The sequence below is a fragment of the Pseudomonas syringae genome (assembly GCF_001698815.1).
GTDB classification, from domain to species: domain Bacteria; phylum Pseudomonadota; class Gammaproteobacteria; order Pseudomonadales; family Pseudomonadaceae; genus Aquipseudomonas; species Aquipseudomonas syringae_A.
The window spans coordinates 1-57,671 of record NZ_LGSI01000051.1 but is presented as its reverse complement, the minus strand read 5'-3'; the positions used below and the strand labels follow the sequence as shown (position 1 = coordinate 57,671).

The 57,671-nt window shown below is 57.6% G+C and carries 39 protein-coding genes and 2 pseudogenes (1 of these 41 running past the window's edge); 24 read left to right on the top strand and 17 right to left on the bottom strand.

Annotated elements, in window-relative coordinates:
• Nucleotides 1-1,023, bottom strand: partial view of a DUF3396 domain-containing protein gene (locus AFK24_RS17545; protein ID WP_065834430.1) — the 5' portion only. Its footprint begins 102 nt before the window's first position; only the first 1,023 of its 1,125 coding nucleotides appear in the window; the start codon lies at nucleotides 1,021-1,023; the stop codon falls past the left edge of the window.
• 448 nt (nucleotides 1,024-1,471) lie between these two features.
• A complete protein-coding gene (locus tag AFK24_RS17540; RefSeq protein WP_065834429.1) occupies nucleotides 1,472-2,104 on the bottom strand; it encodes a TetR family transcriptional regulator in 633 nt (210 codons plus the stop codon).
• A 249-nt stretch (nucleotides 2,105-2,353) separates the two neighbouring features.
• Here AFK24_RS17540 and AFK24_RS17535 point away from each other — a divergent pair, with 249 nt between their 5' ends.
• From AFK24_RS17535 to adeC, 3 genes are read left to right on the top strand one after another with little or no spacing between them, the layout of a single operon-like run.
• A complete protein-coding gene (locus AFK24_RS17535) occupies nucleotides 2,354-3,514 on the top strand; it encodes an efflux RND transporter periplasmic adaptor subunit (protein ID WP_065834428.1) in 1,161 nt (386 codons plus the stop codon).
• 3 nt (nucleotides 3,515-3,517) lie between these two features.
• Complete coding sequence (locus AFK24_RS17530; protein WP_065834427.1) at nucleotides 3,518-6,652, top strand: efflux RND transporter permease subunit; 3,135 nt, start codon at nucleotides 3,518-3,520, stop codon at nucleotides 6,650-6,652.
• Nucleotides 6,649-8,109 (top strand): AdeC/AdeK/OprM family multidrug efflux complex outer membrane factor, encoded by a 1,461-nt coding sequence (gene adeC, locus AFK24_RS17525; protein WP_065834426.1) that lies wholly within the window; start codon nucleotides 6,649-6,651, stop codon nucleotides 8,107-8,109. The genes AFK24_RS17530 and adeC overlap by 4 nt, the downstream gene beginning before the upstream one ends.
• Nucleotides 8,110-8,192: 83 nt before the next feature.
• On the opposite strand, the gene AFK24_RS17520 is transcribed toward adeC, so the two are convergent.
• The 5 genes from AFK24_RS17520 to pcaR form a co-directional block, all read right to left on the bottom strand.
• The gene (locus tag AFK24_RS17520; protein WP_020293051.1) at nucleotides 8,193-9,482 is read right to left on the bottom strand and encodes an MFS family transporter; all 1,290 of its coding nucleotides are present in this window, start codon (nucleotides 9,480-9,482) and stop codon (nucleotides 8,193-8,195) included.
• Nucleotides 9,483-9,794: 312 nt separating this feature from the next.
• On the bottom strand, nucleotides 9,795-10,997 hold the full coding sequence (pcaF, locus tag AFK24_RS17515; protein ID WP_170826352.1) for a 3-oxoadipyl-CoA thiolase: 1,203 nt from the start codon (nucleotides 10,995-10,997) through the stop codon (nucleotides 9,795-9,797).
• A complete protein-coding gene (locus tag AFK24_RS17510; protein WP_170826358.1) occupies nucleotides 10,994-11,776 on the bottom strand; it encodes a CoA-transferase subunit beta in 783 nt (260 codons plus the stop codon). Before AFK24_RS17510 ends, pcaF begins: the two co-directional genes overlap by 4 nt.
• Nucleotides 11,773-12,627 (bottom strand): CoA transferase subunit A, encoded by an 855-nt coding sequence (locus tag AFK24_RS17505; protein WP_065834423.1) that lies wholly within the window; start codon nucleotides 12,625-12,627, stop codon nucleotides 11,773-11,775. The genes AFK24_RS17510 and AFK24_RS17505 overlap by 4 nt, the downstream gene beginning before the upstream one ends.
• 143 nt (nucleotides 12,628-12,770) lie before the next feature.
• Complete coding sequence (pcaR, locus tag AFK24_RS17500) at nucleotides 12,771-13,613, bottom strand: pca regulon transcriptional regulator PcaR (RefSeq protein ID WP_065834422.1); 843 nt, start codon at nucleotides 13,611-13,613, stop codon at nucleotides 12,771-12,773.
• Nucleotides 13,614-14,469: 856 nt separating this feature from the next.
• On the opposite strand from pcaR, the gene AFK24_RS17490 reads away from it, so the two are divergent.
• On the top strand, nucleotides 14,470-14,667 hold the full coding sequence (locus AFK24_RS17490; protein ID WP_065834420.1) for a hypothetical protein: 198 nt from the start codon (nucleotides 14,470-14,472) through the stop codon (nucleotides 14,665-14,667).
• A 236-nt stretch (nucleotides 14,668-14,903) separates the two neighbouring features.
• Nucleotides 14,904-16,376, top strand: a complete 1,473-nt coding sequence (locus tag AFK24_RS17485; RefSeq protein ID WP_065834419.1) for an inorganic phosphate transporter — start codon at nucleotides 14,904-14,906, stop codon at nucleotides 16,374-16,376.
• 60 nt (nucleotides 16,377-16,436) lie between these two features.
• Here AFK24_RS17485 and AFK24_RS17480 read toward each other — a convergent pair whose 3' ends face one another.
• Nucleotides 16,437-17,927, bottom strand: coding sequence for a helicase HerA-like domain-containing protein (locus AFK24_RS17480; protein ID WP_065834418.1), 1,491 nt, complete (start codon nucleotides 17,925-17,927; stop codon nucleotides 16,437-16,439).
• Nucleotides 17,928-18,117: 190 nt separating this feature from the next.
• Here AFK24_RS17480 and AFK24_RS32105 point away from each other — a divergent pair.
• The 5 genes and pseudogenes from AFK24_RS32105 to AFK24_RS17460 all read left to right on the top strand — a co-directional run.
• A pseudogene (locus AFK24_RS32105) lies at nucleotides 18,118-19,149 on the top strand (HAMP domain-containing protein); the annotation flags it as partial.
• A gap of 93 nt (nucleotides 19,150-19,242) precedes the next feature.
• Nucleotides 19,243-20,007, top strand: coding sequence for a methyl-accepting chemotaxis protein (locus AFK24_RS32100; RefSeq protein WP_430962167.1), 765 nt, complete (start codon nucleotides 19,243-19,245; stop codon nucleotides 20,005-20,007).
• 185 nt (nucleotides 20,008-20,192) lie between these two features.
• On the top strand, nucleotides 20,193-21,284 hold the full coding sequence (locus tag AFK24_RS17470; RefSeq protein ID WP_065834600.1) for a glycosyltransferase family 4 protein: 1,092 nt from the start codon (nucleotides 20,193-20,195) through the stop codon (nucleotides 21,282-21,284).
• Complete coding sequence (locus AFK24_RS17465; protein WP_065834416.1) at nucleotides 21,277-22,056, top strand: DUF2334 domain-containing protein; 780 nt, start codon at nucleotides 21,277-21,279, stop codon at nucleotides 22,054-22,056. The genes AFK24_RS17470 and AFK24_RS17465 overlap by 8 nt, the downstream gene beginning before the upstream one ends.
• A complete protein-coding gene (locus tag AFK24_RS17460) occupies nucleotides 22,053-23,048 on the top strand; it encodes a lysylphosphatidylglycerol synthase transmembrane domain-containing protein (RefSeq protein WP_065834415.1) in 996 nt (331 codons plus the stop codon). Before AFK24_RS17465 ends, AFK24_RS17460 begins: the two co-directional genes overlap by 4 nt.
• A gap of 1 nt (nucleotide 23,049) precedes the next feature.
• On the opposite strand, the gene AFK24_RS31215 is transcribed toward AFK24_RS17460, so the two are convergent.
• Nucleotides 23,050-23,226 carry a hypothetical protein gene (locus AFK24_RS31215; RefSeq protein WP_170826351.1) on the bottom strand — a complete coding sequence of 59 codons (177 nt, stop codon included), beginning with the start codon at nucleotides 23,224-23,226 and terminating at the stop codon, nucleotides 23,050-23,052.
• A 94-nt stretch (nucleotides 23,227-23,320) separates the two neighbouring features.
• The gene (gene purU / locus AFK24_RS17455; protein WP_065834414.1) at nucleotides 23,321-24,172 is read right to left on the bottom strand and encodes a formyltetrahydrofolate deformylase; all 852 of its coding nucleotides are present in this window, start codon (nucleotides 24,170-24,172) and stop codon (nucleotides 23,321-23,323) included.
• 355 nt (nucleotides 24,173-24,527) lie between these two features.
• Here purU and mvaT point away from each other — a divergent pair, with 355 nt between their 5' ends.
• The gene (gene mvaT, locus AFK24_RS17450; RefSeq protein WP_020293038.1) at nucleotides 24,528-24,908 is read left to right on the top strand and encodes a histone-like nucleoid-structuring protein MvaT; all 381 of its coding nucleotides are present in this window, start codon (nucleotides 24,528-24,530) and stop codon (nucleotides 24,906-24,908) included.
• An 89-nt stretch (nucleotides 24,909-24,997) separates the two neighbouring features.
• On the opposite strand, the gene sbcB is transcribed toward mvaT, so the two are convergent.
• Complete coding sequence (gene sbcB, locus AFK24_RS17445) at nucleotides 24,998-26,428, bottom strand: exodeoxyribonuclease I (protein ID WP_080482198.1); 1,431 nt, start codon at nucleotides 26,426-26,428, stop codon at nucleotides 24,998-25,000.
• 214 nt (nucleotides 26,429-26,642) lie between these two features.
• Here sbcB and AFK24_RS17440 point away from each other — a divergent pair, with 214 nt between their 5' ends.
• Genes AFK24_RS17440 through AFK24_RS17415 form a run of 6 tightly spaced genes read left to right on the top strand, consistent with a single transcriptional unit; the run spans nucleotide 26,643 to nucleotide 33,533 of the window.
• Nucleotides 26,643-27,368 (top strand): RDD family protein, encoded by a 726-nt coding sequence (locus tag AFK24_RS17440; protein ID WP_065834412.1) that lies wholly within the window; start codon nucleotides 26,643-26,645, stop codon nucleotides 27,366-27,368.
• A complete protein-coding gene (locus AFK24_RS17435; RefSeq protein ID WP_065834411.1) occupies nucleotides 27,365-28,345 on the top strand; it encodes a stage II sporulation protein M in 981 nt (326 codons plus the stop codon). The genes AFK24_RS17440 and AFK24_RS17435 overlap by 4 nt, the downstream gene beginning before the upstream one ends.
• Complete coding sequence (locus AFK24_RS17430; RefSeq protein ID WP_065834410.1) at nucleotides 28,332-29,921, top strand: DUF4129 domain-containing protein; 1,590 nt, start codon at nucleotides 28,332-28,334, stop codon at nucleotides 29,919-29,921. Before AFK24_RS17435 ends, AFK24_RS17430 begins: the two co-directional genes overlap by 14 nt.
• Nucleotides 29,918-31,135 (top strand): DUF4350 domain-containing protein, encoded by a 1,218-nt coding sequence (locus AFK24_RS17425; RefSeq protein WP_065834409.1) that lies wholly within the window; start codon nucleotides 29,918-29,920, stop codon nucleotides 31,133-31,135. Before AFK24_RS17430 ends, AFK24_RS17425 begins: the two co-directional genes overlap by 4 nt.
• On the top strand, nucleotides 31,132-32,193 hold the full coding sequence (locus AFK24_RS17420) for an AAA family ATPase (protein WP_065834408.1): 1,062 nt from the start codon (nucleotides 31,132-31,134) through the stop codon (nucleotides 32,191-32,193). The genes AFK24_RS17425 and AFK24_RS17420 overlap by 4 nt, the downstream gene beginning before the upstream one ends.
• 8 nt (nucleotides 32,194-32,201) lie before the next feature.
• Nucleotides 32,202-33,533, top strand: a complete 1,332-nt coding sequence (locus AFK24_RS17415) for a DUF58 domain-containing protein (protein ID WP_065834599.1) — start codon at nucleotides 32,202-32,204, stop codon at nucleotides 33,531-33,533.
• A gap of 55 nt (nucleotides 33,534-33,588) precedes the next feature.
• Here AFK24_RS17415 and AFK24_RS17410 read toward each other — a convergent pair whose 3' ends face one another.
• Entirely contained in the window at nucleotides 33,589-33,948 is a 360-nt protein-coding gene (locus tag AFK24_RS17410; RefSeq protein WP_065834407.1) for a PilZ domain-containing protein, read from the bottom strand.
• Between the two features lie 256 nt (nucleotides 33,949-34,204).
• Nucleotides 34,205-34,579, bottom strand: a complete 375-nt coding sequence (locus tag AFK24_RS17405; protein WP_065834406.1) for a hypothetical protein — start codon at nucleotides 34,577-34,579, stop codon at nucleotides 34,205-34,207.
• A gap of 176 nt (nucleotides 34,580-34,755) precedes the next feature.
• On the opposite strand from AFK24_RS17405, the gene pyk reads away from it, so the two are divergent.
• On the top strand, nucleotides 34,756-36,207 hold the full coding sequence (gene pyk / locus AFK24_RS17400) for a pyruvate kinase (protein ID WP_065834405.1): 1,452 nt from the start codon (nucleotides 34,756-34,758) through the stop codon (nucleotides 36,205-36,207).
• A gap of 257 nt (nucleotides 36,208-36,464) precedes the next feature.
• A complete protein-coding gene (locus AFK24_RS17395; protein ID WP_065834404.1) occupies nucleotides 36,465-37,736 on the top strand; it encodes a delta-60 repeat domain-containing protein in 1,272 nt (423 codons plus the stop codon).
• A 39-nt stretch (nucleotides 37,737-37,775) separates the two neighbouring features.
• Here AFK24_RS17395 and AFK24_RS17390 read toward each other — a convergent pair whose 3' ends face one another.
• Both AFK24_RS17390 and AFK24_RS17385 read right to left on the bottom strand, forming a co-directional pair.
• The gene (locus AFK24_RS17390) at nucleotides 37,776-38,714 is read right to left on the bottom strand and encodes an iron-sulfur-binding ferredoxin reductase (protein WP_065834403.1); all 939 of its coding nucleotides are present in this window, start codon (nucleotides 38,712-38,714) and stop codon (nucleotides 37,776-37,778) included.
• On the bottom strand, nucleotides 38,707-39,768 hold the full coding sequence (locus AFK24_RS17385; protein WP_065834402.1) for a GGDEF domain-containing protein: 1,062 nt from the start codon (nucleotides 39,766-39,768) through the stop codon (nucleotides 38,707-38,709). The genes AFK24_RS17390 and AFK24_RS17385 overlap by 8 nt, the downstream gene beginning before the upstream one ends.
• A gap of 433 nt (nucleotides 39,769-40,201) precedes the next feature.
• On the opposite strand from AFK24_RS17385, the gene AFK24_RS17375 reads away from it, so the two are divergent.
• The 5 genes from AFK24_RS17375 to AFK24_RS17355 all read left to right on the top strand — a co-directional run bounded on the left by AFK24_RS17375 (nucleotide 40,202) and on the right by AFK24_RS17355 (nucleotide 56,902).
• On the top strand, nucleotides 40,202-41,725 hold the full coding sequence (locus tag AFK24_RS17375; RefSeq protein ID WP_065834400.1) for a fumarate hydratase: 1,524 nt from the start codon (nucleotides 40,202-40,204) through the stop codon (nucleotides 41,723-41,725).
• A gap of 324 nt (nucleotides 41,726-42,049) precedes the next feature.
• Complete coding sequence (locus AFK24_RS17370; RefSeq protein WP_065834399.1) at nucleotides 42,050-45,082, top strand: Tc toxin subunit A; 3,033 nt, start codon at nucleotides 42,050-42,052, stop codon at nucleotides 45,080-45,082.
• Nucleotides 45,083-45,124: 42 nt separating this feature from the next.
• On the top strand, nucleotides 45,125-49,879 hold the full coding sequence (locus tag AFK24_RS17365) for a neuraminidase-like domain-containing protein (protein ID WP_065834398.1): 4,755 nt from the start codon (nucleotides 45,125-45,127) through the stop codon (nucleotides 49,877-49,879).
• 19 nt (nucleotides 49,880-49,898) lie between these two features.
• On the top strand, nucleotides 49,899-54,227 hold the full coding sequence (locus tag AFK24_RS17360; protein ID WP_065834397.1) for a SpvB/TcaC N-terminal domain-containing protein: 4,329 nt from the start codon (nucleotides 49,899-49,901) through the stop codon (nucleotides 54,225-54,227).
• Nucleotides 54,224-56,902, top strand: coding sequence for an RHS repeat domain-containing protein (locus tag AFK24_RS17355; RefSeq protein ID WP_065834396.1), 2,679 nt, complete (start codon nucleotides 54,224-54,226; stop codon nucleotides 56,900-56,902). The genes AFK24_RS17360 and AFK24_RS17355 overlap by 4 nt, the downstream gene beginning before the upstream one ends.
• Before the next feature lie 207 nt (nucleotides 56,903-57,109).
• Here the strand turns inward: AFK24_RS17355 and AFK24_RS17350 are convergent, their stop codons facing one another.
• Both AFK24_RS17350 and AFK24_RS31405 read right to left on the bottom strand, forming a co-directional pair.
• Nucleotides 57,110-57,415 carry a ribbon-helix-helix domain-containing protein gene (locus tag AFK24_RS17350; RefSeq protein ID WP_065834395.1) on the bottom strand — a complete coding sequence of 102 codons (306 nt, stop codon included), beginning with the start codon at nucleotides 57,413-57,415 and terminating at the stop codon, nucleotides 57,110-57,112.
• A 50-nt stretch (nucleotides 57,416-57,465) separates the two neighbouring features.
• Nucleotides 57,466-57,671 (bottom strand): annotated as a pseudogene (locus AFK24_RS31405) (IS110 family transposase); the annotation flags it as partial.

The following is a 57,671-nucleotide window of genomic DNA, read 5'->3' as shown; positions in this document are numbered from 1 at the left end:
GCTGAACCAGTTACCGGTTTCGGGGCAAGGCTGGCCCGCGTTGACGGCGGGCTTGGGTTTGTCGTCAAAGCGCGCATACCACTGCGCGGTCGTCTCCTTGGAGAAGCACGGACCGGGGATCGGATAGGGATGCAGGCAACCGGTGTCTTGTAGACGGATAGGCTTGAGCACTTTGTTTAGCGCCCTGTAGGCCAGTGGTGGCGTTTCGGTCGCGGGGAGCAGGTCCGGAAGGATCCCGGTACGGATCAATAATCCCCCATCGTAGGGATGAAAGGTGATATCGCTGTGCGAACTCAGCGTGCCTCGCAAACGGTCATTGCCGCCCACCTGCCGGACAAAACGCTGCCCAAGTACGGTGTACCAGCTAACACCCTTGATGCGATTGAGCAGACGCAAGCTTTCCATATGCGGTCCCGAGTCGACCATCAGCCCGTTATTACTGAGCGCCAGGCGGTATTCCAGCGACAGATGACAATGACCATCTGACGGCAGAATGCACGCCAGACCACCATAGCCGTGTTCGGCATGGAGCTGGCTGCACAGGAATTTGATCCAGCCCTCGTAGAGACCGACGCCACCGTTTTCGGTCAGGTACGCCCAGGGCAGGACCATTTTCAAGCAGCAAAGATCGGTATCCGCCTGCTCCTGGGGCGTGCAGGTCAGGAACAGCTGATAGCTGGCCACTTGCGAAGCGTCTGCGCTGAATAACGACCACAACAATGGCTCGTGAGGCGAGCTGTCGAGAATCTGCCGTCGACACCTGGCGAAACTGCTCGGCGCCAGCTTGCGCACGTGCTGGTAATGCTGCCATTTGAGTAAAGGCCGGAATGCCTTATAGAAACGCGCGAAGCAGGCGTCAATCCGGAACCTGGCATCCAGCGTATGCCCCTGCTTGAAATAAAGGGTCGTGATCAGACCCATACGGACGATGGGCACGGCTCGTGCAGAGTCGATCGTCACGCGCGCGGCACCGTCCCTGAGCCGGCCTAACAAACGCACAGCTTCAGAAAGAGTTTCCGACACGAACGATCCTCCTCATCATCCCGGCGCTGCGGTGTGAGAGGCCCTCATAAGACATTTCCCGCAATGCCGATGCAGGGCTCCGGGTGTCAGGGGCGACTTCGAGGCGTCGAGAGGTTGCGAGGAATTTTTCGCCAACGACAGGGCATATAAGCGCAAGGGTGCCCGAAAACATGCAATTTCTTCCCGTTCATGTTTGCTTGCAGCAAAGAATGAAGAGAGTTGTACGCAGGAGCAATACGTAGGAATTAGTTTGGGAAATCAGCCACACGTTTCAAGAAATGTCCTACTGACGTCCTACAAGACGGGACTACGTCACTCACAAATGTCATGAAGTTTCATACTGGCGTTGCGCCCAAATTTGGCGAACGGAGCGTAAACTCTCTGTCCATGCGCGTGGAGTTCGCGATAGATACGCTGCATATTCCGTGGTAAACCCTGCGACAGCCGATCAGTTTCGCAACGCAGGACTCAGGCGCAACATGTCCAAGCCTGCTTCTACCCACTGTTCAGCATGTTTGTTGAGCGAATAGCTGTCAGGAATCAGCAACCACTGGCCGAGCATGCCATCGATATAGGCATGTAATGTGATCGACGCGCGAACGCTGTCGAGGTTGGCGGGAAGCTGCCCTTTTCGAACCGCGTTATTCAAGGCAACGCCGATTCGATCGTTGCATTCCAGGGCATTGGCCTGGCGCTGACGACGAAAGTCACACATTTCATCGGTAAACTCGCATTTATGAAACAGAATCTCATTGATGCGACGCGTTTTCGGGTCCAGTGCAACTTTATGAAACAAATGAATCAGAAGTTTTTTCATGCAGCCCAGCGGGTCTTCTTCGTGCTCGCTTTCGCTCGCCCTGGCCATTTCTTCAAGTGGCTCTTGCAGGCTGTCGAGCATCGCTTGCACCAGATCAGCCTTGTTGCTGAAGTGCCAGTAGATAGCGCCGCGCGTCACGCCGGCAATCGAGGCGATGTCCGCCAGGGTCGTACGCGCCACGCCCCGCTCATAGAATGCCTGCTCGGCAGCCTCCAGAATCTGGCTGCGGGTGACCTGAGCTTCTTCTTTGGTACGACGGACCATGGCAGTAAAACCTCAATCAAATTACTTGAAGCTGCGAAAAACGCAGGTTCGAAGCAGAACCGGGCGGCATTTGTATTGCCTTGTCCCGAACCTACAATCCCCGATTCCTGCGGCGTATTGATGCAGGGAAGGGTATTTACAAACAACCGTGAATGTAAGTATATTCATTAGCTTCCTACTTATCCAGCCGGAATACATTTTTAACCTTTAACCTTCTTGAGCACTCAGGCTCCTGACCCGAGGATCTTCATGCAATTCAAGCCAGCTGTTACCGTTCTGGTCACTGCCGTCGCCCTGGCCACCCTGCTCGGCGGTTGCAGTAAAAAAGAAGAGGCGGCCCCTGCTCCGCCGCCACCTCAGGTTGGTGTGGTCACTCTGAAAACCCAGCCGTACGCGCTGACCTCGGAGCTGCCCGGCAGAACCACGGCGTTCCGCATCGCGGAGGTTCGTCCGCAGGTCAACGGCATCATTCTCAAACGTCTGTTCACTGAAGGCGCGGACGTCAAAGTCGGTCAGCAGCTCTACCAGATCGACCCGGCCCTTTACGAAGCCACTGCCAACAGCGCCAAGGCTGCCTTGCAATCGGCAAAATCACTGGCCGATCGTTATAAGCAGCTGGTCAGCGAGCAAGCCGTCAGCCGTCAGGAATACGACACGGCCCTGGCCGACAGCCTGACCGCGCAGGCCACGTATCAAACCGCGCAGATCAACCTGCGCTACACCAAGGTGCTTTCGCCGATTGCCGGCCGTATTGGTCGCTCGTCGGTAACTGAAGGCGCACTGGTCAGCAGTGCTCAGACCGATGCCATGGCGACGATTCAGCAACTCGACCCGATCTACGTCGATGTGGTGCAGTCTTCGGTCGACATGCTCAAGCTGCGCGCCGAACTCGACAGCGGCAAGTTGCAGAAAGCTGGCGAGAACGCGGCCAAGGTCAATCTGACCCTGGAAGACAACAGCAAGTACGCACTGGAAGGCAAACTGGAATTCTCTGAAGTCTCCGTGGATCAAACCACCGGCTCGGTGACCCTGCGCGCCGTGTTCCCGAACCCGGACCACCGTTTGCTGCCAGGCATGTTCGTTCACGCCCGTCTACAAACCGGCGTGAATGCCACAGCGATCCTGGCGCCACAACAAGGCGTTACGCGTGACCTGAAAGGCACGCCGACCGCATTGATCGTCAACAAGGACAACAAGGTCGAATTGCGCACCTTGGTGGCTAATCGCACCGTGGGTAGCGACTGGTTGATCGAAAGTGGCCTGCAAGCCGGAGACCGGATCATCACTGAAGGTCTGCAGTACGTTAAACCAGGCGCAGAAGTGAAGGTCGCAGAAGCCACCAACGTCCAGTCGGCAAACCCGGCACCTGCCCCGGCAACTGAAAAAGCCGCAGGCAGTAAAGGGGAGTAATTCATGTCGAAATTTTTTATCGACCGCCCGATTTTCGCGTGGGTAATTGCCCTCGTGATTATGCTGGTCGGGGCTTTATCGATCCTCAAGTTGCCGATCAACCAGTACCCGAGCATTGCGCCACCGGCCATTGCGATTCAGGTTACTTACCCGGGCGCTTCTGCACAGACCGTGCAGGACACCGTGGTTCAGGTGATCGAGCAGCAGCTCAACGGTATCGACAACCTGCGTTATGTTGGCTCGGAAAGTAACTCCGACGGCAGCATGACCATCACTGCAACGTTTAACCAGGGCACCAACCCGGATACGGCGCAGGTTCAGGTCCAGAACAAACTGAACCTGGCAACGCCGCTCTTGCCGCAGGAAGTTCAGCAGCAAGGCATCCGGGTAACCAAGGCAGTGAAAAACTTCCTGATGGTTATCGGTCTGGTGTCTGAAGACGGAAGCATGGGCAAGGAAGACTTGGCCAACTACATCGTCTCGAACATGCAGGACCCTATCTCCCGTACTTCCGGTGTGGGCGACTTCCAGGTGTTCGGTGCCCAGTACGCCATGCGTATCTGGCTCGATCCGGCCAAGCTGAACAACTTCCAGCTGACGCCAGTGGACGTGAAAACCGCCATTGCTGCGCAGAACGTGCAGGTTTCTTCCGGTCAGCTGGGCGGTTTGCCAGCGATGCCGGGCCAGCAGCTCAACGCAACCATCATCGGCAAGACGCGTCTGCAGACCGCCGAGCAGTTCGGCAACATCTTCCTGAAAGTGAATCAGGACGGCTCGCAGGTTCGTTTGCGTGACGTGGCCCGTGTTGGCCTGGGTGGCGAAAACTACAGCATCGACGCGCAGTTCAACGGCAAGGCAGCCTCCGGTCTGGCAATCAAGCTGGCAACCGGTGCCAACGCACTGGACACCGCCAAGGCGATTCGCACCACGGTTGCTCAACTCGAACCGTTTTTCCCGCCGGGCATGAAAGTCGTTTATCCGTATGACACGACGCCAGTGGTCAGTGAATCGATTTCCGGCGTGGTGCATACGCTCGGCGAAGCGATTGTGCTGGTGTTCCTGGTGATGTACCTGTTCCTGCAGAACTTCCGCGCCACGATCATCACCACGATGACCGTGCCCGTAGTATTGCTGGGTACGTTCGGCATCCTCGCGGCCTTCGGCTTTACCATCAACACCTTGACCATGTTCGGCATGATCCTGGCCATCGGCTTGCTGGTGGACGATGCGATTGTGGTGGTGGAGAACGTCGAGCGGGTGATGGCGGAGGAGAAACTTTCGCCGCGAGAAGCCACGATCAAGTCCATGGAGCAGATCCAGGGCGCGCTGATCGGTATCGCTCTGGTGCTGTCGGCGGTTCTGCTGCCAATGGCGTTCTTCGGTGGTTCCACCGGCGTGATCTACAAGCAGTTCTCGATCACGATTGTTTCGGCCATGGCCCTCTCGGTGGTCGTCGCGTTGATCTTCACCCCGGCCTTGTGCGCCACCATGCTCAAGCCGATCGACCATGAAAAGCACGGTCAGCCAAAACGCGGCTTCTTCGGCTGGTTCAACCGGACCTTCGACCGCAGCGTGCAGAGCTACGAGCGTGGCGTGGGCAATATGCTCAAGCACCGCATCCCGGCATTCCTGGTCTACATCCTGATTTTTGCCGGCATGATCTGGATGTTCACGCGCATTCCAGCGGCGTTCCTGCCTGAAGAAGACCAGGGCGTGATCTTTGCCCAGGTACAGACACCGGCGGGTTCTTCGGCCGAGCGTACTCAGGGCGTGATCGACAACATGCGCAAGTACTTGCTTGAAGAAGAAGGCGGCGCGGTTGCCTCGGTATTCACCGTAAACGGCTTCAACTTCGCGGGTCGCGGTCAAAGTTCGGGTCTGGCCTTCATCATGCTCAAGCCATGGGGCGATCGCTCCGCAGAAAACAGCGTGTTTGCGCTGGCCAAACGGGCACAGGCGCACTTCTTCGGCTTCCGTGATGCAATGGTGTTCGCCGTGGTTCCGCCAGCGGTTCTGGAACTGGGTAACGCCACGGGCTTCGACATCTTCCTGCAGGATCAGGGCGGTGTCGGCCATGCCAAGTTGATGGAAGCTCGCAACCAGTTCCTCGGCATGGCGGCGCAAAGCAAGATTCTGGCGGGCGTACGTCCCAACGGCTTGAACGACGAGCCGCAGTATCAGCTGACCATCGACGACGAACGCGCCAGTGCCTTGGGCGTGACGCTGTCGGACATCGACACCACGCTGTCCATCGCGCTGGGCGGTAGCTACGTCAACGACTTCATCGACCGTGGTCGAGTCAAGAAGGTGTATGTGCAGGGTGAAGCCAATGCCCGCATGAGCCCCGAAGACCTGAAGAAGTGGTACGTACGCAACGCCAAGGGCGAAATGGTGCCGTTCGCATCGTTCGCTTCCGGTACCTGGGTTTACGGCTCACCAAAACTGTCGCGCTATAACGGTGTGACCGCAGAGGAAGTGCTCGGTACTCCGGCGCCGGGTTATAGCTCGGGTGAAGCAATGGCTGAAGTCGAAGCCCTGGCCAAGAAACTGCCAGCGGGTATCGGATATTCATGGACCGGCCTGTCGTACGAAGAACGTCTGTCCGGCTCGCAAGCGCCCGCGTTGTATGCGTTGTCGCTGCTGGTGGTGTTCCTCTGTCTGGCGGCACTCTATGAAAGCTGGTCGATTCCAATCGCCGTGTTGCTGGTGGTTCCGCTCGGGGTTATCGGTGCGTTGATGGCAACCAGCCTGCGTGGTTTGTCCAACGACGTATTCTTCCAGGTGGGCTTGTTGGTGACGGTAGGTCTGGCGGCGAAGAACGCGATCCTCATCGTGGAATTCGCCAAGGAACTGCATGAACAGGGCAAGAGCCTTGTGGATGCAGCAATCGAAGCCTGCCGGATGCGTCTGCGACCGATTGTGATGACGTCCATGGCGTTCATCCTCGGCGTTGTACCGCTGGCGATTTCCACCGGTGCGGGTTCGGGCAGTCAACATTCGATCGGTACTGGCGTAATCGGCGGTATGATCACGGCCGTTGTCCTGGCGATCTTCTGGGTACCATTGTTCTTCGTCTCGGTATCCTCGTTGTTCAAGGGCAAACAGAAAGAAACTTCACATGATGAGGCTGGCCAATGAGCAAGTCCCTGATCTCTCTGGCGGTCACCGCGTTCATTCTCGGCGGCTGCTCGTTGATCCCTGAGTACAATCAGCCTGCAGCGCCGGTCGCGGCGCAGTATCCGCAAGGTCCGGCGTATTCGCCGGCCGAAGCGGCCAACGTTGCGGCGGCGGAACAAGGCTGGCGTCAGTTTTTCCATGACCCGGCCCTGCAACAGCTGATCCAGACGGCACTGGTCAATAACCGTGACCTGCGCGTCGCGGCGCTGAACATCGACGCCTACCGTGCGCAATACCGCATCCAGCGTGCCGATCTGTTCCCGGCGGTTTCCGCCACGGGCAGTGGTAGCCGTCAGCGGGTTCCGGCAAACCTGTCCACCAGCGGCGAGTCGGGCATTACCAGCCAGTACTCGGCCACATTGGGCGTCAGCGCCTACGAGCTGGACCTGTTCGGTCGCGTACGCAGCCTTAGCGAACAAGCGCTGGAGACTTACTTCTCCAGCGAAGAAGCGCGCCGCAGCACACAGATCAGCCTGGTGGCCAACGTCGCCAATGCTTACCTGACGTGGCAAGCCGACCAGGAACTGCTCAAGCTGACCCAGAACACCCTCAAGGCGTTCGAAGAAAGCTATCGCCTGACTTCGCGCAGCAATGAAGTCGGTGTGTCGTCGGCGCTGGACCTGAGTCAGTCGCGGACCTCGGTGGAAAGTGCGCGGGTTTCCCTGGCGCGCTACCAGCGTCAGGTTGCCCAGGACCTCAACAGCCTGACGCTGTTGCTCGGTTCCGGCCTGCCGAACAACCTGCCACAAGCCCAGCCTCTGAGCGCGGACCTGCTGAGTCTCGTACCCGCCGGCATGCCTTCGGAGCTGTTGCAGCGTCGTCCGGACATCCTGCAGGCCGAGCATGAACTCAAGGCTGCCAACGCCAATATCGGCGCGGCACGTGCTGCGTTCTTCCCGAGCATCAGCCTGACGGCCAATGCCGGTACGATCAGCCCGGACTTGTCCGGTCTGTTCAATGGCGGTTCGGGTACCTGGTTGTTCCAGCCGAGCATCAACATCCCGATCTTCAACGCCGGTAGCCTGCGCGCCAGCCTGGATTACTCGAAAATCCAGAAAGAAATCAGCGTCGCCAACTACGAGAAGGCGATTCAGACGGCGTTCCAGGAAGTTTCCGACGGTCTCACTGCACGTAAAACCTTCAACGAGCAGTTGCAGGCGCAAAGTGATTTCGTTGCCGCCAACCAGGACTACTACCGTCTGGCCGAGCGTCGCTATCGCATTGGCATCGACAGCAACCTGACCTTCCTCGACGCCCAGCGCTCGTTGTTCAGCGCGCAGCAGTCGTTGATCACCGACCGTTTGTCCCAGCTCACCAGCGAGGTCAATCTGTACAAGGCTTTGGGCGGTGGCTGGTACGAGCAGACCGGACAGGCCAAGCCAATCTCGCAAGAGAAGCCGAGCGTTCAGTTGTTCTGATCGCAGCGCCATAAAAAAACCCACCAATTCAGGTGGGTTTTTTTTGATCTTTAGAAGTACGCCTCAAGCAGCCGCGCTACGCATCAATGATCTTCGTGCAGATACGCCGGCTGTTTCGGCAGACGCAGGCTGAACAGGAACGCGATGGCCATCATGACCGTTACGTACCAGTAAAAGTTGCTCTCCATGCCCATGTTCTTCAGGTTCAACGCCACGTACTCGGCAGAGCCGCCGAATACAGCATTGGCCACTGCATAGGCCAGACCCACACCCAACGCACGCACCTGCGGCGGGAACATCTCAGCTTTGACCAGGCCGCTGATCGAGGTGTAGAAGCTGACAATCGCCAGCGCCAGGGTGATCAGGACAAACGCCATGAACGGGTTGGTGGTGGTTTTCAGGGTCATCAGAATCGGCACGGTGCACAGCGTGCCCAGCGCGCCGAACCACAGCATCGAGTTACGACGACCGATCTTGTCCGCGAGCATGCCGAACAACGGTTGCATGCACATATAAAGGAACAGCGCGCCGGTCATGATGTAACTGGCGGTCTTGGGGTGCATGCCGCCGGTGTTCACCAGGTATTTCTGCATGTAGGTGGTAAAGGTGTAGAAAATCAGCGAGCCGCCAGCGGTGTAACCCAACACCGTAATAAAGGCTGCCTTGTGATCGCGGAACAACGCGCTGATGCTGCCGGCGTCTTTATCCTTGCGGCTTTCAGCAGTAGTGGTTTCTTCCAGGCTGCGACGCAGAAACAGTGAAATCACCGCTGCAACGGCGCCAATGACAAACGGAATCCGCCAGCCGTAGTCGCGCAATTCTTCAGTGCTGAGGAACTGCTGCATGATTACTACCGTCAGCACCGCCAGCAACTGGCCGCCGATCAGTGTCACGTACTGGAACGATGCGAAAAAACCGCGCTGCCCGCGCAAAGCGACTTCGCTCATGTAGGTGGCGGTCGTGCCGTACTCGCCGCCGACCGACAAGCCCTGAATCAGACGCGCCAGCAACAGCAGCGCCGGTGCCCAGGCGCCTATCGACGCATAAGTCGGCAGGCAGGCGATGATCAGCGAGCCGCCGCACATCATCAACACCGCAATCATCATCGAGTTCTTGCGGCCATGTTTGTCGGCCACCCGACCGAACAGCCAGCCCCCGATAGGCCGCATCAAAAACCCGGCGGCAAACACGCCAGCGGTATTGAGCAATTGCACGGTTGGATCGTCTGACGGAAAAAAAGCGGGCGCAAAGTAGATTGCGCAGAAGGCATAGACATAAAAGTCGAACCACTCGACGAGGTTGCCGGAAGAAGCACCGACAATCGCGAATATCCTCTTGCTGCGTTCTTCACCTGTGTAATGCGTCGTTGTCATTATTTTTCCCCATAAGTGTTAAACAGCATTTCAAGACATAACCTGTAACATTGTTGCCGAAGAGCGCGCAACAATTTGAAAAGAATTAGCGGGTTGCCTGATTACCTGTAGGACCGGATTTATCCGGGAGGGGCCAGACTTGTCGCCAAGTGTCTATTTGGCACAATTCGATGTCAGGCCTGACACCCTCGCGAATGAATTCGCTCCTACGGTCGTAGTAAGCGCTGCACAAAAACAATCACCCAAGCCGTCGATTTGCCTTTTCGTGGAGGCAGTCGACGACTCGGGTGAGTGTAATTTGCGGGTGTAGCGTTACCGCTCAATCGCCAGTGCAAGGCCCTGCCCTACTCCGACACACATGGTCGCCAGGCCTCGGCGGCCGCCGCTTTTTTCCAGTTGATGCAAGGCCGTCAGCACCAGGCGCGCGCCGCTCATGCCCAGCGGATGCCCCAGGGCAATGGCGCCGCCGTTAGGATTGACCTGCGGCGCATCGTCGGCCAGACCCAATTCGCGCAACACCGCCAAACCCTGGCTGGCGAATGCTTCGTTGAGTTCGATCACATCGAAATCCGCCACCGCCAGACCCAGGCGTTCCACCAGTTTGCGCACGGCCGGCACCGGGCCAATGCCCATGACGCGTGGCGCCACACCGGCGCTGGCCATGCCAAGAATCCGTGCGCGCGGGGTCAGCCCGTGTTTTTTTACCGCGTCGGCCGAAGCCAGAATCAGCGCTGCGGCGCCATCGTTGACGCCCGAAGCATTGCCCGCGGTGACGGTCTTGTCAGGACCATTGACCGGTTTGAGCTTGCTCAGGGTTTCCAGGCTGGTGTCGGCACGAGGATGTTCGTCCTGCTCGACCACCGTTTCGCCCTTCTTGTGCGCCACGCGTACCGCAACGATTTCCTCTTTGAAAAAGCCCGCAGCCTGGGCGGCGGCAGTGCGCTGCTGGCTGCGCAGGGCGAAAGCGTCCTGATCGGCTCGAGAAATCTTGAAATCATCGGCGACGTTATCGCCGGTTTGTGGCATCGAATCGACACCGTACTGCGCTTTCATCAGCGGATTGACGAAGCGCCAACCGATTGTGGTGTCTTCCAGCTTCATGTTGCGCGAATACGCCGCATCGGCCTTGCCCATGACAAATGGCGCACGGGACATCGACTCGACGCCGCCAGCAATCGCCAGCTCCATCTCACCAGAAGCAATGGCGCGGAACGCCGTACCGATGGCGTCCATCCCCGAAGCGCAAAGCCGGTTGAGGGTCACGCCGGGAATGCTCTCGGGCAAGCCCGCCAATAACGCCGCCATACGCGCGACGTTGCGGTTGTCTTCGCCAGCCTGGTTGGCGCAGCCGAAGAACACTTCGTCGACTTCATTCCAGTTCACTGAGGGGTTGCGCTCCATCAGCGCCTTGATCGGCACGGCGGCCAGATCGTCGGCGCGCACGCTGGCCAATCCGCCGCCGAAGCGACCAATCGGGGTGCGAATCGCATCGCAGATAAAGACTTCACGCATCACGCTTCTCCCGGCGCCTGGCCGTGAGCGGCAGCGGTTCGCGCTTCCAGATCACGCAGGGCAGTCAATTCAACATCAGTTGGGTCGGCGGAAAACTCGACGTTCTCGGCAAAGCGCACGTCCCAACCCGTGGCGGCAATCACCTGTTCGCGGGTCACGCCCGGATGCAGCGTGGTGACGACAAATTCGTTGGTGTCCGCTTCAGGTTCCATGATGCACAGATCGGTGATGATCCCCACCGGTCCGGCGCCCGGCAGGCCCAGGCGTTTGCGCGAATCGCCGCCTTCGCCATGGCCAACCGAGGTCATGAAGTCGAGCTTGTTGACGAACGCCCGCGCCGATTGCTTGAGGATGATCAACACCTGTTTGGCCGAACCGGCGATTTCCGGCGCCCCACCGGCACCCGGCAAACGCACTTTAGGATTGTGATAATCGCCGACGACCGTGGTGTTGATATTGCCGAAACGGTCGACTTGCGCGGCGCCGAGGAAGCCGACGTCGACCCGGCCGCCTTGCAGCCAGTAGCGGAAGATTTCGCTGGTGGACACTACGGTGTCGGCGGTTTCAGCCAGTTCGCCGTCACCAATCGACAGCGGCAATACCGAAGGCTTGGCGCCAATCGGGCCAGATTCGTAAATCAGCACCACATCCGGCGAGGACGTCAGCCGCGCCAGGTTGGCCGCCTTGGAAGGCAGGCCGATGCCGACGAAGCAGACCGCTCCATTGCGCAAGCGACGTGCGGCGGCAATGGTCATCATTTCATTGGTGGAGTAGTTCATTATTTTGCCTCCGGTGCGGCCAGCTTTTGCTGAAACTTGCTGAAATCAGCGGTGCCCAGAATGTATTCGTCGATCCAGGCGGTGAAGCTTGCGCGGTCGCGGGCAATCGCGTCCCAGGCCTGGTAGAAACGGTTGTCGCGCTCGTAGTAACCATGGGCATAAGAAGGGTGCGCGCCGCCCGGCACCAGGCAAACCGCGCTCAAAGCCCAGGTCGGCAGGACGCAGGCGTTCATCGGCGCTTGCAGGTCATCGACGATTTCTTCGACGGTCACGATGCAACGCTTGGCAGCCAATGCGGCTTCTTTCTGCACACCGAGAATGCCCCACAGCAGCACGTTGCCTTTGCGGTCGGCTTTCTGTGCATGAATCACGGTGACATCGGGACGCACCGCAGGCACCGCAGCGAGCACTTCGCCGGTGAACGGGCAAGTGACGGTCTTGATCAGCGGGTTGACCTTGGGCAGATCGGAACCGGCATAGGCGCGCAGCACGGCAAACGGCAACCCGGAAGCACCTGCGACGTAAGCATTGGCCAGGTCGGCGTGGCTGTGCTCTTCAATCTCGATCGAATGCGGCCACTGCTTTTCGACGGCATCACGCAGACGGTGTAGCGAACCAACACCAGGATTGCCGCCCCAGGAAAAGATCAGGCGCTTGGCGCAACCGGCACCGATCAACTGGTCGTAGATCAGGTCCGGCGTCATACGCACCAGAGTCAGATCCTTTTTGCCCTGACGGATGATTTCGTGGCCAGCAGCGGTTGGGATCAGATGGGTGAAGCCTTCCAGCGCAACGGTGTCGCCATCGTTGACGAATTGCTTCACGGCGTCGCGTAGAGAAAGTATTTCAGCCATGAGGGTGCTCCCGAACTCAAATCTTGTCATTGGACAGCGCAAAACTTCTGCGCTGGAATGGAAGTGAGGTTATGCCGGGGCACCCAGGCAAACAATCCGATAATCGACTAAGTGTTCGTTAATCGCACAAAATTAGATTCGGCTCAAGTAAACAGCTGCGTGCTCAGATCCCGACTGGCATCCAGCATGATCGGCAGGAAACGCTGCTCCAGATCGCTGCGTGCGACCCGCCCGGCGCTGGTGCTGACATTGAGCGCGGCCAATACCTGACCCGACGCATCGTAAACCGGCACGGCAATGGAACGCAGGCCTTGTTCCAGCTCCTGGTCGACAATGCACCAACCTTGCTGGCGAACCTGCTGCAAGCATTCGAGCAATTCCTGTTGCGTGCGAATGGTGCGGCTGGTCTTGGGCTGCAAATCCACGTGATCCAGGTATTCGTGCAGGGAAACATCATCCAGCGCTGCCAGCAGGATCCGGCCCATGGAAGTGCAATACGCCGGTAGCCGACCGCCCACCGCCAGGTCCACGGAAATCAACCGCTGGGTCGTCGCCGAGCGCGCGATGTAAAGAATGTCGTCGCCTTCGAGGGTCGCCATGTTGCACGCCTCGTGCAGCAGATCACTCATGCGATCCAGATACGGCTGGGAGGAAACCGCCAGCGGCGTCGACGACAAGTAAGCATGACCCAAGGTCAGCACCTTGGGCAGCAATGAATAGGTACGCCCGTCCGTTGTCGCGTAGCCGAGTTTGATCAGGGTTAATAAACAGCGGCGCACGGCAGCGCGGGGAATTTCCGTGCGGTGGCTGATCTGGGCGATGGTCAGATGGCGTTTACGTTCCTGAAACGCATGGATCACCGCCAGCCCACGCGCCAGTGAAGTCATGAAATCCGGGTCACCGGTAAAAGCCTGAATGCGCTTGGCGGGCGACGCCACGATCGGCGGCGCCAGCGAGGCGAAAGAATTACGCAGTTCGTCGTTCATCGTTTTTACCTTCACCCATACCCTTTCAGGCCTTATATACCGCCACTTTCAAGGGTTTTGGAACCCGCAGCCCTTAACACTTTGGGCGATTATCGAACAACTGGCCGATAATCGCAATTGACCCACTGCGAAGATACTTATACCTTTCACCTGCCAATAAGTGGCTTCTTGGAAATACTGGTCAGGTACCCACTGAGAAGTCCTAGGCGCGGCCTTGCCCACTAAGCAAGGCCGTTTTTATTTCTGCGCATTGATAGCCTAAAGCCATTTCTCTCCCTCACGCCCTTTTTGCACAAAGCAAAACAGCCAATGCAGTTCATGCGGTTGCAAAAAAACGTCAGAATTTTGGCCGACTGCGTCAATATCACGTGTATGAAAGTTTCGTAATATTCATCACCCACCTGAACTTCGGAACAGTCGTACAGAAAATTCGCCCTTAGTGAAGTCGTCGGCTACTCAACCTTCACATATAGTTGACGAGACTGAAGTTCTTGGAGATAGTGTCAGTCAATTGGCTGGCAATAACGATTCGCAGTGAATGCAAGGCGCACCGCCATACCCGGTTCTCATACCTGAATCACTGCACTGCAGCGGTGCATCGCTTCTTAATCCTGCGAAATGAATACTGCCGCCAATATAGCTATCGCGTTTGCAACTTGACCTTGTCGCTACGACAGCGCTGTTTCTGGTGTCCGTAGCCGCGAGCAGCAAGAAGACGTTCAGCTTCATGTTCCAGGTCCCAGGGTATCTGTCTGGCCGGTCGGCCATTACAGCGTCGTACGTTGGGATGATCATGTTCGAACACTTCTGCGCTTGCGATATCACCAGAGTTAACTCAACTTAATCAGGTAATACAGTGACGAAAGATGAACTGCGCGCGGAACTTGAGCGCAAGGAACAACGTTTCAAGGATGTTTACGGCGGGGAAATCACCACCTACGCCGCGCAACCAGAGCCAGAACGCAAGCCTTGGCGCAAAAAAGCCAGTCTGCTGGATCAAGCGTTCAAGCAAGAATTGCAGAAGATGGAAAACGACCTGAAAGAAGAGCTCTAACACCTCCCAATCCCCGGCGCACGGCGTTTGGCGGACTCGGTCGACCTCTTCAAGGCAATTGCGTCTCTGGGTTGCAGTCATGAAACAAGTGCATTACGGCTTCCCCGACCAACTCAGGGGCGGGGTATTTATGCACTGATTTTCATTGTCTGGCGATACCAGTGAGCGGCTGACACATCGATCAGTATTTTTTCTGTCATAATCCCGCCCCCTTCAGACCGGGTCAGAAAACCTTCATGATCGATTTATTCAGCGGGCTAGATGCTTGGGTACTTGTGAGCTTGCTGCTCGCCCTGGCTTTCGTCCTCACCTTCGAGTTCATCAACGGCTTTCATGACACCGCCAACGCGGTGGCGACAGTCATTTACACCAAAGCCATGCCGCCTCATCTGGCAGTGTTCTTCTCGGGTGTGTTCAACTTTCTCGGCGTGCTGCTGGGCGGGGTCGGCGTGGCATATGCCATCGTTCACCTGCTGCCGGTCGAGTTGTTGATCAACGTAAACACCGGCCACGGCCTTGCCATGGTGTTCTCACTCCTGGCAGCGGCCATCACGTGGAACCTCGGCACCTGGTACTTCGGCATTCCGGCGTCCAGTTCGCACACGCTGATCGGTTCGATCCTCGGTGTGGGCCTGGCGAACGCGTTGATCAACGACATCCCGTTGGCCGATGGCGTGAACTGGCAGAAAGCAATCGATATCGGCGCTTCGCTGGTGTTCTCGCCGCTGGCCGGTTTCCTCGTCGCCGCACTGGTGCTGATCGGGCTGAAATGGTGGCGTCCGCAATCGAAGATGCACAAGACGCCGGATCAGCGCCGCAAACTCGATGACAAAAAGCATCCGCCCTTCTGGAATCGCCTGGTACTGGTGATTTCCGCCATGGCGGTGAGCTTCGTGCATGGTTCCAACGATGGCCAGAAAGGCATCGGCCTGATCATGCTGGTGCTGATTGGCATCGTGCCTAGCCAGTTCGTTCTGGACTTGAGCAGCACCACGTACCAGATCGAACGTACTCGCGATGCGACCCTGCACCTGAGTCAGTTCTATAACCGCAACAGCGCGACACTGGGCGAGTTCCTGGCCCTGGGTAAAGCGGAGAAAGGTGATCTGCCGGCCAGTTCAAGCTGCAATCCGGATCAGACCGAACCCACCATCGACGCCCTGCTCGATACATTGAAAGGTGTTTCCGATTATCACGCGCTGCCGGCCGAACGCCGCATTGAAGTGCGTCGTTATTTGCTTTGCCTAGACGACACTGCGCGCAAGGTGGCCAAACTGCCAACCCTGGACGCACGTGAAAAGTCCGATCTGGACAAGCTGCGTAAAGACCTCACGGTCACCACCGAATACGCGCCGTTCTGGGTGATTCTGGCGGTCGCGCTGGCATTGGGTGTCGGCACCATGGTCGGCTGGAAGCGTGTGGTTCTGACCATTGGCGAGAAGATCGGCAAACAAGGCATGACTTACGCTCAAGGCATGTCGGCACAGATCACCACCGCCAGCGCCATCGCCTTGGCTAACGTGTTCAGCCTGCCGGTTTCCACGACGCATATTCTGTCGTCTGGCGTGGCCGGCACCATGGTCGCGAATAAAAGTGGCCTGCAAGGCGGCACGGTCCGCAACATCCTGCTGGCCTGGGTGCTGACCCTGCCAGCGACTGTCGGGCTGTCGGCCGGTTTATTCTGGGTCGCTTCGAAAGTTCTGGCTTGACCGCCATCAGGTAAGTAAGCAGCGCCATCGCGGGCAAACCGCGATGGCGCTACTCCTGACTCACCGCCGTTTTTTTGCCCCGCCCAGCAACGACCCCATCAAACCGCGCACCAACTGACGGCCCAGCTGATTGGCGGCTTGTCGCACCGCGCTTTTCATGGCCTGCCCTGCCACGCCGCCCAGCCATTCGCCCGCCATGTCGCTGAAGCTATCCTGTTCCTTCGCGCTTTTTTCAGGCACTTGGCCGTCGTCAGGCGTCGCAATCTTGCGGGCGATCAACATTTCATAAGCGGACTCGCGATCCACAGGCTTGTCATAACGACCGACGAAGGGTGACTGAGCGATCAGGCTCGCCCGCTCGCCTGCGCTCAGCGGCCCGATGCGCGATTGGGGCGGTGCGACCAGCACCCGCTGGACCATGGCTGGCGTACCTTTGGCCTGCAAGGTGCCGACCAGCGCCTCACCAATGCCCAGTTCGGTCAGCACCGCCAAGGTATCGATATCGGGATTGGGCCTGAAGCCGTCGGCCACCGCGCGCAAGGACTTTTGCTCTTTGGCAGTAAACGCTCGCAAGCCGTGCTGGATACGCAGGCCCAGTTGCGCCAGCACATCATCCGGCAGGTCGCCCGGCGATTGCGTGACGAAGTACACGCCGACACCCTTGGAACGAATCAGCCGCACCACTTGCTCAAGTCGTTCCTGTAACGCCTTGGGCGTATCGGCAAACAGCAGATGCGCCTCATCGAAGAACAACGCCAACAACGGTTTATCGGCATCGCCGCGCTCCGGCAATTGCTCGAACAGTTCCGCCAGCAACCACAGCAGGAAGGTCGCGTAAACCTTCGGCGCTTCGTGCACCAGACGGCTGGCGTCGAGCAAATGAATACGCCCGCGCCCGTCGCGGGCCGGTTGCAGAATATCTTCGAGTTGCAGCGCAGGTTCGCCGAACAAGGCTTCGGCGCCTTGTTGCTCCAGAATGGCCAGACGCCGCTGCAAGGCCTGGCTCGACCCGGTGGTCAGCAGCGAGCTGTCTTCGCCGAGCAACTGCGGATTGTCGCGCAGATGATTGAGCAGCGCCTTGAGGTCTTTGATATCGAGCAGCAGCAGTCCTTCCTGGTCGGCCACTTTGAAAGCCGCGTACAACGCCGACTGCTGGCTGTCGGTCAGTTCCAGAAGACTGCCCAACAGTAGCGGCCCCATTTCCGTCAAGGTTGTGCGCAATGGATGACCGCTCTGACCGTGGATATCCCACAACGTGACGGGATAAGCCTGCGGCGTGTGATTCAACCAGGGCATGCCGGCGATTCGTTCGGCAATCTTGCCCTGCGGCTCTCCGGTTGCGCCCAAGCCGCAAAGATCGCCCTTTATGTCCGCGGCAAACACGGCAATGCCCGCATCACTAAAGGCTTCCGCCAGACGCTGCAACGTCACCGTTTTGCCAGTGCCGGTCGCGCCAGCTACCAGGCCATGTCGGTTCGCCAGTCGTATATCCTGGGTTACCGGTTGCCCATCGAGATTGGCGCCAATAACAAACTGCTGAGATTCGAGCATTTCGTCACCTGTCTTTAAACTTTATATCTGAGGGGTCGATAGGTTTGATAACACCCAAAGACCTGGAAATTTGTCGGATTTTTCTTAAAGGAGTGAGAGAAAGTATTGACCATTTTTCGTGGTACTCCCGACCAGGCAGTCGCCCGACACGCGTCTGGTACGGAATAAACCTTAGCGGACCTATCACGATATGAATAAAACTCTGAAATTCAGCCATAAAATTCTGCTTGCCGCTTCACTGATCGTGATTGCCGCCTTTGCCTCTTTCACTCTGTATAACGATTACCTGCAACGTAATGCCATTCGAGATGACCTGAATAATTATCTTCAGGAAATGGGCAACAGTACTGCCACCAATATTCAGAACTGGCTGTCCGGGCGCATCCTGCTGGTGGAAAACGTTGCCCAGACCATTGCCAACAATCCCGACCCCGCCACCGTCACCAGTCTGCTTGGTCAAAAGGCCCTGGCGTCGACATTCGACTTTGCGTATCTGGGCGATAGCGCTGGCAAGTTCATCAGCCTCCCGGCCAGTGAACTGCCAGCCGATTACGATCCCCGCACGCGCCCCTGGTATAAAGGCGCGTTGACCAATGGCAGCACCATGCTGACCGAACCCTACACCGATGCCTCGAACGGCGAATTGATCATCACGATCGCCACGCCGGTCACCAAGGCGGGGCAGACCATCGGCGTGGCCGGCGGCGACCTGAACCTGAATATCATCGTCAAGATCATCAACGCGCTGAACTTCGATGGCATGGGTTACGCGTTCCTGGTCAGTGCCGACGGCAAAGTCCTGGTCAACCCGGACAAAGCCAAGGTAATGAAGTCCCTGAAAGAGATTTATCCACAGGAAACGCCGCGCATCAGCAGCGACTGGAGCGAAGTGGAAGTTGACGGCAAGACCCGCATCTTCACCTTTGCGCCAATCAAGGGCCTGCCTTCGGTGAACTGGTACCTGGGCTTGAGCATCGATAAAGATAAAGCGTTCGCCATGCTCAGCCAGTTCCGCACTTCGGCCGTCATCGCCACAGTAATCGCGGTGGTGATTATTATTGCCTTGTTGGGCATGCTCATTCGCCTGCTGCTGCAACCCTTGCACGTCATGACCCGCGCCATGCAGGACATCGCCGACGGTGAAGGCGATTTAACCAAACGCCTGACCGTTCAGGCGCAGGACGAATTCGGCATCTTGGGCACCGCGTTCAATCGTTTCGTGGAGCGTATTCACAGCTCGATCCGCGAAGTGTCCTCGGCGACCCAACTGGTCAACGAAGTGGCGTTGAGAGTTGTCAGCGCTTCCAATTCATCGATGGTCAATTCCGACGAACAATCCAATCGCACCAACAGTGTCGCCGCAGCGATCAATCAATTGGGCGCGGCCGCTCAGGAAATTGCCCACAACGCAGCGCAGGCTTCGCAACAGGCAAGTGACGCGCGCACGCTGGCCGAAGAAGGTCAACGGGTAGTTGAGCAAAGCATCGAGTCGATGAACAAGTTGTCGTCGACGATCAGCACGTCGAGCGTGAATATCGAGGCGCTGAACAGCAAAACCGTAAATATCGGGCAAATCCTGGAAGTCATTACCAGTATTTCCCAGCAGACCAACTTGCTGGCGCTCAACGCGGCTATCGAAGCGGCACGGGCCGGGGAAGCCGGGCGTGGTTTTGCCGTGGTCGCTGACGAGGTGCGCAACCTGGCCTACCGGACGCAGGAATCGTCGCAACAAGTGCAGAAGATGATCGAGGAATTGCAGGTCGGCGCGCGAGATTCGGTGGCGACCATGGGCGAAAGCCAACGCCATAGCCAGGAGAGCGTGACCATTGCCAATCAGGCCGGCGAGCGACTGGGCAGCGTGACCCGACGCATCGGTGAGATCGATGGCATGAACCAGTCGGTGGCCGCCGCGACCGAAGAACAGACGTCGGTGGTCGAATCGATCAACGTCGATATCACCGAAATCAACACCCTTAATCAGGAAGGCGTCGAGAACCTGCAATCGACCCTGCGCGCCTGCTCGGACCTGGAACAACAGGCCGCTCGTCTGAAGCATCTGGTCGGCAGCTTCCGCATCTAATCCGACCAGCCCCCGCAGTTACTGCCGCGTCTACCCGAGGCGCGGCGCCCTTTCCTCAGGTTTGGCGCGTCTGTTGCTACGATGCCAGCCGCCACGTTGCGCCGAACAACTATTCTTGTCAGTGGTCAACGTTTAGGACGACGACACACTGGAGGAATGTTCACGTGCATATCGCTGACATGACCATGTTCTACGCCCCAGCCAGCGGTGGCGTTCGTACCTACCTTGACGCCAAGCATCGTCGTCTGGGCCTGCGGCCTGGCGTTCGGCACAGCCTGCTGGTGCCCGGCCCCGGTTTCAGTCACCGAGACGGCATCTATAAAGTACCCGCGCCAGCCCTGCCCTTCGGCAACGGCTACCGTTTTCCGTTGCGGGTGGCGCCTTGGCGAAATGTCCTACAAGCCTTGAAGCCGGATCTGATCGAAGTCGGCGACCCCTATCTCACTGCCTGGGCAGCACTGGACGCACGCCGTCAATTGGATGTGCCAGTGATCGGTTTCTATCATTCCGACCTGCCGCTGTTGGTGAGCAATCGCGTGGGCAGCTGGCTGGGTACCAACGTCGAAGCCTACGTCAGCAAGCTGTATGGCAATTTTGATCGGGTGCTGGCGCCCAGCAAAGTAATGGCCGACAAGCTCATTAGCCTGGGCGTCGAGAATGTCTACGTGCAGCCGCTCGGGGTGGATCTGGTCACGTTCAATCCAGGGTTGCGCGATCCCGCGCTCAAGGCCGAACTTGGCCTCAGCGAAGATACACGTCTGCTGATTTTTGCCGGACGTGGCTCCAAAGAGAAAAATCTGCCCGTGCTGCTCGACTGCATGAAGCGGCTGGGTGCGGGTTATCACCTGTTGCTGGTCGGATCGCACATGCCCACCCAGGTTCCGGATAACGTTTCGGTGATCGGCCATTTCTGCGCCGCCTCCGAAGTCGCGCGGTTGTTGGCCAGCGCTGACGCCCTCATTCATGCAGGTGATCAGGAAACCTTCGGCCTGGTCGTCCTCGAAGCCATGGCCAGCGGAATTCCCGTGGTGGCCGTGGCAGCCGGGGCATTCACCGAAATTCTGCCCCGGGAATGCGGCCTGCTCTGCCCACCCAACAATTCGCAGGCCATGGCCAGCGCGGTGCGTGAGTTGTTCGCCAGCAATCCTGAAGGCAAAGGTCAGGCGGCCCGGCACTACGTGAATGCGCGCTACAGCTGGGATATCGTCGTCAGCGGTTTGCTCGAACACTATCAAGCGGTGCTGGACTGCCGCACTCCGGCGCTCGCTCATGGTTGACTTCAATTCAAACGAACGCAGCGTGCTGGTGGTTCTACATGACGTAGCGCCAGAAACCTGGCCGGACTATCAGTCCTTTGTCGCAGCGGTGGACGCCATGGGCGCAATTCCCATGACCTGGCTGGTGGTGCCGGATTTCCACAAGCGTAACCCGATTGTTGATGACCTGAAGTTTCAGGACCTGCTGCAGCAACGACTGAGCCGGGGCGACGAATTGGCCTTGCACGGTTACTATCATTGCGACGACGGCCAGCTGGCGCGTACGCCACGGGACTATTTCATGCGGCGCATCTACACCTGGGAAGGCGAGTTTTATGCACTGGATCAAGCCCAGGCCTTGGGCCGAATCGAATCGGGCATCGAACTTTTCCAACGCCACGGCTGGCCGTTGCATGGGTTCGTCGCGCCGGCCTGGCTGATGAGTGACGGCACTCGCCGAGCGTTGTCTCAATTGCCGCTGGATTACACGAGCGACCCGCAACATCTGTATCGTCTACCAGACTTTTCCCGAATCGACGCACCGGGTATCGTCTGGAGCGCTCGCAGCCCCTGGCGACGCGGTCTCTCGAAACTCATCAGCGATCATCGCGAAGCGCACTTGCAGGATGCTTCGACGATTCGCCTGGGCCTGCACCCTGTGGACATGCGTCACAGCTATTCACGCGACTATTGGTTGCAACTATTGAAACGACTCATCGAAAGCGGCAGACAACCCATGACCAAAGCAAGCTGGTTGAGAAAACAGGCGCTAGTCCTGAGGTCGGCAGCGTGAAGCGAATCCTCTGGCTTGGCGCGGGTTTGCTGGTAGCAATCGTGATCCCCTTCGTGCTCGGCGGCGCAGACATGTTTCACCGCCTGGGCAGTTTTCCCTTCGCCCTGCTGCTGGGCATGTTCGGCATGATCATCGTGTGCTGGTGCCTGAACACGATGCGCCTGCGTTTGCTGTTGGGCGAAAGCAGCAGTGCTGTCAGCGTGCCGCGAAGCCTGGGCGTGGTGATGGCCGCCGAATTTGCCTATTGCGCCACACCCGGCGGCAGCGGCGGACCGTTGACCTTGATGGCGGTACTTTCGCGCAATGGCGTCGGCGCGGCGAAAAGCAGCGCGGTGTTTGCCACCGATCAGCTCAGCGACCTGCTGTTCTTCCTGCTGGCACTGGTGGGCATCATGTTTTACGCCGTATTTCATCACCTGGGCGAGCGCATGGAGTGGATGCTGACGGTCAGCGGCGTGCTGGTTGTCGGTGGTTTATGCCTGTGCGCGGGCTTCGGCCACTTTCATCGGCAGGTCATCAGATTCAACGGCCGATTGCTCAAGCGGCTCAATACCAAAGCCACCACCCGCCGACGATGGGCGCGCAAACTCCTGCATTTCCGGGATGCGCTGGCCGACACCCTGAAAATGCCGCGTAAACGGCTGGCGGGGGTTTTCCTGCTGACCTGCATGCATTGGGGGCTGCGCTACAGCGTGCTGTATCTGGCGTTGCGCGGACTTGGCGTGGATGTGGAATGGGCGTGGAGTTTTCTGATCCAGATGCTTTCCCTGAGCGCCGGACAATTCAGCCTGCTGCCAGGTGGCGCGGGCGCAGCCGAGTTGACCTCGGCGGCGTTGCTGGCGCCGATCGTGGGCAAGTCCACAGCAGCCGCCGCGATCCTGATCTGGCGCGCCGTGACCTATTACTTCTATCTGGTGGTGGGCGGCCCGATCTTCTTATTGATGGTTGGCCGACCGTTGCTGAACAAGCTGATGCGCCTTCGGGAAGCGTAACTCAGCTCTTCTTGTCCGCTTCATCCGAGGTTTTTTGCAGATCCTGCCAAAGTTCGGCCGCACCTTCGAACTCGGTGCCGTCTTCTGGCGACAACGCGTCCGGGTCGTAGCGGCTCAGGCATCCCTCGCCCAAAGTCGGGGGCGCTGTTGAAGTGGCTTTATCAAGAGGATCAGTCACGCGCTTCCACCTCGCTGTCACGTCATCGTCCGACTGCTGCCTGCCTGCCTGCCTGCCTGCATACAGCCAGCCAGCCGGACCGTTGGCGTACAGATTAGTCGAAGACGACTGTCTTGTTGTTGTGCACCAGCACGCGGTCTTCCAGGTGATAGCGCAGGCCACGGGCCAGAACCATTTTTTCCACATCGCGGCCGTAACGCACCATGTTTTCAATGCTGTCGCTGTGGCTGACGCGAACCACGTCCTGCTCAATGATTGGCCCGGCGTCCAGTTCTTCGGTTACATAGTGGCAAGTTGCACCGATCAACTTCACACCCCGCAGCGAGGCCTGATGGTAAGGCTTGGCGCCTACGAACGACGGCAGGAAGCTGTGGTGAATATTGATGACCTGATGTGCGTATTCGCGGCACAGCTGAGGCGGAAGGATCTGCATGTAACGCGCCAGGACTACGACATCGGCCTGATGATGAGCCACCAGACGCGAAACCTCGGCGAACGCCGGTTCCTTGTCGGCTGGATCAACCGGCACGTGGTAATAAGGAATGTGGTGCCACTCGACCATGCTGCGCAAATCCTGGTGATTGGAGATCACTGCGGATATTTCGCAATCGAGCTCATCGCTGTGCCAGCGGTGCAGCAAATCAGCCAGACAGTGCGACTCGCGGCTCGCCATCAGCACCACACGCTTCTTCTGCGCTGAATCGGTGATACGCCAATCCATCGAAAACTCTTCTGCGATTGGCGTGAACGCCTCGCGAAAAGCTTCCAGTTCAAACGGCAAGGTATCGGCACGAATCTCGTGACGCATGAAGAACCAGCCACTGAGATTGTCCGAGTGATGACTCGCTTCGGTGATCCAGCCGTTATAGGACGCCAGAAAGTTACTGACTTTGGCAACGATGCCGACACGGTCCGGGCAAGCTATCACCAGACGAAAAGTGCGCATTTGAAAAAACTCCAGAACTTCGCAAAGGTCGCCATTCTAGCGACTGTGCGGCAAAACTGCAGTATTCCTGTTGACCTGATTCGTGGCTTCGCTGCGCGTTCGCGTCCCATCAGCACCCGCCTTACTGAATCCAGCCGCCGGACATGATGCTCAGCTGATCATTCGCTGCTTTAACAGCGTTATAGCGAGCATCTTTACTGCGTCGGCAGCTTCCATCTAGTTTTATGACGCGGTAGGAACGTGTATATTTCTAAATAATTCAAATAAAACTTTTCTTTAATGTTTACTTGATCAAAGCGCGTGACTATTATTGCGTCACTGTCTCCCTGCCACCTGACAACATAAGGTATCCCTCATGTCCTTGATCAACGAATACCGCGCCACCGAAGAAGCCATCAAAGAACTGCAAGCCCGTTTGAAGAATTTGTCCCAAGACGACAAACTGCAAACCGAGCTGGAATTCGAAGGCAAACTGCGCACGCTGATGGGCGAATATCAAAAATCGCTGCGTGACATCATTGCTCTGCTGGATCCGGACGCCAAAGTTGGCAAGTCCCCACGCGGCGCAGCGGTAAAAACTACCGGCACCAAGCGTGCTCGCAAGGTCAAGCAATATAAAAACCCGCACAATGGCGAAGTCATTGAAACCAAAGGTGGCAACCACAAGACTCTGAAAGAGTGGAAAGCCAAGTGGGGCGGTGACGAGGTTGAGAGCTGGGCAACCCTGCTGGGCTAAGCCCGAAGCAGGTCGCCTTGTTTCGCGACCGTCCAAAAACGCCAGTCATCTGGCGTTTTTTATTGTCTGTAATAAAGTGTTTCGTTTTATCAAAGGTCCAGCCGTTGGCGTAAGTGCGCTACATAATCCTGCCATTGGCTCAATACCTCGAGCTGCTCGGGTGTGGCACTAAGGGTCAATTCGGCGAGTGACGTTGTAAAACCTTGTAAGGTATTAGGAGCCCCGTATTCCGTTGCCTTCAAGCGATCCTGACAAAATTTACGCCAGCGTTGTTGCTCCGCGATGCTCAGGGTGTGCGGGAAGTTACGGGCGCGGTAGCGGAATAACAACTCAGGCAACCGCAGGTCATCGAAAGGCCACGACTCGGCCGCCAACTGTTCAGGCTCGGCAGTGCGTACTTGTTCACAAAGCCTGCGATCACGATCACCAATAAAACCGTCATACAGTTGCTGCTCGGGATCCTGGCTGGTAGCAAAATCGTCACGCCCGTAAACCGCCTTGAGTTTTTCCTGCCAGACATCCTGCGTGTCTTGAAGCTCGCGGGCACGAGCGTGCAAAGCTGGCATATCCAGTTGTAAGCGCTGCTGATCTTCGGCACGCAGCACCTTTAAAGGTGCGACTACCGGGCAACGATTTATATGCAGCAATTTGAGCGGGACCGGCAGCTCGCCATCGGCCAGATCTTCGCGCCGGGTATATAACCGCTGACGCAATATTTCCGGGTCTTGCTCCAGTAGCGGCGAATGGTCCAGATGTAAATCGCAGACAATCAGGGCGTTACGATTCTGCGGATGCCACGCCAGCGGAATCACGATACCCAAGTAATGCCGGGCAGCGGAAAATCTTCCGGAAATGTGAACCAGTGGTTCCAGCAGGCGAATGTGTTCCTGGACTTTCTGCTTACTGCGCAACTGGAAAAGATAGTCATAAAGCCGAGGTTGTTTTTCCCGAATCAAGCGTGCCAGACCAATAGTGGCGCGCACATCGGATAACGCGTCATGGGCATGCCCGTGGTCAATGCCGTTGGCGGCAGTCAGACGCTCGAGTTTGAGCGTCACGCGGCCATCTTCCTCGGGCCAGACAATGCCGTCCGGACGCAATGCGTAAGCGGCACGCACCACATCAATAAGATCCCAGCGGCTGTTGCCGCCCTGCCATTCACGGGCGTAAGGATCGAAGAAGTTGCGATACAGGCTGTAGCGGGTTATTTCATCATCGAACCGCAAGGTGTTGTAACCCGCGCCGCAGGTACCGGGGGCCGACAGTTCGGCATGCACCCGAGTCATGAACTCGGCCTCTCCCAGGCCACTTTCAGCCAGTCGAGCCGGCGTGATTCCGGTAATCATGCAGGCCGCAGGGTGAGGCAGGATATCGTCGCTGGGCTGACAATAAAGATTGACCGGTGCCGCAATTTCATTGAGATCGGCATCCGTTCGGATACCCGCCACCTGAAGTGCGCGGTCATTGCGCGGATTGATACCGGTGGTTTCGTAGTCGTACCAGAATATGCTGGAGGTCACGGGCTGATCCTGAACTAAAGATCGGCAAAGTGTAGGACTTCCCATAGGCAAAATGCGAATTAGAGATAATTCGTTGCACATCGAAACCATTTCTTACAACCGCTGCTCTCAGAGTTCAGTTGCTTAGCATCCCTGCCGTGGCTAGTCTTGCTGGCTAGCTCGCGCCGAACTGGCAATAACTCCAGCATCACACTCAGGTGTCTCGTCCCCGACAATGCCAACCCCGCACGTTTTGCCAAGGAACGCACCGCCACCCGCGCCACTGGATACCCGCACCCGAATCGAAACCCCGGAAGGCATCGATTTGATCATGCGTCCTGCCGGCTTGGTACCGCGCGCTATCGCCTTTACCATCGACTTCGGCATCCGCGCCCTGGCCATGGCAATACTGTTCGTGCTGTTCAGCTTCTTCGACAAGTTCGGCATGGGCCTGAGCGCCATGGCGCTGTTTCTCGTCACCTGGTGGTACATGGTGCTGTTCGAAGTGCTGAATCAGGGACGCACGCCCGGCAAGCACTTCATGGGCCTGCGGGTCATTCATGATGACGGCACGCCCATCGGCTGGACCTCCTCGCTGATTCGCAACCTGCTGCGCTTCGTCGACATGCTGCCTTTCGGCTACAGCATCGGCGCCATAAGTTGCCTGCAACACCCGCAATTCAAGCGACTTGGCGATCTTGCCGCAGGAACGCTGGTGGTCTATCGCGACCTGCCGTTGCAACGCCCTGACCTGCCCTTCGCCGAACCGGTGATCGCGCCATTCGTGTTGAGCCTGGAAGAGCAGCGCGCGCTTCTCGGTTTCGCGGAACGACAGGCGGATCTGTCACCAGAGCGCGCCCGCGAACTGGCTTCGATCCTTGCCCAACCGCTGCATGTTCACCCCGAGCAGGCGGTGGTTCATCTCAACGGGATCGCACGCGGCCTGCTGGGTCCGACATGAAACAGAGCCTATTCGAAAGCCGTCACCAGCCTGACTGGCAGCTGTTTACCGAACAGCTGGACGCCCTTGAAAGGGGCAAAGCCGATGCGGCTACGAGCCGGAATTTCCCCAGCGATTATCGGCGCATCTGCCATCAACTCGCCCTCGCCCAGGAACGCGGCTACAGCAGCCACCTGATCGATCCGCTGCAGCAACTGGCCATGCGCGGCCATCAGCAACTTTATCGCCATCGCAGCGCTGTCGGCATGCAGGTTTTGAGTTTCATATTGGCCGGTTTTCCGCGTCTGGTGCGTGCCGAATGGCGATTCGTGTGGATTGCCGGGCTGCTGTTTTTCGGCAGCCTGATCGGCATGGGCCTGCTGGTGCATGGCTTTCCCGATCTGGTGTACAGCGTGATCGATGCCCAGCAGGTCACCGAAATGGAAAGCATGTACGACCCGACGGCACGGCGCATCGGTCAGGCACTGGAACGTGAATCCAGCGATGACTGGATGATGTTCGGCTACTACATCATGCATAACATCGGCATCGCCTTTCAGACCTATGCGACCGGGTTGCTGTTCGGGCTGGGCAGCCTGTTCTTCCTGTTTTTCAACGGCCTGATGATCGGCGCCGTTGCGGGGCATCTGACCGGCATCGGCTACGGCCAGACGTTCTGGTCGTTCGTTGTCGGCCATGGCGCCTTCGAGCTGACGGCCATTGCCCTGGCGGGCGCTGCGGGCTTGAAACTGGGCTGGTCACTACTGGCTCCCGGCCGCCTGACCCGCGGTGAAGCGCTGCGACTTGCGGCGCAAAAAAGCCTGCAGTTGGTCTACGGCGTGATTCTGTTTCTGCTGATCGCGGCATTCATAGAAGCTTATTGGTCGTCGATGGTCTGGCCCGGTCCGGCCGTTAAATACGCGGTCGGCGCGGCCCTTTGGGCGTTGGTGATCAGCTATCTGGTTTTCGCCGGACGAATTGCCCATGCGCCTGACTGACGCCAGCGTGGCGATTCGGCCACGCAATCCCTGGGAAGCCATCGATCTGGGCGTGCTGCTGGCTCAGGAACACCGCAGCCTGCTGATGGCCAGCTGGACCATTGTGACCCTGCCGGTTTTCACCCTGCTGAGTCTGGTGTTCTGGGACTATCCAACCCTGGCAATCGTGCTGTTCTGGTGGTTGAAGCCGGTCTTCGAACCCCTGCCTCTGTTGATCCTTTCCCAGGCATTGTTCGGCCCGGCACCGACCCTGAAAAGCGCTTTGAAGGCGTGGCTTCGCCTGCTGAAACCGCAACTGCTGACCAGCATTACATGGCGCAGATTCAGTCTCGCCCGCAGTTTCACCCTGCCCGTGCAACAACTGGAAAACCTGTCGGGTCCGCAGCGCAGTTTGCGTATTGGGCTGCTCAGCCAGAAAGACCTGCGCGCCGCACGCTGCCTGACCCTGGTGGGCAGTGCGCTGGAGCTGTGCCTGTGGATCGCAATGGGCATCCTGTTTTACGCGCTGATCCCGCAACAAATCGAAATCGATTGGAGCTGGCGGACCCTTGTGGATATCGAAGGCAGCTGGAATTGGCTGGAGCACCTGACCAACGCTTTTTATGCGCTGGTGCTGATTGTCTGGGGGCCGATCTACGTTGCCTGCGGCTTCACGCTTTATCTGAACCGCCGCACCGCCCTGGAAGCATGGGACATCGAGTTGGTCCTGCGTCGCCTGCGCCAGCGACTGATCGGCAGCGCCTATGTGCTGATCATCGGTGCCGGGGTAATCCTGACCACCCTGGCGCCCCCGGCATGGTCGGCGCAAGCGGATTTGAGCTGCCCGGTTCCACTCCAGGAAGAACACGCCTTTCGAAAAAATGAAGCCGGACCCAATACGGCGCGCCTGACCCACCAGCCATTGTCCAGCGACGCCGCGCGCCAGCAAATCAAGACGCTGCTGGAGCAGCCGCCGTTCAAGAACCCCAAAGCTGTCTCGGGTTGGCGATTTGCCGAAGAAAAGCCGGCACCCAACGCAACCAAAGCCGAGCACAAAACCAACCCGCCGCTCAAATGGCTGAGCTGGTTGTTCAATGCCGCCAGCGTTGCGTCCGAAATTATCAAAGTGCTGTTATGGGACGCTGTCATTGCCTTGATCGGTCTGGTGATCTGGCGCTATAGAAGCTGGTTCAGCACGCTGGTCAGCCGCCAGGCACCGAAGACGCGCGTGGTTCGCAGCGCTCCGCAGCAGATGTTCGGGCTCAAGGTCGGCGCTGAAAGCCTGCCCGACGATGTAGCGGGCAGCGCCGAAAAACTGTGGCCGAACCAGCCCCGCGAAGCGCTCGGCCTGCTGTATCGGGCGCTGCTCAGCCGCTTGCTCACTGATTATCGGCTGCCGTTGAAAAGCGCCGATACCGAAGGTGAAGTGCTGGAACATGTGGCACATCTGAATCAACAGCCGTTGCATGATTTCAGCCTCGACCTCACCCGGCACTGGCAGAACCTCGCTTACGGCCATCAGCTCCCACCCGCCCATGTCGGGCAGGAACTCTGCGACAGCTGGCGTCAGCTGTTCAAGACCGGGGTGCAACGATGAGCCGAAGCAGAACGCTACTGATCGCGCTGCTGGCGTTGCTGACCCTGGCGCTTGTTGGTCTGTACCTCGTCAAACACCTTGAGCGCTACGAAGAAACGGTCGACCAGGGTCCTTCCCCGGAAGTGCGCGCCAATCCTTACCTGGCTGCCGAAAATTTCCTGCGACAGCGCGCGATTCCGGTGCAGCTCAGCGACACACCCGGCAATCTGCCCGCTCAGGCTCAGCTGCCACAGACCCTGATGCTGCTCGACAGCCGGGAAAACATGACACCCGGTCAGGTCGACAAGCTGCTGCGCTGGGTCCGCAATGGAGGGCGGCTGCTGTTTGTTGCCGAACAACTGTGGAACGAGAAAAAAGGCCGCAGTGGCGACGCGTTGCTGGACCGCCTGCAAATCCATCAATTGCTGACCACGGAGCTGCACGAACAGGAACGGCAACAGGATGATGAGCGATTCAAACCGGTCATCCCGTTGCTCGCCCCGACCCACAAGGCGCCCGCCATACCCTGGCCCGAACTCACGCGTCTGTATGTCGAAAACGATGAAGCTCCGGCGTACATGAGTTTCGATACCAGCTTCCACCTTGAGGACCCACTGGATCAGGCGCAGTCCTGGGCCAACAGCGCCGCCGCCACACACATGCTGCAAATGGTCTATGGCGAAGGGCTGATTACTGTGGTCACCGATGCCGACCTGTGGAAAAACCGCGCCATCGCCAAATACGACAATGCCTGGCTGCTCTGGTATCTGACCCAGGGCAGCGAGGTCACCATGGTGTTGCGCACGCAGCACGACAATCTGTTCAGCCTGTTGCTGCGGCATTTCCCTCTGGCGCTGACCACACTGGCGCTGCTGATCGGCTTCGCGTTGTGGTATGCCGGCACACGTTATGGCCCACTGCAGGTTCCAGCGGGACGAGCGCGTCGACAGTTGACCGAACACTTGCGGGCCAGCGCCGATTTCCTTCGCCGTCGCAGCGGCCAGCAAGCGTTATTGCGAAGTTTGCAGCTGGATATCCTGCGCCGTGCAAGGCAACGTCATCCAGGCTTCGAAACGCTGGGAGTGGCCGATCAGTGGCAAGTGCTGTCGCGTCTCACCCGCCAACCGACCAGCGCCATCAGCCAGGCCTTGCGCCCACGGCCCGTGCAGCGAATGTCGAATGCTGATTTCACCCGTCAGGTGGCCCACCTGCAAATCCTCAGGAATGCCTTATGAGCGATCAACCGACCAACCCGTCGAACCACAGCGAACCTGTTGTCGATTTCACTCTTGATCCTGTGATCGAACCTGCGGCCGCCATCAGCAACCAGGCTCAGCAGCGACAGCGCGCCAGCCATCTCGCCCAATCCCTGCGCAATGAGCTACAAAAAGCCGTGATCGGCCAGAGTGCAGTCGTCGATGATGTATTGACCGCTTTGATTGGCGCAGGCCATGTGCTAATCGAAGGTGTGCCGGGACTAGGCAAGACCTTGCTGGTGCGCGCCCTGGCCCGCTGCATTGGCGCCGACTTCGCGCGCATCCAGTTCACCCCCGACCTGATGCCCAGCGATGTCACCGGCCATGCCGTGTACGACATGCAGACCGAGCAGTTCAAATTGCGCAAGGGACCGCTGTTCACAAACCTCTTGCTGGCCGACGAAATCAACCGGGCTCCGGCCAAGACCCAAGCCGCGCTGCTCGAAGCCATGCAGGAACGTCAGGTCACGCTCGAAGGTCGGGCGTTGCCCATCGCCCAGCCATTCATGGTGCTGGCGACCCAGAACCCGATCGAACAGGAAGGCACTTATCCACTGCCCGAAGCCGAGCTGGATCGCTTCATGCTCAAGCTGCGCATGGACTACCCCGATATCGCCGAAGAGCTGAACATGGTGCGCCAGGTTACCCGTTCGACCCGCGCCGACATGCTCGACGTGCAGCCACTGCGGGTGATCCTGCAGGCCAAGGAGGTTCAGGTCCTGCAACGTATCGCCAGCGAACTGCCACTGGATGAACAGGTGCTCGATTATGCCGTGCGTCTGGCGCGCGCCACTCGCACATGGCCCGGCCTGACGCTGGGCGCAGGTCCACGCGCTTCCATCGCACTGGTGCGCGGCGGTCGCGCCCGGGCTTTGCTGCGCGGCGGTGAGTTCGTGATTCCCGACGATATAAAAGGCTGCGCCCTGGCGGTATTACGTCACCGAGTGCGGCTGTCCCCAGACCTGGATATCGAAGGCCTTTCCGTGGATCAGGTGCTGCGGCAAATGCTCGATCAGGTCCCGGCGCCGCGCCTGTGAAACAGATGCTGAAACCGTCTGTCACCTTACTGTACTGGCTGGCAGGTCTGTCAGCCGTAGCAGTGGTGCTGGGGATTCTTTCGGCATTGAATCTCGACATGCCCCAGGAAATCGGCACGCTGTGCTGGGCTTTGCTCGCGGCCTTGCTGCTGCTGACGCTGCTGGATGCCTGGCGCCTGAAACGCCTGCCTTCGCCGGACGTACAACGCCATCTGCCTGGCAGTCTGGCCTTGGGCCGTTGGGGCGAGGTACGCCTGGACCTGAGTCACAGCTACCCTTCAACCTTGGCCATAGCTATTTTCGATCATCCTCCCGCTGGCCTGGACTTCGAACATCAGCCGCAGTCCGTGATGCTGCAACCCGGCGCGAACAGCCAGATCGGTTATCGCCTGCGTCCCTTGCAACGCGGGCTGTTCAACTTTCAACGCTGCGAGATCAGTCTGCCCAGCCCGATGGGGTTCTGGACCGCGCGTCGCTACCTGACGCTGCCAGGCACGACTCGGGTCTATCCAGATTTCGCCCGCCTGTATGGCGGACAATTGCTGGCTGTGGATAACTGGCTCAGCCAGCTCGGTGTGCGCCAGCGGCAACGCCGAGGGTTGGGCCTGGAATTCAATCAGCTGCGCGAGTTTCGTGAAGGCGACAGCTTGCGCCAGATCGACTGGAAAGCCACCGCTCGGCAGCGCACGCCGATTGCCCGGGAATATCAGGACGAGCGCGACCAGCAGATCATGTTCATGCTCGATTGCGGACGCCGCATGCGCAGCCAGGATGGTGACCTCTCCCATTTCGATCACGCCCTCAATGCCGCCTTGCTGCTCAGTTATGTCGCGCTGCGCCAGGGCGATGCCGTGGGCTTCTCGACTTTCGCAAGCGAGCAGAACCGCCATCTGGCACCCGTCAAAGGCCCTGACCAGCTGAACGTGCTGCTCAATACCGTCTACGACCTTGCCAGCACCCAGCGGCCGGCCGACTACAGCGCTGCCGCGCGCCAGTTACTGGCCAGGCAAAAACGTCGGGCACTGGTGGTACTGATGACCAATCTGCGTGATGAAGACGACGACGAATTACTGACAGCGGTCAAACAGCTGGGTCAGCGTCATCGGGTTCTGGTGGTGAGTTTGCGGGAGGAGGTTCTGGATAACTTGCGACAAGCGCCGGTCCAGACGCTGGAAGAAGCGCTGACCTACTGTGGAACCGTCGACTTTCTGAATGCTCGGGCGGGCTTGCTTGACCGCTTGAGCGCCCACGGCGTGCAGGTCCTGGATTCACGCCCGGGGCAACTGGGGGCCGAACTGGTCAGCTGCTATTTAAGCTGGAAAAAAGCCGGGACGCTGTGATTGCACAGCAAAATAGTGCGAGCTGGCGAAGAACGCCAGCTCGTTTGGTGGGGTCTCAGGCTGAAGCTTCCAGCGGATAAAAACTGAAGTACTGGCGCAGCGCACCAATCAATTCAATGTATTCATCCGGTGCATCCTGCACCTTGAAGCCCGAGTCGTAACTCCCAGGGGTTTCATCTTCATGACACCAAAGACAAGTCGCTACAACGTCCAGGGTCTTTTGAAGGCCTCGCTCACCGGGTACCGCCAGACACAGATGGAAATCAGCGCCCACCAGCACCGGCAGATCGCTGATCAGCATCAGCCCTTGTTCGGAAACATTACCCAGGCAACCGATCGGCTTTTTCGTGTACCGATTGACCACTTGCAGGTAATAAGGCAGTTGATGCCGTTCGATTCGTCGTTCTTTTAACATGGTCAGTCGCCGTCATAGACCATTTAGCATGGCCACGCTAATGCCTTTATGGTGTTGCCTCCCTGACCTGCGCCTGACTGCGGGCAAATGCTTCAAGGTGTTATCCGTAGGGAACGTGCCTATGACTGACCGGCAGTCACAGAAGTCACGTCACTCAAGCATTAACCACTCTACTTGAACGCCTACTACGAAGAGCCTAGCGCAAACATGCCGATCGGCCACCCGAAAGCGATACCGCCCATCCAATCGGGTGTATCTATCGTGAAGCAGGGTAGGTTTTGACCTGCACCCCAGCCGGGTAATGCCCTAGCTGCTGCAGTGTATCCAGACGCGCCTGGGCGCGAAAAGCGTATTCGTTATTGGGGTACTGGCTGATGATGAAGCGGTAGGTCTGGGCCGCATCGACAAACAGCTTCTGCCGTTCAAGGCACTGTCCGCGCAGCATGGAAACCTCCGGCTGTACGTATCGCCGGGCCCGACTCTGCCGATCAACTTTGGACAGGTCGAGCATTACGCTTTCACAATCGCCGCGATCATAAGCACGATAGGCGCTGTTCAGATTGGAATTCATTGACCAACGGGTGCAGCCGCTGATTGCAGCCATCAATACTAAAATCATCACGATTCGCATGGGACTCTCCTGTGCTCTGCAATGTATCGACCTGATCACGGATTTCTTCAAGCCTTGAGACAACCGATTGTCTACTGATTGCCCTGTCGACCGGCATCGAGGTAGTGCAAAGGAACAATGACTACAGAGCAAGACAGTAGTAGCCTCTCGCTGCGCTTCATTTAAGGAGTTTGTGCATGACCGTACGCCGTACCAAAATCGTCGCCACCCTTGGCCCTGCCAGTAACTCGCCGGAAATCATCGAACAACTGATCCTTTCGGGTCTGGACGTTGCTCGCCTGAACTTTTCCCACGGTACCCCGGATGAGCACAAGGCTCGCGCCAAGCTAATTCGCGAAATCGCTGCCAAGCACGGGCGCTTCGTCGCACTGCTGGGGGATCTGCAAGGTCCGAAAATTCGTATCGCCAAGTTCACCAACAAGCGAATCGAGCTGAAGGTCGGTGACAAGTTCACCTTCTCCACCGCTCACCCGCTGACGGACGGCACCCAGGAAATCGTCGGTATCGATTACCCCGACCTGGTCAAGGATTGCGGCGTTGGCGACGAGCTGTTGCTCGACGACGGACGCGTGGTCATGCGCGTCGATACCCAGACTGCCAACGAGCTGCATTGCACCGTGCTGATCGGTGGTCCGCTCTCGGATCACAAAGGCATCAACCGTCGCGGCGGTGGCCTGACGGCACCGGCCCTGACTGAAAAAGACAAGCTGGACATCAAGCTCGCGGCAGAAATGGAGCTGGATTACCTGGCCGTTTCCTTCCCGCGCGATGCCGCTGACATGGAATACGCCCGCAAGCTGCGTGACGAATCCGGCGGTACTGCCTGGTTGGTCGCGAAGATCGAACGCGCTGAAGCCGTAGCCAACGACGAAGTGCTTGATGCCCTGATCCGCGCCAGTGATGCCGTCATGGTTGCCCGTGGCGACCTGGGTGTGGAAATCGGCGACGCGGAACTGGTCGGCATCCAGAAGAAAATCATCTTGCACGCACGTCGCCATAACAAGGCGGTCATCGTTGCCACGCAAATGATGGAATCGATGATCTCCAGCCCGATGCCGACGCGCGCCGAAGTGTCCGACGTGGCCAACGCCGTGCTCGACTACACCGACGCCGTGATGCTGTCCGCTGAAAGCGCCGCTGGCTCGTACCCGATCGAAGCTGTACAGGCCATGGCGCGCATCTGCGTCGGCGCTGAAAAGCACCCGACCGGCAAGACGTCCAGCCACCGCATCGGGCATAAATTCACCCGTTGTGACGAAAGCATCGCGCTGGCGGCCATGTACACAGCCAACCACTTCCCGGACGTGAAAGCGATCATCGCGCTGACCGAAAGTGGCTACACGCCGCTGATCATGTCGCGCATCCGTTCCTCGGTGCCGATCTACGCGTTCTCCCCGCACCGCGAAACCCAGGCCCGCGCCGCCATGTTCCGTGGCGTCTACACCGTGCCTTTCGACCCGGCAGCCCTGCCACCGGGCCAGGTCAGCCAGGCCGCCGTCGACGAACTGCTCAAACGCGGTCTGGTCGAGCAAGGCGATTGGGTGATCCTGACCAAAGGTGACAGCTATCACACCATTGGCGGCACCAACGGCATGAAACTGCTGCACGTTGGCGACCCGTTGGTCTGAAGACTGCACACGCAACACCCAAAGCCCCGGCTCGCGAGAGTCGGGGCTTTTTTGTAGCTGACGGTTAGAGATAGCCATTAGCCTCCTGTCACTTTTGACAGCTTATTGATCGCAGGTTTTGGGTGCAGAGTACCTACAGCACTGCCACGAAGCCTTTTTCATTTCGTAAGGCCTATGAACTTTGGCGTGCATGCCTTGAAAGCTCCTCCGGGATCTGATTAAGGATAAGGAAGCTTTCAACTATCAGGAGATATGAAATGGTTATCAACACAGAGCACAGAGTTGCGCCGGGTGATGTCGATATCAGCTTCGGGGACGGAGGAAAAAAGATCCTGTCTTTTCCTGGCGGCAACTTTGTTTCGGTCTGGGGCATGGCGTTGACCCCGGACGGAAAAATACTGGCCGTCGGTTCGACGAATACCAACAGCTTTATCATTGGTCGCCTGACCGAAGATGGGGCAATTGACACTGCCTTTGGCAACGGCGGTGCGCTGACAGGGCAGTTTCTGGGTTATCCGTCAGTAGGAAGATCCATCCATAGCCTGAACGACGGCAAACTATTGGTTACCGGTACGCATATCGCCAGCGACCAGATTTTACCGGCGGCGAGCCGCCTGCTGTCCGATGGGAACTTTGATCCAACGTTCGGCGAAGGTGGCAGCTTTGTTTTTCCACCGCCTGGCAAGTCCACTGACGTCGCTGTCAACCATCGCGTCAAAACCAGCGGCAGTGCGAGTACCCAAAGTGTCATTCTCCCCGACGGTAAAATCCTCATCGGTCACTCCCTGGACGACTACGGCCTGTTGATTCGTCTGACGGCAGACGGCGTTCTGGATACCAATTTTAATGGCACAGGCTATGCGACCGTCCGTTACCCTCATGGCAAGACGTTGATTACGCACGTGAGCTCTTTCAGGGTCACTGCCACGGGTGAAGTCATTGTGTGCGGGCAGGCACAACTGGCAAACAATCGGTTCTTGGGGATGTTGGCCCGTTATGGCGCAGATGGCCGGCCAGATCGAAGCTTTGGTTCGCAAGACTCAGGTTTTATTGGGGTAGAGCCTGCGGGGCGTGTGTTAAGAGTGGATGACCTGGTTGTCGACGCAAGTGGCAACATTGTCTGCGTCGGCACTCTCGGCCTATTGGGCGGACAACAAGCAGCCATTACCTTTGGCAGAATGGCCGATGGCAGCCCGGACCCGGTTTTCAACAATGGTGAAATAACCGAGCTTGACTTACCTGTGTGGAGTGAATGGTATTCGGCAGCGATGTCGCCACTTGCCAATACGGTTCTCACGACCGGTATTACTTTTGATGAAACTTACGTCAACCAAGGGGTAATCGTCGGCCGTTACCTGAAAACGGGCCAACTGGACAAGAACTTCGGCAGAGGCAAAGGGTGTGTATTTCTCGATCCAGGCCAGGAACCGCGCCTGATAGTGCAAGACGAGAGCAACGTGCTTATCTGTTGCATATTGCGTTTACCCGGCCCCATTAAAGAAGCAGTCGTGATGCGCCTTTTGAACTGAAAACAGCCATCAACCAAGTCCCGAACTGCTCAACGGGGCTTATTCGCGCCCCAGAAACACATCTGCCAACACCTGATTGCGCGGCAAGCCTGCCAGATACAAGCGTTTGGAAAACCCTTCGACGCTGGCCGGGCTGCCGCATACCAAGGCCATGGTCCGCCGGGACAGCAGGCGTAAATCAGCCAGCGCTTCAGGCAAGTCGTCAGGCGTTGTCAGTTGTACGCGCAGACTGGAATGCTGTGCCGCCAGCTCGGCAAGCGACTTGGCCAGATAATGTTCGCTGTCGTCACGGGCCAGATGCATCAGGCGGATTGGCCCTTGATGCTCTTGCCGCAAAGCCTCGCGCAATACACCCCACAACGGCCCGAGCCCGGTGCCTGCCGCCAGCAGCAAAAGCGGTCGTTCCTGCCAGTCCGGATCGTATTGCAACGCCCCGCCGCGCAGTTCGCCGAGGCCGACGGTATCGCCTGGCTTCAATTGCCGGGCGACATCAATGAACGCGCCTGACTGGTGGCAATCGAGGTGGAACTCCAGAAAAGGGTCTTCGCCCGGCACACTCGCCAATGAGTATGGCCGGGCCACACCGCAAGCCGTCCAGAGCACCAGATGCTGACCCGCGCGATAGCGCAAAGGCCGCTCGGGTTCCAGACGCAAACGCAATACTGACGGACTGAGCCAGTCACAGCCCGCCACGCGAGCAGGAACCCCATCACGCAGTGGATCGAAAGCCTGGACCGTCAGGTTTTCCACGACCCGACACTGACACGCCAGACGCCACCCTTGCTGACGCTTGCCCGCATCCAGCGCTTCGGGAAGCGCATCCAGTGGTTCACCTTCGCAGCATCGCACCAGACAGGCATGGCAACTGCCCGCCCGACAGCTATAGGGAACGCGCATTCCGGCCTGATTGAGGGCATCGAGCAGATTGCTGCCCGCTGCGACCGCCCACTGCTGGTCGCCGACGCGCAACTCAGGCATCAACGGATTCCCAGGCCGCCACGCAGCGGTTACGGCCACTGCGCTTGGCCAGATACAACGCCTGATCCGCGCGATGCAGGCCGTCGTCAAGGTTATCGCCCCAGCGCAGCAGGGTCATGCCGATAGACAAACTCAGGCCCGCATCGGGCAAATCATTGAGCTGAACCCGCGCAAATGCCTCGCGCACGCGCTCGCAGCAGTCGATCAGTTGTTGCTCGGTGCAGTGAGGGATCAGCAGCACGAATTCTTCTCCGCCATAGCGCGCCAGCACATCAGTGTCTCGCAGGCAATCTTCGGCATGGGCGGCGAAGGCCTGCAGCACCTGGTCACCTGCGGCATGACCGTAGCTGTCATTAATGCGTTTGAAATGGTCAAGATCGATCAGGGCCAGCCCGTGTAATGCATAGCCATCAAGCAGAGCAAGCTCCCGAGAGGCCATGCGCAAAAAGTGACGACGATTGTACAGGTTGGTCAGCTCGTCAGTCGCGGCCAGTTCTTCGAGTTGCAGCATCATGCCGCGCAAGGTGTCCTGATGCGCCTGCAAGGCATACCGACGCTGGCGCATGCGCATTCGTTGGGTGTGAACGTAACTGGCAAAAAGGCTAAGCCAGAGCAGCATGACGAACAAGGCACTCAATTGCAGCAGCGCGGTGGCCGGGTGGGCCATCTGCCCCTGGGAAAACTCCCAGCCGTTGATGGCACAGAAGCTGGCCAGCACCAGCACCGCACAGCGCGCAAACACAATTGGCGTCAGCTGAAACAACCCGAACAGCAGAATGGGGGCGTACAGAATCAAAAACGCGCCTCGGGCGGTGTCCAGATAGGAAATCAGCCAGGTCAGCCAACCCAAGGCCAGCAGTACCTGAAACTCGGTCAGGCTTGCATCTTTAAAACGCTGATTGAACCGACTGAGAAAAACCCCCAGCAGTGCAAACTGACTCAACACCACCAAAGCACTGCCTATGATCGCTACGTGAAGCGGCTGATGAAGCTCTCCAGCATAGATCGCCAGCCAGGTAAGCGACATGACGATCAGATAGGTCGCTGCGGCCATCCCAAAACGTTTTAAAAAGAGGGACTGCGTGGTTGGAGAGATGACTCTCCCGCTCGTTGTGCTCAAAAGGATTCCTTCCCATAGTCGCACCAAGCCCAAACCTTAGCCTTGGATCTAAAAGTTGACTAGCTGTAAAGTTAAATACGTTCAAATATGTTCAATTGCAACCGGCACAAATCAGCCCAAAGCCCCTAAAACCGGTGACTGCGAAGCGTTTCGCTTGCAGCCTGCAGGCCTGCTGACGCCAAGACAAGCCCACAGTATGGCAATAGACTCTTGTTAACCGATGGATGGACCTGCGCAACCAGCGGGTTATACTGCCGCGCCTTTTTGCGCCAGCCGAAGCAGCCGTAACAACGCTGATACAACAGCCGCGTTTTGTAGTATTCGGCACACATTTGAATGTTCCCGTCCCAACAGAGGAGCGCGCCCCATGACCGTGATCAAGCAAGACGACCTGATTCAAAGTGTCGCCGATGCCCTGCAATTCATTTCCTACTACCACCCGGTAGATTTCATTCAGGCCATGCACGAAGCGTATCTGCGTGAAGAGTCGCCTGCTGCCCGCGACTCCATGGCTCAGATCCTGATCAACTCGCGCATGTGCGCGACAGGTCATCGCCCGATCTGCCAGGACACCGGCATCGTCACCGTGTTCGTTCGCGTGGGTATGAACGTGCGCTGGGATGGCGCCACCATGAGCCTGGACGACATGATCAACGAAGGCGTGCGCCGCGCCTACAATCTGCCGGAAAACATCCTGCGCGCCTCGATCCTGGCCGACCCGGCCGGTGCCCGCAAGAACACCAAGGACAACACCCCCGCCGTTATCCATTACTCCATCGTCCCGGGTAACACCGTGGAAGTGGACGTCGCGGCCAAGGGCGGCGGTTCGGAAAACAAATCGAAGATGGCGATGCTCAACCCGTCCGACTCAATCGTCGACTGGGTATTGAAAACCGTACCGACCATGGGCGCCGGCTGGTGCCCGCCGGGCATGCTCGGCATCGGCATCGGCGGCACTGCCGAGAAGGCTGCGGTGATGGCCAAGGAAGTGTTGATGGAATCCATCGACATTCACGAGCTGAAACTGCGCGGCCCGTCCAATCGTATTGAAGAAATGCGCCTGGAACTGTTCGAGAAGGTCAACCAGCTGGGCATCGGCGCTCAAGGCCTTGGCGGCCTGACCACCGTGCTCGACGTGAAGATCATGGATTACCCGACCCACGCCGCTTCGTTGCCGGTGTGCATGATCCCCAACTGCGCCGCCACCCGGCACACGCATTTCGTGCTGGATGGCAGTGGCCCGGTCGCTCAGGAAGCACCGCCGCTGGACGCCTACCCGGAAATCGTCTGGGAAGCCGGCCCGTCGGCGCGCCGCGTCGACCTCGACACGCTGACGCCTGAAGACGTGCAGAGCTGGAAGCCGGGCGAAACCGTGTTGCTCAACGGCAAGATGCTCACCGGTCGTGATGCTGCGCACAAACGCATGGTCGAAATGCTCAACAAGGGCGAAACCCTGCCGGTCGATCTCAAAGGCCGCTTCATCTACTACGTCGGCCCGGTTGATCCGGTACGCGAAGAAGTGGTTGGCCCGGCTGGACCGACCACCGCAACGCGGATGGACAAATTCACCCGGCAGATCCTCGATCAGACCGGCTTGCTGGGCATGATCGGCAAATCCGAGCGCGGCCCAACCGCAATCGAAGCGATCAAGGACTACAAGGCCGTGTACCTGATGGCCGTTGGCGGAGCGGCTTATCTGGTGGCGCAGGCCATCAAGAAGTCCCGCGTCGTGGCCTTTGCCGAACTGGGCATGGAAGCGATCTACGAGTTCGAAGTCAAGGACATGCCGGTCACGGTCGCCGTGGACAGCAACGGTGAGTCCGTGCACATCACTGGCCCACAGATCTGGCAGAAAAAGATCAGTGAGAGTCTGGCGGTTGAAGTGCAGTAAGTAACCGCACTATTACGCAGTAAGCCTGGCCAAGAAGCCAGGCTCACTGTTCGATACTTCCGCCGCCCAGGTTACCGCAGTCAAACCGGCACCCCATCGCACCTTCCTTGCATCACGCCCCTCATCAAGCGCCGTCAACCGGGCGATAGTCTTCCCAATAACGAAACAACTTTTAATCGCCAATCGTTCCATAAAAGATCGAGATGGCAAGCGCCTGATTTTTATCGATAAATTTCTCCAATTCGTTGCCACTGTCACTTCTGACAGGTAGACACCACCACATTCCTGGAAAAGGCTGTCGTCACACGTGCAGGGAGCACTGACATGGCCGACCAACCTTTTTCCTTATTACGAAACCTGGCGAAGATCGAAACAACGACAGCCGAACGCACAAACGGCAAGCTGGCATTCGTCGACGCCATGCAGGCGCTGGGTATCACTTCAGTTTTCGATATCGTGCGTCGCTCCAAACCTGCTTTCGTGCGTGACCTGTACAGGCTGAGTGATGCCAACGGTGAACTGGCCTATGAGAATGCCCGTTGTTATGCAACCCAAATCGTACGGTTGTATCGCAACCAGCTCGTTTCATCCGGGCGCACGCAAAATCTGACTCTACGCACAGGTGTGCGCTCATTGGTCGATATCGGCCCCAGCTTTCCTAACCTGTTCAAAGAGAATTGGGACCTGTTTTGCAAAGTGGGTGCGATTGAAGCCAAGGACTCACCCGCGGCTTACCTCACCTCCCTGTACAGATTTGCCACGCAAGAACTGGAAGGCAGTTCAGCAGAAACAAATCGCATCCACCTTGAAGACCGCCGCCCCGACTTAAAAGGTCTTCTGATCGATCAGCAAAGCACCTTCAACCCGGTGCCCACGCTCCAGATCGTCAACCAGGTATTGAGCAAGGCCATCGAAGCCTATGTCGACACCGTTGACGAGGATAAAGACAAAACTCTCTATCAATTGATGACGGAGAAACAGCACCCCTTTCAGTTCCCTTATAACTTCCACCACCAACAAATCACCTTGGGCCTCAGTGGTAAGAAACCGGTGCTGGGGGAACTGAATTACCGAGTGAGCCTTGAGTTACCTGCAACCTCTGCCGGGACCGACGCGTATGGTGCGGTACAACAAAACAGCACCGTAGCTCAGATGATGATGAGCGGGTTGGGGCCCGAGCAACAGGCGATTCTGATGGCGCCTGCCCTGCCGGTTCTACCACCCGCCGACGTGGGCAAACTGAACGGCTCGCTTGCAGCGGATGAAGATCTGAGCAGCGTCATACGCTTCTTCAAATCCAGCTACGGTATCGACTACATCCCTGGAGTGCCCAACTCTCTGGATACACTGAAGATATTCATCGAGAAAACCGGCCTGCACAGTGATGCAGTCGAGGCCCTGCTGGCTGTGCATAATCACGCCCCGTATCCATCGCCCAACATTCTGGCGGCAGGCCAGAACGTTAACGGGACTAAGGAAAGCCGGGAAGCCTTATCTGCCCAATATGGCGCCTGCTACGTCAACGGCCCGACTGAACAAGCCTCGCTGGAGATCAGTAAAGATCCCAACGGCGACGCCAGACTACTCAATACCAGCGTGGACCGCTTCGACCGCCTGCAACGCATGATCCGCCTGCAACGCTGGATGGACATACCCTTTGCCGAACTGGATACGCTGATCTTGGCGGTCATTCGCTCGGAAGGCGCTGATAACCTTGAAGCAGTATTGACGACCAACGTATTGCGAGCATTGGGGGTTTATCGTTACCTGCGCGGTCGTTACACGCTTGAGCCGGAAGAGTTTGCTGCGTTTATCCATGCTTTAGGCGCTTATGCCAACGGCGGACGCCGTCCGATGTTCGACCAGGTGTTCAATAACCCGTCACTGTTCGAGACGCCCATGGTGCTCGATGGATCCACCCTTTATCTGTCCAACCCAAATAGCGCTGCTGCCCGAACCCTTGCCCAGTTATGCGCCGGCCTGCAGTTGCCCCTGACGCAAGACGATTTGTGGCCGTTGGCAATCGATACCCGCGATCTTATCGGTGATACCCCAGGGGACCTCAAAAGCAACTTGAGCATGATGTCCTCGTTATATCGCCAGACCCGCATCGCCTCAATGTTCGATCTGGCCGGCAAAGACAGTCGAGCGCTGATTGACCTGCTGGACGGCGAGGCGTACCGGAAAAAAATCGTGACCGGCCGCATACACGCAGGCCATACGGACATCCTCGACATCCTGATGCAAATGGACTGGGCCGTGACCTGGCTCAAGGACACCGGACGCGATATTTCGGCCCTGCGACTTCTTCTGGGCGTGGACAGTACGGAAGCTCCCACACCCCAGAGCTTGATAGATCAGCTCAACCACCTGGCGAAAGACGCGCGCGATGCAGCGCTGAATGCACCGAAACTTGAAGCATTGAATCTGCCAGCTCAAGACGATAACGAGGCTGCCATCGATTGGTCAGGCGCCGTACTTGTGCCCCTGACTGATGCAAACGGCCTGGTCATTTCCCAGGCATTAACCCTGGTGGACGACCTGCCCTCGACCTTCACTGCCGTACTCGCTACCCAACTTGAACCCATCGCGCTGGATGATTCGGTAAAAACCGAGCTAATGACCCGACTGCTTGAGTTCATCCTCAAGGGCTACATCACCCAAAACCGACTGATTGAAGGTCTGCTGCAAACCAACGCAGGATTACCTCTGGACCGTTGCGAAACGGTCATGCGCTGGGCGGGTAGCAGCGTTGGCATCTTTTTGGGCGAGGTGTTGAGCGCCACTGCCGACGCTGAACTGAGCCTGCCGCTGACGGACAGCGGCAAGGTCGTGATCGAAACCTTGATGACGCTTGTGCGATATGCCGAGGCCAATCAACAACTGGGGTTGAGCGCTCAGGCATTGCGCACTTTCCTGGTTTACCCGCAATGGCTGCACGCCAGTTTCAACGCCCCGCTGGATCTGTCGCTGGGCAGCTTCTTCCTGCTGGATCGCTACCGCGACTGGCGTGATAGCAGCGGACACCCCGAAACGGCCCTGCTCAGTTATCTAAGCCGGGCAAACGGTCTGGAAACAGCCAAAACCACCGAGCAGGCGCAACAATGCGCGGCCTCGCTGGCCCCGCTCACCAGCTGGACCGCGTCTGAAGTACTCACTGCGAGCGCGTTCCTGACCGCCCACGCTGGCGTCGCCACGTCCATGCATGAAGTGGACTGGATCAAGCGGATGCACAGCACCAGCGTGCTGACCGGCCTGGCGGCGGAACAGATTCTCGCTGCCACGAACCTGACCAACGCAAGTACGCCTGAAAACTGGAAGAAAGTCGGCGAAGCCGTCATGGCGGCCAGCCGCTAAACGCCAGACTTGCTCATTTCACCTGCCATGGAGGCTTCAATCATGTCCCGCTCCATCGAAAGCCAGCTCAACGAGTCCTTTCGTGATGCCTTGGTCGCCTATTACCTGGGAGAAGTTGTACCCAATTCACCTTTATTAATAGGCCTCGGTCTGCACCAGCGCCTGAAAACCGCCAATGACTTGTATGAGTTTTTCCTCATCGACAATCAGGTGACCCACGACGTTGAAACCAGTTACGTGGCCTCGGCCATCGCCAGTGTCCAGCAATACATCAACGGCGCGTTGATGGGCATGGAGCCGGGTTATGACCTGTTGCAACCTACCGAAGCGCGCTTCGTCGAATGGCGTGACCGCAGCAGCCAATACCCGATCTGGGCCGCCAACATGCAATTGGCGTTGTATCCGGAAACCTTCATTTCCCCGGCCTTGCGCCTGAAAAAATCCGGCTATTTTGCACAGCTGGAAAACGATATCAATCAGAACAAAATTAATATCGACACCACCCAGGAAGCGGTTAAGTCTTATCTGGCCAGTTTCGAAGAAGTGGCGAACCTGACCGTGATCAACGGCTATATCGACAGCGACCGCTTTGCCGAGGGCAAGTATTACTTTATTGGCAAATCTCGCGCCGAGAGTATTTATTACTGGCGCATGGTGGACATGAATGAACGGGCTTATAAAGCCGGCACTGAAGGCCCCAAATATGACAACCCGACACCCGGCGCCTGGTCGGACTGGAAGCGGGCAGAAATCGGGGTTAATGCCAATACCCTGGAGCGAACCATTCGCCCGGTGTTTTTCAATAATCGGTTGTTTATGAGCTGGGTTGATTTGATCCATGTCGCAGGCGAACCGACGATCACCGGTTCGGCTGAAGCACCTGAAGTGGTGAATACCGAACAAGTAAAACTGGTTTTCAACCTGTCCTATAAAAAATATGACGATTCGTGGAGTGCCCCGCAAATTTATATGGATGTGACAACCCATAAAAATGTCATCCTGGCTGGCACTGCGATGGATCTCCACAAAGAGCTAAATACAATCGTGGCATTTGATGTATCCAGTTCACCGGAATCGCTATTTATTGGTATGTATGCAGGAGAGCAATCTGTTCCGGATGAAGCGAACCCGACCAAAGCAAACTATGCATTCCTTGCCACGACCTACATCGACAAAAACTTTAATATCTCTCCCCTTTATCCGAGCGACCATAAAATAGAAGGCGCGAACAATTCAGCCATGCAGGACGACCTTCGCGTCCAAAGCATCTGCTGGACATTCGCCATAAAAAACAAAAACAACCTGCAATTCACTTGGTTTCCGAGCCAAACTAAAACCATGACCATTCAAAATATCATCACGACCGCTCCACACCCTGAAAGCGACGATTACAACTATAGAAACCTTCAGGAAAATATTCTGGACATCAGCGAAAACAATAGCGCTATTACACTTAATCGTGAGCGGTCCACCATTGAGATTAGAACGGGCATTCATAATAATATACAAAATAGTACAGACTCAACCTATGACATACGCATCTGGGCCACCAACAATGTCGACTTAACCTTCCATTTAATCCCAGTGAGGGACGCCTCAGCAAACCCATACATCACACTTGCCGAGGGCTCGTATCTTCTCATATCCAGCATGCCGACCCGCCCCCCCGCCGCCAGCTTCGCTGCACACACCCCAATCATTCATTACTTAATCTCTGACAGCGGCATGGACGATTTAACTTTCCCCGAAAACTGGGAACCGCACACTCAATATAGCATCGCCCTAAAAACACTCAACAAAGAGTTTGCAGACTTAATTAGAAGGCACGAAATCTATACTGACAGTGGATCTATGTATCCCAAAACCGAAATTCCGAGCTACCCCTACAGCATGACGGTCACAGCAACATCGACCCCATTAGAAACACATAAATACAGTCAACAAATCCTATTACCCTACGACATGAACAAAGCAACAACCACAACACTATTACCCCTTTCACAGTCCCAACCACTGCCTCAGCTGATTGCGCCCAGCCCGCTTACAGGTCAACTCACCTACAACAAAGACGACCTTTCTCTTGCCCATAGCTATATCCCCAACGCTGACCTCAGTACGCGCTACTTTATCCTCCATGGCGTCGAAATTCGATCAGACAACACCGTCATAGGCAAAGCTCTAAAGCTGACTCAATTCGAGCTTCACTTTCAAGACAGCGTGGTGTCCGATATCGTTTCACCCAAAATAAATACCAAAGTCGACGCTAATCTGGGCATTGCTGAATACATTGATTTTTCCGGATCCAACATAAGTTTCTCGGACGGGTCCACTACCGAGAAACGTAAACCCATCCGCATGAACACCCTGTTCGCCCGCGAACTGATCAACAAAGCCAATATCGCCCTGGAGGCCCTATTGTCCTGGAACACCCAACAACTCCAGGAACCCCCCATCGGCGATGAAACCGAACCCACCGAGATGGACTTCAAAGGCGCCAACGGCCTGTACTTCTGGGAACTGTTTCTGCACTTGCCGTTCATGATTTCCCACCGCCTGAACCTTGAGCAGCGCTTCAAGGATGCCGAATTCTGGCTGGGGTTCATTTTTGATCCGGGGCGCAAAGCCCATGACTCGGCGCCGGCCTATTGGAACGTGCGGCCGCTGACCGAGTTGCCGGACCCGGATTATTTCATGCGCGCGCCCATCGACCCGGACGGCATAGCGGCCAGCGACCCGATCAAATATCAGAAGGCTGTGTACTTCCATTACATCAAAAACCTGGTCGACCGGGGCGACATGGCCTATCGACAACTGACGCCAGACAGCCTTGGCGAAGCCAAGCTGTGGTACGTGCGCATCCTCGACCTGCTTGGGCCACGGCCCGATGTGATGCTCACCAGCCAGTGGGCACCGATTGCGCTGGCGGAACTGGCCGAGTCGACCAACCCGGGATTACGCGAGTTTGAAATGCAGCTGATCGAGCAGGAACAGCAGCTACGCAGCACCGAGCCAGCCAACAGTCACACGTCATTGTTGCGGCTGAGCACCTTCGCCAGCGACCCGACGCTGGCCGAGGAAGACAATGCGCACTTCATCACCCCCATGAACGCAGAGTTGACCAAATACTGGGACATGCTCGAATCGCGGCTGTACAACCTGCGCCACAACCTGACCCTGGACGGCAAACCGTTGTCGTTGCCGCTGTTTGCCGCGCCGCTGGACCCGCGCGCCTTGCTCGCGGCCTACGCCAATGGCGCCACGGAAGGTGGCGCGGGCAGCCTGCTGGCTCAGGAAATCCCTCATTACCGCTATGCCGTGATGTTCGCCCGGGCCAGCACCGCAGTGGATAACCTGATCCAGTTCGGCAGTACCTTGCTGTCGATCATCGAACGTAAGGAACAAGGGCAATTGATGGAGCTGCAACAACAGCAGGTCTGGGAGTTCGCCCAATACGCCATCGATTTGCAGCTTGAGGCCCAGAAAGTCGAAACTGAAGCGCGCAAGGCACTGCAAGCCAGCCAGGTGGTGACCGATGCGCGGGCAGGTTTTTACGGCAGGCTGGCGGAGGAAAACGTCAGTAAGGGCGAAACCTCGGCAAACAGAGAGCATTTGATCGCAAGGATTTCAGACGGCGTGGGCGCTACAGCCAATGCCCTTGCCTCGGCTTTGAAAGTGCTACCTAACCACGGCGGGTTCCACGCAGGAGCCATCGGCGGGACGTCCAATGGCGCAGCTGCAGGTGGAGCGGTCGGCGGATCCCGCTTTGAGGGTATGCCGGAAGTGGTAGCCGTTGCAGCCTATGCCAATGCCACGCTGCATGGAGCGATTGGCGACGCCCTAGAGCGCTCGGAAATATACCGCCGCCGCCTCCAGGAATGGGAAAACGCTCGCGATCAAGCCCGACTGGAATCAGAACATATCACCGCGCAGCTTGCTGTTCATGATGCGCAGACGCGTGTCACTGCGTTGCAACTGCGTCAGGCCCAGGAAGCTAAAAAACAGGCCGAAACGGTGCATGCGTTCCTCAACAAACGCTTCACCAACAGCCAGCTTTACCAATGGCTCAACGGCCAGTTCTCGACGTTCTACTATCAGGCCTACGACGCTACGTTTTCCCTGTGCCTGGCTGCACAAGCCTGCTGGCAATACGAAATTGCCGATTACTCGACGACTTTCATTCAACCCGCCGCCTGGAAAGATGCCTGGCGCGGCCTGACTGCTGGCGAAGCGCTGAAACTGAATCTGCTGCGCATGGACGCGGCTTATCTGGCGCGCCACGACCGCAAGCTGGAGATCGTCAAGACGGTTTCGGTAAAGCAGTTGCCTGTATTCACCGACACGGAGCCCAGCATCAATCCGGGCTGGGACGTTGTCGTTGCGCGGCTGGCGGAAGAAGGCATCGCCGAATTCGAAATCACCCGGACCATGCTCGACGCCGATTACCCTGGCCACTACCTGCGGCGCGTCAAGCGCATCAGCGTTTCGCTGCCGGTTACCGTCGGCCCTTATCAGGATATCCGCGCAACCCTGACGCAAACTTATAGCGCGGTGCAGATGAACGGGCCGGAAGGTCCGCTCAAGGAAAACATGCGCGCCAGCCAGCAGATCGCCGTTTCGACGGGTGTCGATGACGACGGCCTGTTCGTTTTCAACTTCGATGATGAGCGTTACCTGCCCTTTGAAGGAACCGGGGCAATTTCCCGCTGGGCGCTGACCTTCAGCGCCGGGCAAGAGGAGATGATTGCCTCGATCACCGACATCATCGTCCACGTGCGCTACACCGCGAAGAGCAGTTGATCGAAGGAGAGCCAAAGCCATGGATGCTCAAGCACCATCACAACCAACATCGCAGCCGGCAGTCGCGACCCCTTCGCTGCCCAAGGGCGGCGGAGCGATTCAAAGCATCGGCAAGGGCTGGGGCGCGGTCGGCAGCAGCGGTGCAGCGTCACTGGAAATCGCCCTGCCCGTCAGCCCCGGCCGAGGTTACGCGCCCGCGCTGGCGCTCAACTATCAAAGCACCATCGGCAATGGCTTGTTTGGCATCGGCTGGAACCTGAACCTGGGCTGCGTCGCGCGGCGTGCCAGCAAGGGCGTGCCAACCTATACCGATGAGGATGTGATCCTCGGTCCCAGTGGCGAGGTCTGGCTACCCGAGCGCGACGCAAATGGCACCCTTCAGTTTTCCAGTGTCAGCAGCTATAACGGCCACGATCTGGGCGCAACCTATCAAGTGGTTCGCTATTTCGCGAGGATCGAAGGCGCATTCGACCGAATCGAGCACTGGCGTATCGACCCGATTGATCCAGGCTTCTGGCTGATTCACGGCGCTGACGGCAGCCTGCACTTCTACGGCAAGAAACCTTCGTCACGCAGCACCGACCCGGCCGATTCCAACCATGTCGCCGAATGGCTGTTGGAAGAAAGCATGAATGCCGTCGGCGAACACATCCTCTACGAATACAAAGCCGAGGACGAAGTTGGCTTGCCTGAAGATCATCCCCGGGACTTTATCGCCCAGTGCTACTTATGGCGGGTTCGTTATGGCAATGCCCTGGCGCATCCGCTGCTGTACCTGTGGGACGAAGACTCGCTGGAAAGCCTGCAATGGCACTTCGACCTGCTGTTTGACTATGGCGAGCGCAGCACCGGGCAAACGGCGAAACCAACCTATGTGGAGCAGAACCCATGGCCGGTGCGCAGCGACCCGCATTCGAGTTTTGCCTACGGTTTTGAACTGGGCAATCTGCGCCTGTGTCGGCAGGTACTGATGTTTCATTATTTTCCGGACGAAACGGGGGACGCGCCGTTGCTGGTCCAGCGTCTGCTGCTGGAGTATCGCGGGACCGCTCTCAAATACAACCTCCTCGCCGCGGCGCATGCCCAGGCCTGGGACGGTACAGCCATGCAAAAACTCGATCAGCGACCGGCGCTGAAATTCGACTACAGCGAATTCAATAGCGACAGCGGCATCTACACCCCATTGGAATCCTTGGCGGGACTGAACGACGGTCAGCGTTACCAAATGGTCGACTTGTACGGCGATGGCTTGCCCGGGGTGTTGTATCAAAACGACAAGAGTTGGCTGTATCGGGAGCCAATACGGGCTGAATCAGGCGGCGCGGATGCCGTCGCCTACGGTCCCTGGCAGGAATTGCCGAGCATTCCGACAGCCGACTCAGGCACACCGGTGCGACAGGCACTGACAGACTTGACGGGCGACGGGCGTCTGGAATGGATGGTCGCACAACCCGGCATGGCAGGGTTTTTCACGCTTAACCCCGACCATAGCTGGTCGGGCTTCGCGCCGTTTTCAGCCTTTCCGGCGGAGTTTTTTCACCCTTCAGGACAAATCGCCGATCTGGTCGGTGGCGGGCTGTCCGATCTGGCCTTGATAGGACCGCGCAGTGTTCGTCTCTATGCCAATCGGCGCGCTGAAGGTTTCTCAGGGCCAATCGATGTTCCCCATGACGACGACCGGCTGCCTTTGCTCAGCGATAGCCCAAATGAGCTGGTGGCATTCAGTGATCTGCTGGGAACCGGGCAACAGCATCTCATCCGCATTCGACACAATGAGGTCAGGTTCTGGCCGAATCTGGGACGTGGACGATTCGGCAAGGGCCAGTTGTTCGCCAGCTTGCCGTTCAGCTATGAGGCGTTCGATTCAAGCCGGGTTCGGCTGGCCGACATGGACGGCTCCGGGGCCAGCGATCTGCTTTACCTCGAACCGGGCTGCATCCGGATCTTCATGAATGAAGGCGGAAATGCCTTCGCACCGCCATTGGAGCAAGCCTGGCCTGAAGGGGTGCGCTATGACCGTTTTTGCCAGGTCAGCGCCGTTGACTTGCAAGGCCTTGGATTTTCCAGCCTGGTGCTGACCGTTCCACACATGAAGCCTCGTCACTGGACGCTGCATTACGCGGCCAACCGTTTGGGAACCTTACACAAACCCTATCTGTTGAAATCCACGAACAACAACATGGGTGCGGCAGGCGCGGTGACGTATCGCAGCTCAGCCCAGGAATGGCTGGATGAAAAGCAGGAATTGCGAGCAGCAGCCAAGATCGCTGTCTCTTACCTGCCCTTTCCCATCCATGTCGTGGTCAGGCAGACCCAGCAGGATGTCGTTACCGGGAACCTCCTGGCCCAGCTCTTCAAGTATCGACAGGGCTTTTATGATCCACGGGAACGTGAGTTCCGCGGCTTCGGCTTGGTGCTGCAAACCGACACCGAGACACCAGCGCAGCCCGAAGACGGTTTTACCGCCTCCGTGCTGAGCAAGACCTGGTTTCATACCGGGCGCTACCCCGAGGCCACTCACGACGACTATGACACCAGCGATACGCAGGCAGTGCCGCTGGGTGAGCATCTGCTGTCAGTTTACGACCCGGACACCGGGCATGACCGGCCTGTCGAGGATCCTGACGACGCTACCCGACAGGAAATGGCTCGTGCGCTTAGCGGCTCGCCCCTGCGCACGGAGGTGTTCGGTCTGGATAAGGATCAGCAGCCCAGCGTGCTGTATTCGGTGCAGGTGCATCGCTATCGGGTCCGCCAGCTTCAGCCGCTGAGCACGCATCAGCCTTACGCGTTGATGATGCCGCTGCCTCTGCAGACTATTGCCTATCAATACGAGGTGGACCAGCTCGATGATCCCCTGTGTGAACACACCCTGAACCTGGCCTGGGATCTTTACGGCGCCCTGACCTACGGCGTGACGGTGAATTATGCGCGGCGCAAGCAACCGGGCGACGCACCTCCTTTCGAAGATCCCTACCAGCAACAATGGTGGCAGGCGTCCCATGACGATGCGCAACAGTTTTTCTACCTGAACGAGGCCCGGGCCGAAGCCATCCATCTGGATCATCCGCAAAGCTGGCGACTCGGCCTGCCTTATCGTGTCCGCAGCAACGCCATGGTGGTTGCGGCCAGCACACTTGCGCCCGCGCAGGTCAGCTATGAGCAGTTCACCGATGCAGAAGGAGCGTTCGCCGCGTTGCCTCGCACCCTCACCAGCCTGTCAGTACAACGCTACATCGATTGTGGCGATGGCGAGGCAACCTTTCAGGCGTTGGCCGACGCCGGTGAGAGCGCAGAGCTCGATGACCATGCCCTCAGCGCCTACGAGCGGGTCATGAATACGGAGCAATTGGTCGCCCGGCTGACGGAAGTGGGCTATCAGCAAATGCCCAGCTTCCTGCCGGACGATGGTTTGAACCTTTGGTCGGTCAAGCGCAGCTTTGCCACCTATGCCGGGCTTGAAGGTTTCTATCGCATCACGACCTTCAGGCCAACCCGCAGTCATGGCTGGACCACCGTCGAATATGACCCCTACAGCCTCTTCGTAATCAAGGCCACCGATCCGGTGGGTTGCATCACCACCGCCAGCTACGACTATCGCGTTCTGCAACCGAGACAGATCGTCGACCCCAATCACAATACCCAGGAGGCCGACTACGATGCGTTCGGCAGGTTGTGGGCGACCAGCTTTTATGGCACTGAACTGGGCCAGGATGTGGGTTTTGCTCCGCTCAATCCTGAGGTACGCCTGTGGGGCGGGACAACCGAGGCTGTCCGGAATCCAGCCGGGGCGTTACGAGAATGGGCTAGCGTTTATTACTACGACGCCAATCTTACCTTCGATCCCGGAACCATCCCGTTTGCCAGCGCAGCCTTGCAGGCCGACCGCTATCCGGGTGACCCAACGAGACAGATTCGCCTCAGCCTGGTTTCCGTGGACGGTTTCGGACGTACGCTGCAAACCCGCCAGAAAGTCGAGGACGGTGACGCCTATGCGGTCGATCAGGGCGGCAACATCGAGCTGGAGGGTGGCCAGCCGAAGATCGTGCATGCCTCCCCTCGCTGGCGGGTCAGCGAGCGGGTGGAATACAACAACAAAGGCTTGGTGGTGCGGGTCTATCGCCCGTATTTCGCCAACAGCCATGTCTACGTCAAAGACGAGTCGTTGCGCGAACATGGCTACTTCGACCGGCAGTTCTATGACCCGCTGGGTCGCCCGACCATCACGCTGACCGCCAAGGGCTGGATGCGGCGTCAGACCTATCGGACCTGGTACACCATCAGCGAGGATGAGAACGATACAGCCGAAGAAATACTGGCAGCAAAGCTGGATGAGCTGAAGCCATGAGCCAGATGCTCCACGCTCAGACGCCGATGATTACGGTCATTGACGGTCGAACGTTGGTCCTGCAACGGGTGGCCCTGTATCGCAACGATGCCGATAGCATCGCGCTGCCACGTGCAACCCACCAAAGATTCGACGCGGCCGGACGCCTGATCGCAGCGCAGGACCCCCGTCTGACATCGCCAAATCTGCGGACGATTTACAGCCTGAGCAGCCAGGTGTTGTTCAACGATAGCGTCGATGCCGGTTGGCGGCTGGCCCTGCCGGGCGCAGCGGGTCAGGTCGTCGCTGGCTGGGACAGTCGCGGCAGCCAGCGGCAGATCGACTATGACGAACTACTGCGGTCTGTGGCGATCACCGAACAGGATCGAGTGGTGGAGCGCTTTGCCTATGGCGGACCGGAGGCGTTCGACCACAACCAATGCAATCAACTGATTCGCCATGACGATACGGCGGGCACCCGTCATTGCACGGATTTCGGTTTGCTTGGGTCGCCGCTCGTGGAAGTCCGACAGTTCCTGAATAGCCTGGACATGCCGGACTGGCCGGAGTCGATGCCTGAACGGGATGTGCTGCTGGAGCCTGACAGCCTGAAAACCCGATGGGTTTTTAACGCATTGGGTGAAACCCTCAGTCAAACCGATGCAACGGGCAATATTCGGCACTTTGAGCAAACCGTGGCCGGTGAACTGAAGTCGGTTTCGCTCGTTTTGGCAGGAAATAACCAGTCGGCGATGCTGGTTGATGAAATCCTCTACAACGCCTTCGGTCAGGTAGAGCAGGAACGCGCGGGCAACGGCGTCATCAGCCGGAACGTTTATGATCCGCAGGATGGCCGCCTGAATGAACTGCACGCAGCTTTGGCTGACAACTCGCCTATGCAACACCTGAAATACAGCTACGACCCGGTCGGCAATATCCTGCAAATCGAAGATGGCGCCCAGCCCGTGCGATTTTTTGCCAACCAGCGTATCGAGCCCATCAATCACTATCGCTACGACACCCTGTATCAACTGATAGAAGCCACTGGCCGGGAAGTCATCACCGGCAGCAGCCACGGCCCTGCTTTGCCCGATTTGCAAAACCTGCCGCCTGATCCTGATCAGATCGCCAACTACACCCAAACTTACAACTACGATGCTGGCGGTAATCTTGTGCAGATGCGCCACGTCGGCGCGCAAACCTTCACCCGCCACATGCGCGTCGCCCCGGACAGCAATCGCAGCCTGCCCGAAGGTGAAGTCGAGGTGGATTTCGAAGCCGGTTTTGATGCCAACGGCAATTTGCTACAACTGGTGCGCGGGCAGAACTTGAGCTGGGATGCACGCAATCAGTTACAGCACATCACCACCGTACAGCGTGACGAAGAACCTGATGACACTGAGCGTTATGTCTACGACGGCCAAGGCCAGCGTTGCCGCAAGATCAGCAGCGCCCAAACCTCCAGCCGCACTCTGCTCAATGAAGTGCGCTATCTGCCGGGGCTGGAAATCCGTACCACGGCCGACGGCGAAATCCTTCACGTAATCACCGCACAGGCCGGCCGCAACAGCGTTCGGGTATTGCATTGGCAGACAGGCAAACCCGATGGCATTGCTAACGATCAGCTTCGCTACAGCCTCTCCGACCACTTGGGGTCAAGCACCCTGGAACTGGATCATCTCGGTCAATTGCTCAGCCAGGAAAGTTATTACCCATTTGGCGGCACATCCTGGTGGGCGGCGCGCAGTGCAGTTGAGGCGAAATACAAAACCGTCCGCTATTCGGGCAAGGAGCGCGATGCCAGCGGGCTTTATTACTACGGTTTCCGGTATTACGCGCCGTGGGTGTACAGGTGGATTAATCCCGATCCGGCGGGGGATGTGGATGGGTTGAATTTTTTTGCGTTCGCATCTTCAAACCCGATAACCAATATTGATACACGGGGACTTACACGCAAGCGCGCGTCTGCTTCACGGACCGTATCACAATCAGTACGTAGCACACCTTACAGCACCTTACGGGAGCACAGACGCAGTTCCTTGAGTGGCCCAACACGTGAAACACTAGATGCCAGACCCGGGGCCTTATGGGGTGACCCTGAAGAACTCCTAGGGCCAGCACATACACCAAAACTCAAAAGTTATTTTTCCCCCAACCTTGATCAACGGCTAATTGAGGCAGGTAGAAAGTCTGACATGGGATCTCTAATCGTTAGTACGATGTTCAGCCACAACGGCAATCAAAGTGAAGCGCCCTACGACATAACGTCAACACACTGGAATAAAACCGATAAATTTTACAACACCTACAAACCAGAAGAATGGATTTTCCGCTCCAACTTCAAAAGGAGCCAAAGCCGCGACTATCATGCCAACGACGTCGTTCGCTTCCAAGCTAAAGCCATAGCAGACAAAATGGGCTTTAACGGAATATTACCCTCTGCAATTAAAAATAGCTTTGTTGTCAACGACCAGACATTGCAGCTAACCTCAGCACTCACCACCAAAACACCGGAGATGATGCGAGTTTTTTTAGACAGCACTCCTAATGGCAAACGAACCCAACGCGTGTTGGACGACTTCGACTTAGAGGCAGTATGGGTAGACCGGCAAGGTGATCCGGACTTTCCGTTTGCTGATTTTGTCATCAGCGTACAGCCTAAAAAAACTTCTAGCCTTCATTCAGCCATTCACTAATTTTTAGATGATGTATCAGAGCTTTTAAAAGCTAAGCAATTGGGTACAGTAACGAGCTTCGTCATGCCACAGTGCATTAATAATAACGCCTCTCCCTTTCACTTGAGAAGAAACCCTGACCTCTTGCGCCTCGGCATTCAGTTCTTTAGCCTTTACGGCGCTGCAAAATCAGCGACGAATTTTGGAAGACCTAGGCCAACGCCACCGTCAAGTTACAACAGTTCGAACAATTTTCAGATCCGGAGCAACCCGTCTGTCCTGCGCCAGATACCGCGTACAACTTACTCTTAAAAAGGACGCAAAGTTCACCACCTCTCCGCGAAAATCCATGACCTCTTCATACAGTTTGGTAATCAGTTGATTGGTCGTGATGCCATCGTGTTGTGCAATCTCGGCGAGGATATCCCAGAACTGGTTTTCCAGGCGCAATGTCGTGACCACGCCACAGATGCGCAAAGAACGTGAACGGGACTCGTAGAGTATGGGATCGGCTTTGACGTAAAGTTCGCACATGGCGGTTACCCTTCTGCGGCCTCGAATTGAGCGAGATAATGTGGGAGATTCTATGTTGCAGGGAAACCCTGCAACCTTAAATTAGGTTGATATTCGCTCTGGTTTTTCATCAGGGCGAATGCCACCCGGCAAAGCTTGCGGGCGAGGATGACCAAGGCTTGGGTTTTGGCGAGCCCCCTGGCCAGATAAGACTCGTAGTACGGCCTCCAAGCGGGCGATCGACAAGCCGCCATTGCCGCGTTGTGTGCCAGCCGCC

Bases quoted from the DNA above. Each gene is read 5' to 3' on its own strand.
- AFK24_RS17540 (WP_065834429.1), bottom strand. From the start codon at position 2,104: ATGGTCCGTCGTACCAAAGAAGAAGCTCAGGTCACCCGCAGCCAGATT.
- AFK24_RS17535 (WP_065834428.1), top strand. From the start codon at position 2,354: ATGCAATTCAAGCCAGCTGTTACCGTTCTGGTCACTGCCGTCGCCCTG.
- AFK24_RS17530 (WP_065834427.1), top strand. From the start codon at position 3,518: ATGTCGAAATTTTTTATCGACCGCCCGATTTTCGCGTGGGTAATTGCC.
- adeC (WP_065834426.1), top strand. From the start codon at position 6,649: ATGAGCAAGTCCCTGATCTCTCTGGCGGTCACCGCGTTCATTCTCGGC.
- AFK24_RS17520 (WP_020293051.1), bottom strand. From the start codon at position 9,482: ATGACAACGACGCATTACACAGGTGAAGAACGCAGCAAGAGGATATTC.
- AFK24_RS17505 (WP_065834423.1), bottom strand. From the start codon at position 12,627: ATGGCTGAAATACTTTCTCTACGCGACGCCGTGAAGCAATTCGTCAAC.
- pcaR (WP_065834422.1), bottom strand. From the start codon at position 13,613: ATGAACGACGAACTGCGTAATTCTTTCGCCTCGCTGGCGCCGCCGATC.
- AFK24_RS17485 (WP_065834419.1), top strand. From the start codon at position 14,904: ATGATCGATTTATTCAGCGGGCTAGATGCTTGGGTACTTGTGAGCTTG.
- AFK24_RS17480 (WP_065834418.1), bottom strand. From the start codon at position 17,927: ATGCTCGAATCTCAGCAGTTTGTTATTGGCGCCAATCTCGATGGGCAA.
- AFK24_RS32100 (WP_430962167.1), top strand. From the start codon at position 19,243: ATGGTCAATTCCGACGAACAATCCAATCGCACCAACAGTGTCGCCGCA.
- AFK24_RS17470 (WP_065834600.1), top strand. From the start codon at position 20,193: ATGTTCTACGCCCCAGCCAGCGGTGGCGTTCGTACCTACCTTGACGCC.
- AFK24_RS17465 (WP_065834416.1), top strand. From the start codon at position 21,277: ATGGTTGACTTCAATTCAAACGAACGCAGCGTGCTGGTGGTTCTACAT.
- purU (WP_065834414.1), bottom strand. From the start codon at position 24,172: ATGCGCACTTTTCGTCTGGTGATAGCTTGCCCGGACCGTGTCGGCATC.
- mvaT (WP_020293038.1), top strand. From the start codon at position 24,528: ATGTCCTTGATCAACGAATACCGCGCCACCGAAGAAGCCATCAAAGAA.
- AFK24_RS17440 (WP_065834412.1), top strand. From the start codon at position 26,643: ATGCCAACCCCGCACGTTTTGCCAAGGAACGCACCGCCACCCGCGCCA.
- AFK24_RS17435 (WP_065834411.1), top strand. From the start codon at position 27,365: ATGAAACAGAGCCTATTCGAAAGCCGTCACCAGCCTGACTGGCAGCTG.
- AFK24_RS17430 (WP_065834410.1), top strand. From the start codon at position 28,332: ATGCGCCTGACTGACGCCAGCGTGGCGATTCGGCCACGCAATCCCTGG.
- AFK24_RS17425 (WP_065834409.1), top strand. From the start codon at position 29,918: ATGAGCCGAAGCAGAACGCTACTGATCGCGCTGCTGGCGTTGCTGACC.
- AFK24_RS17420 (WP_065834408.1), top strand. From the start codon at position 31,132: ATGAGCGATCAACCGACCAACCCGTCGAACCACAGCGAACCTGTTGTC.
- AFK24_RS17410 (WP_065834407.1), bottom strand. From the start codon at position 33,948: ATGTTAAAAGAACGACGAATCGAACGGCATCAACTGCCTTATTACCTG.
- AFK24_RS17405 (WP_065834406.1), bottom strand. From the start codon at position 34,579: ATGCGAATCGTGATGATTTTAGTATTGATGGCTGCAATCAGCGGCTGC.
- pyk (WP_065834405.1), top strand. From the start codon at position 34,756: ATGACCGTACGCCGTACCAAAATCGTCGCCACCCTTGGCCCTGCCAGT.
- AFK24_RS17395 (WP_065834404.1), top strand. From the start codon at position 36,465: ATGGTTATCAACACAGAGCACAGAGTTGCGCCGGGTGATGTCGATATC.
- AFK24_RS17390 (WP_065834403.1), bottom strand. From the start codon at position 38,714: ATGCCTGAGTTGCGCGTCGGCGACCAGCAGTGGGCGGTCGCAGCGGGC.
- AFK24_RS17385 (WP_065834402.1), bottom strand. From the start codon at position 39,768: ATGGCCGCAGCGACCTATCTGATCGTCATGTCGCTTACCTGGCTGGCG.
- AFK24_RS17375 (WP_065834400.1), top strand. From the start codon at position 40,202: ATGACCGTGATCAAGCAAGACGACCTGATTCAAAGTGTCGCCGATGCC.
- AFK24_RS17370 (WP_065834399.1), top strand. From the start codon at position 42,050: ATGGCCGACCAACCTTTTTCCTTATTACGAAACCTGGCGAAGATCGAA.
- AFK24_RS17365 (WP_065834398.1), top strand. From the start codon at position 45,125: ATGTCCCGCTCCATCGAAAGCCAGCTCAACGAGTCCTTTCGTGATGCC.
- AFK24_RS17360 (WP_065834397.1), top strand. From the start codon at position 49,899: ATGGATGCTCAAGCACCATCACAACCAACATCGCAGCCGGCAGTCGCG.
- AFK24_RS17355 (WP_065834396.1), top strand. From the start codon at position 54,224: ATGAGCCAGATGCTCCACGCTCAGACGCCGATGATTACGGTCATTGAC.
- AFK24_RS17350 (WP_065834395.1), bottom strand. From the start codon at position 57,415: ATGTGCGAACTTTACGTCAAAGCCGATCCCATACTCTACGAGTCCCGT.